The following is a 57671-nucleotide window of genomic DNA, read 5'->3' on the forward strand; positions in this document are numbered from 1 at the left end:
AAAATTTTCTTTGATATGGGCTAAAAAGCGAATCATTCGCTCATAAATCCCCAAAATCGCGGCTAATACACCGCCAGACACACCAGGCAAGATGAAGCCAAGCGCGATAATCATCCCTTTTAAAACTCTAGCAATCCATGAAATCATAATATCTCCCTACAAGTTTTTTCATTAGACTATTGTACCATAAAGCTACACACTTTTCTGAAAAAAGCAAGAAAAATATCTTGTACAGAGAAAAAAAGATACAAGATTTCCTAACAGTTATCTTGCATCTTTTTTATTTTGGTGTTGAAAATAATTTCTTGTAAGTCTCTTTTTTATCCTGTACAGGAGAGAGCTGATTGAGGTCTAAGTTATGTGGGAAACCTTCCAATTTACCTTCTGAGGTGTATTGATGTAGGTCATAGGGCTGTTCAGTATTTGGAGCAGCGTTATAGTAGCCGTCATTATAGCCATAAGTTGGAATCCAAACGGCAGTAAATTTCTCAGTTGAGATACTATGCTCTTCCATGAAATAGGTACCGATGTAGATACCAATATTTTGAGCTCCAAGCCTTTCAAGCTTGGCACGAAAAGCCTCGATTCCTGCGTTCATGTCGCCCATGGTCTTTTCTTCAACATCAAGCCAGTAAAAGGTAGGTTTATATTTCGAAGAGGCCTTGTAGAAGCTTTCAGCTTCTTTTTCCATTTCTTTGATATTGCCTGCTGCTATATAAGCATAGACAGCTACAGGAATCCCCCGTTTTTGAAACTCTTGAATATGGGTAGCAAATGATTTGTCAAGTCCATTTAAATGAGTGGCAACATTTTCTTTTTTTGCTTGAGCTCCACTATGCACGCGAATGATAGCACCAGAAATATTTGTTGACAAGGTATCATAGTCTATTTCGCTGGGCAATTGCCAACCGGAAAGGTCAACGATAGGCTTATTAAGCAATTCTTCCTCAGGTTCGTCTGAAGGAGTTTCCTCCTTTTTTTTCTTGGTTGTCACCTGACTGACTTGAGATTTTTTTGTTTGGGCTTGTTTAATTTGCACATCAAGATGGTACTTACTTATGACAATATATAGAATAAAGCAAGCAAAGAATAGCAAGAGTGCAAGCGGTTTAATCCTTTTTCTCATACTGTTTCATTGTAACGTAAAATAAATAGAAAAGCAAAGTATTTATCTATATTTCCAGCGAAATGCGAAAATGTAATCTGATTGCAATAGAAGATAAAACAATTTGAAATAATTGGATTTTTGAGGCGATAAATAAGTAAATATCTTTGGAAGCCATCCTAATGCTTTTTTTTCGAATCAAAAAGTGGTATAATGAAGTTTGAATTTTTAGAATAAATTGGTGAAATATGAAAATTGACAAAAAGCATTTATTGAATTACTCAATTTTGATTCCGTACATGCTGTTATCTGGCATTGGCTTGATTGTCGTTTATTCCACGACGAGCCCCATCCTCATTCAAAATGGGCTCAATAGTTTTCGAATGGTCGCCACTCAAGCAGGTTTTTGGCTTTTCAGCTTGGTGATGATTGGGATTATTTACCGAATGAAGCTGGATTTTCTGAAGAGGCCAGGAGTGATTACGTTTGTTATCATAGCTGAAATTATTCTGCTTTTACTCTCACGCTTTATCACAGGAACGATCAATGGGGCACATGGTTGGCTCAAAATTGGCCCAGTTACTGCTCAGCCGGCAGAATACCTGAAGATTATTTTGGTCTGGTATTTGGCCCTACAATTTTCTAAGAAACAAGAGCAAATAGAAGTATATGATTATCAAGCAATCACCTTTAATCAGTTGATTCCGCGTGCCGTTACTGATTGGCGGGTTATTGTTGCTTTCTTGATTGGTCTTGTGGTTATCATGCCCGATTTAGGTAATGCGACCATCTTGTTATTGACCGTTTTGATTGTAATTTCCACCAGCGGAGTTGCTTACAGATGGTTCTCGACCATGCTTGGTGCTGTTGTAGGAGGGTCGGCAGCAGTTTTAGCGAGTATTTGGTTGATAGGTGTCAAGCGTGTTGAGCAAGTTCCTGTTTTTGGATATGTCGCAAAGCGTTTTAGTGCCTTTTTCAATCCATTTGACGATTTGTCTGGCTCAGGTCATCAGTTGGCCAATTCTTACTATGCCATGAGTAATGGTGGTTGGTTTGGCTTAGGCTTAGGAAACTCCATCGAAAAACGAGGTTACCTACCAGAGGCTCATACAGACTTTGTTTTCTCGATTGTTATTGAGGAAGTCGGATTCTTTGGAGCTACTTTAATTTTAGCCCTGCTCTTTTTCTTGATTTTACGAATTATTCTCGTAGGTACAAGGGCCAAGGATCCATTTAATTCTATGATGGCTTTGGGAATTGGTGGTATGATTCTGATGCAAACCTTTGTTAATATTGGTGGTATTTCGGGCTTGATTCCTTCAACCGGTGTAACCTTCCCATTCTTATCTCAGGGTGGAAACAGTTTATTGGTTCTATCAGTTGCCATTGCCTTTGTTTTAAATATTGACGCCAATGAGCGACGAAACGCCATGTATCAGGAACTAGAAGTAAGTCAATCCTAAAAGATCTTCTTGTATGTTAGCTCTTCAACAATAGAAAGGTGTAAATAATGTCATTTACAAAATTAGAAAATTATAGCAATAAAGAAATGATTCGAGAAGAAGTTTCTATTTTAACGGACTTGTTGGTAGATATTACCCGGGATATTCTCAGTCCTGACACTTTTGCTAAAATCTCCATGATTGAAGAACTGGCAGTTCAATCTAAATACCAAGAGCTGAAAGCAGTAGTAGAAGAATTATCCACGGATGATATGGTCTATATCTCACGCTATTTTGCTATTTTACCTCTGCTCATCAATATTTCTGAAGATGTTGACTTGGCTTATGAGATCAATCATCAAAATAATATTGACCAAGACTACCTTGGTAAGCTTTCGACGACGATTGATTTGGTTTCCACACGAGAAAATGCACAAGAAATCCTGGAAAATCTAAATGTTGTTCCTGTTTTGACTGCTCATCCGACTCAGGTTCAGCGCAAGACCATGTTGGATTTGACCAATCATATCCATACACTTTTGCGTCAGCATCGTGATGTTAAAGCTGGTCTGGTGAACGAAAAGAAATGGTTAGCCAATCTCCGTCGCTATATCGAGCTGATGATGCAGACCGATATGATTCGGGAAAAGAAACTTAAGGTTACCAATGAAATCACTAATGTTATGGAGTACTATAACAGTTCTTTTCTTCAAGCAATTACGAACCTGATGCTAGAGTATAAACGCTTGGCAGAAGAAAAAGGAATCCATTTGGAAAATCCTAAACCCATCACCATGGGAATGTGGATTGGTGGTGACCGTGATGGAAATCCATTTGTAACCGCTGAAACTCTGAAATTGTCTGCAACAGTACAGAGCGAAGTTATTCTGAATTACTACATTGACAAGGTTTATACGCTCTATCGTAACTTCTCCCTGTCTACTAATCTTTCAAAAACAAGTGAAGCTGTAGCCAAGATGGCAGCTTTGTCCAGCGACAAGTCTGTTTATCGGGAAAATGAGCCTTATCGCCGTGCTTTTCATTACATTCAGTCCAAGTTGATTCAGACCTTACTTTATCTGAAAGAAGGTAATTTCTCCGGTGAAGGGCATCGTTTGGCTGATAAAGCTGAAGCAGTCCTGCATGCAAATGCTGCTACCTCGGTCAGCCATAATGGTAGGGAAATTATTCCAAATTATATCCAGTCTAAACTTAGTGGTAGTTTAGATGAATTACGAAAAGAACAACTTCCATCTTACAAAGATGCGCAAGAGTTTAAGGAAGATCTTCTTGTTATTCGTGATTCTTTGCTGGAGCACAATGGACAAGCTCTGGTGACTGGAGAACTTACTGAATTGCTACAAGCAGTTGACATTTTTGGTTTCTTCTTGGCCAGCATTGATATGCGTCAGGATTCCAGTGTCCATGAGGCTTGTGTGGCGGAGCTCTTGGCTTCTGCTAATATTGTGAAAGATTACAGCAGCTTGTCAGAGGAAGAAAAATGCCAAGTTCTCCTCAAGCAGCTTCTGGAGGATCCACGGATCCTGTCAGCCACTCATGCACCTAAATCTGAACTTCTACAAAAAGAATTGGAGATTTTCAAGACGGCTCGTCAGCTTAAGGATGCGATTGGCGAAGATGTTATCAAGCAAAATATTATTTCTCATTCGACTAGCGTATCAGATCTGCTAGAGTTGGCGATTATGCTCAAGGAAGTCGGCTTGATCGATGAGGAAGGTGCGCGTGTGCAGATTGTTCCTCTGTTTGAAACGATTGAGGACTTGGATAACTCTTGCGATACTATGGAGAAATATCTGTCTCTGCCAATTGCTCAAAAATGGATTGCTTCTAAAAATAACTATCAAGAAATCATGCTGGGCTACTCAGACAGTAACAAAGACGGTGGCTACTTATCATCTTGCTGGACTCTCTACAAGGCTCAGCAACAACTGACAGCCATTGGTGATAAGTTTGGCGTCAAGATTACCTTCTTCCATGGTCGTGGTGGAACTGTCGGTCGTGGCGGTGGCCCAACCTATGAGGCAATCACTTCACAGCCATTGCGAAGTATCAATGATCGTATCCGCCTGACAGAGCAGGGTGAGGTCATCGGCAATAAATACGGTAATAAGGACGCTGCCTACTATAATCTGGAAATGCTTGTATCTGCGGCTATTAACCGCATGATAAGCTATAAGAAGAGTGATAGTAATACGACCAATGAATATGAGAGAGTGATGGATCGAGTGGTCGATCGAAGCTACCAAATCTATCGCGATCTAGTCTTTGGCGACGAACGTTTCTATGACTATTTCTTTGAGTCTAGTCCTATTAAGGCCATTTCTAGCTTTAATATCGGTTCTCGTCCAGCGGCCCGTAAAACGATCACTGAAATTGGCGGTCTGAGAGCCATTCCTTGGGTCTTCTCATGGTCTCAAAGTCGGGTGATGTTCCCTGGTTGGTATGGCGTTGGCTCTAGCTTCAAAGAATTTATCGATGAAGATCCTGAAAAGAATCTGGCCTTCCTTCAATTTATGTATCAGAGATGGCCATTCTTCCAGTCCCTCTTGTCAAATGTTGATATGGTGCTGTCCAAATCTAATATGAATATCGCTTTTGAATATGCGCAACTTTGTGAAGACCAAAATGTACGCGATATTTTCAATACAATCCTAGACGAATGGCAGCTGACAAAGGATGTTATCTTGGCGATTGAAGGCCATGACGAGCTCTTAGCAGAAAATGCCTATCTCAAGGATAGCTTGAACTATCGGATGCCTTATTTCAATGTTTTGAATTATATCCAGCTTGAGCTGATCAAGCGTCAGCGCCGAGGAGAACTTTCACCAGAACAAGAACGTTTGATCCACATTACCATCAATGGAATTGCGACAGGACTACGAAATTCTGGTTGATGTACAGGCAGCTTTAAATGATATCAATAAAAAATCGGCTTTTGAGCCGATTTTTTATTGAGTTTAAACTAATTTGATTCCATAACTCATTTCCTGCGATTCGTGTAAATAAAAAATGAAAAAGTTTTCATATCTGTGCGCTAAAATACTTGAAAGTGTTTACAATTAGTGATACAATGATAAGTGTAGAAAAATGAAAACGATATTTTCAACAAAAGAAAGGAAACTATATGAACACAGACGACACAGTAACCATTTATGATGTCGCCCGTGAAGCGGGAGTTTCAATGGCGACAGTCAGCCGAGTTGTAAATGGTAACAAGAATGTAAAAGAAAATACACGAAAGAAAGTACTAGAAGTAATTGAACGTCTTGACTATCGTCCTAATGCAGTTGCCCGTGGTTTGGCCAGCAAAAAGACGACCACTGTTGGTGTTGTAATTCCCAATATCACGAATAGTTACTTCTCTACTTTAGCCAAAGGGATTGATGATATTGCCGAAATGTATAAGTACAATATCGTCCTGGCAAACAGCGATGAAGATGATGACAAGGAAGTTTCGGTTGTTAATACCCTTTTCTCTAAGCAAGTAGATGGTATTATTTTTATGGGTTACCATCTGACAGAGAAAATCCGCTCAGAATTTTCACGTTCACGGACACCAGTGGTTCTAGCGGGCACGGTGGATGTAGAGCATCAGTTACCAAGTGTCAATATTGATTATAAACAGGCAACCGTTGATGCTGTGGAACTATTGGCTAAACGCAACAAGAAAATTGCTTTTGTCAGCGGTCCTTTGGTAGATGATATCAATGGTAAAATCCGCTTGTCTGGCTACAAAGAAGCTCTGAAGGGCAAGAAAATTTCATACAGCGAAGGCTTGGTCTTCGAGTCTAAGTATAGCTACGATGATGGTTATCATCTAGCTGAACGTCTGATTGCTTCAAAGGCAACGGCGGCCTTTGTGACCGGAGATGAGTTGGCAGCAGGTTTGCTAAATGGTTTGGCTGATCGAGGTGTTCGTATTCCTGAAGACTTTGAAATCATTACTAGCGATGATTCGCAAATTGCTCGCTTTACTCGTCCTAATCTGTCTACTATCGGACAACCTCTGTATGACATCGGTGCGATTAGTATGCGGATGCTGACAAAGATTATGCATAAAGAAGAGTTGGAAGAGCGCGAAGTTCTCCTAGCTCATACGATCAATGAACGCAAATCAACTCGTAAATAATAAATTGATACGGAATGGGACAGAATTAAATTTTGAAAGAATTTGGTTCTGTCTCGTTTTTTCTTTTAGTTAAACACAGTCGCCGAATATAAAAGACTCTGAGTTTCTTCTTTACAGAAATTTAGGTATAATAGAAGTAGGAATGTTGAAAATCATTGCTTGTCCAATCTACTTAACTGATAGGAATAAAGAGGTCAGGAGTTAGCCAAGATTTGGCATAGATTTTCAGTAAAACGAAAAAATAAAGAAGTGAAAATATATTGTTTTCTGTCTTCTTTTTACTAGTAGGCATCATTTATCGTAGCTGTATCAAGGAGAATTTTGTGATTACACAACTAGATACCAAGACTGTTTATAGCTTTATGGATAGTTTAGTCTCTATCAAAAAATATGTTCAACGGTCCAAGGACTTGGGCTACAAAAGTCTAGGCATGATGGATGTGGACAATCTTTATGGGGCTTATCATTTTCTAGAGGAGGCAAAAGCGGCAGGACTTCAGCCCTTGCTAGGTCTAGAAATGGAAATTTATAAAGATGGAAATCCTCTCAATCTGAGACTGCTAGCCTTGGATAGTCAGGGGTATCGCAATTTGATGAAGATTTCGACTCTAAAAATGATGAATCGTCAAAATTGGGAAGACTTTCAACATCTTTTTAAAGGTTTGGCTCTGATTGTGCCAATCTTTGAGGGCGTGGATCAACTAGATCTTGGCTTAGACTTTTATGTTGGGGTCTTTCCAGATACGCCTAGGCAGGAATTGACTAGGCCAGTCCTGCCCTTACATACGGTTCGTTATTTTGAGCAAGGAGACTTGGAGACTTTGCAGATGTTGAGGGCGATTCGGGATAATATCAGCTTGCGAGAGGTCGGCCATCTGTCAAACCATGAATTTTTATTAGCGCCAGCCTCTTTAGAAGAAGCCTTTGCTGAAAACTTTCCAGAGAGTTTGCCCAACTTGGAGCAATTGATAGCTGATGTTCACTATGAAATCAACACTGACTTGAAACTTCCGCGCTTCAATCCTGAGCGTCCTGCTGTGGAGGAGCTGCGGGAGTTAGCTGAGGCGGGATTAGCCAAGCGGGGGCTTGCAGGAACAGCCTATCAAGCAAGGCTGGATCAGGAGCTAGATGTCATTCATCAGATGGGCTTTGATGATTATTTCCTTATTGTCTGGGATTTGCTGCGCTTTGGCCGCAGTCAAGGTTATTACATGGGGATGGGACGTGGCTCTGCAGTTGGCAGTTTAGTAGCCTATGCTTTGGAAATTACAGGCATTGACCCAGTAGAAAAGAACCTGCTGTTTGAACGTTTCCTAAACCTAGAACGCTATACCATGCCCGATATTGATATTGATATTCCCGATGTGTATCGGCCGGAGTTTATCCGCTATGTCCGGGATCGTTATGGTAGCATGCATGCGGCCCAGATTGTGACCTACTCAACCTTTGGGGCTAAGCAGGCTATCCGAGATGTTTTTAAGCGCTTTGGTTTGCCAGAGTACGAGCTGACCAATATGACCAAAAAAATCGGCTTTCGAGACAACTTAACCACTGCTTATGAGCGAAATATAGCTTTTCGTCAGATTATCAATAGCAAACTAGAATATCAGAAGGCCTTTGAAATTGCCAAAAAAATCGAAGGAAATCCACGCCAGACCTCAATCCATGCGGCAGGTGTCGTTATGAGCGATGATGATTTGACCAATCAGATTCCCTTAAAATATGGGGAAGACATGTATATCACCCAGTACGATGCCCACGGTGTCGAAAGCAATGGACTGCTTAAGATGGACTTTCTGGGCCTGCGCAATTTAACCTTTGTCCAGCGGATGAAAGAAGCAGCTCTAGACAAATACGGAGTTGATATTGATATTGCTGGTATTGACTTGGAGGACGAGGAAACTCTGCGCCTTTTTGCAGCGGGTAATACCAAGGGTATTTTCCAGTTTGAACAAGCGGGTGCCATCAGTCTTTTGAAAAGAGTCCAACCTGTAAAGTTTGAGGAAGTAGTAGCTACCACCTCTCTCAATCGTCCTGGAGCAAGTGATTATATTGATAACTTTGTTAAGCGCAAGCATGGTCGCGAGCGCGTGGAGATGATTGATCCGAGCTTGGAGGATATCTTGGCTCCAACTTATGGCATCATGCTTTACCAAGAGCAGGTCATGCAGGTCGCCCAGCGTTTTGGTGGTTTTAGTCTGGGGAAGGCCGATATTTTACGGCGAGCAATGGGCAAGAAAAATGCTGCTGGAATGCATAAAATGGAGGAAGAATTTGTCAGGGGAGCTGTCAGATTGGGGCACTCAGAGACCAAGGCCAAGGAAGTCTTTGCGGTCATGGAGAAATTTGCCGGCTATGGCTTCAACCGTAGCCACGCCTATGCTTACTCGGCCCTAGCTTTTCAGCTGGCTTATTTCAAGGCTCATTATCCAGACATCTTCTTTGATGTTATGCTCAACTACTCGAGCTCGGATTATATCACGGATGCACTCGGCTTTGGCTTTGAGCTAGCTCCCTTGACCATCCACAACATTCCCTATAAAGATAAGTTTCAGGATCGAAAAATCTATCTTGGCCTGAAAAATATCAAGGGCTTGCCAAGAGATTTTGCATTCTGGATCATAGAAGAGCGTCAAAAGAATCCCTTCAGCAGTGTGGAAGATTTTATCTTACGCCTGCCGCAGAGTTATCATAAATTGCCACTTTTAAGTCCTTTGGTGCAATTAGGGCTCTTTGATGTTTTTGAGCCCAATCGCCAGAAGATTTTGCACAATTTACCGAATCTTTTTGTCTTTGCGGATGAGCTGGGGAGTTTATTTGCTGATACTAGCTATTCATGGACGGATGCCGAGGATTTTACTGCTGCAGAAAAGTTTGAGCAGGAGCAAGCCCTGATTGGAATTGGGCTTAGTGACCATCCACTCATTAGCCTAGCCAAGAAAGCCGATCGTTCTTTTGTCTGGATTGAAGAGTTGGCGGAAAATAGTAAGGCGACCATTCTAGTTGAAGTCCAGTCTATCAAGGTTATTCGCACAAAAAATGGTGAAAACATGGCCTTTATGCAAGTGACGGATACCAAGAAAAAGTTAGATGTTACTTTATTCCCTGAAGTTTATCGCCGCTTTGCTCAACTAATCCAAGAAAAAGGCTATTACTATCTGACTGGAAAAATTCAGGAGAGGGATGGCCGACTACAGATGGTTCTAGCAGAGGTGGAGAAAGCAAGCTCAGAACGCTTTTGGATCCAATTGGCTGACTCTAGTCACGACAGGCATATTGCGGAGATCCTGCAGCGATACCCTGGGGATATTCCCGTGGTGCTACGCTATGAGAATGACAAGAAAACGGTTCCTGCATCAGGCTTTCAAGTTCAAAAATCAGACCAACTTCAAGCTGAACTAGAAAATTACAGCATGAAAACGGTTTTTCGGTAAAAAATCAGGAAAATAAGAGAATTTTTATTCTGATTGTGGTATAATCTATAAGAATGTTAAAAAGATAAAGGAGCACATTACGAAATGAAACGTATTGCTGTTTTGACCAGTGGTGGAGATGCCCCTGGTATGAATGCTGCTATTCGTGCAGTCGTTCGTAAAGCAATTTCCGAAGGAATGGAAGTTTATGGGATTTATGGCGGCTACGCTGGAATGGTTGCTGGTGATATTTATCCACTTGATGCGACTTCAGTTGGAGACATTATTTCTCGTGGAGGAACTTTCCTTCATTCAGCACGCTACCCTGAGTTTGCAAAACTTGAAGGGCAATTAAAGGGAATCGAACAACTGAAGAAACACGGTATTGAAGGTGTAGTTGTTATCGGTGGAGATGGTTCTTACCATGGTGCGATGCGCTTAACAGAGCATGGCTTCCCAGCTGTTGGTGTACCTGGAACTATTGACAATGACATTGTCGGAACAGATTTCACTATCGGTTTTGATACTGCTGTTACAACTGCAATGGATGCGATCGACAAGATCCGTGATACATCATCCAGTCACCGTCGTACTTTCGTTGTTGAAGTAATGGGACGTAACGCTGGAGATATCGCACTGTGGGCAGGTATTGCTACAGGTGCAGATGAAATTATCATTCCTGAAGAAGGCTTCAAGATTGAAGATATCGTTGCCAGCATCAAACGTGGCTATGAAAAAGGTAAGAAGCATAATATCATTGTTCTTGCTGAAGGTGTTATGTCAGCAGATGAGTTTGGTAAAAAGCTGAAAGAAGCTGGTGATACTAGCGATCTCCGTGTGACTGAACTTGGTCACATCCAACGTGGTGGTTCACCAACTGCTCGCGACCGTGTATTGGCTTCTCGTATGGGAGCGCATGCCGTTAAACTACTTAAAGAAGGTATCGGTGGTGTTGCCGTAGGTATCCGTAATGAAAAAATGGTGGAAAGCCCAATCTTGGGAACTGCTGAGGAAGGTGCACTCTTTAGCCTGACTGCAGACGGCAAAATCGTTGTCAACAATCCACACAAAGCTGATATCGGCTTAGCAGAGCTCAATCGCAGCATTAATATTTAATTGGTCAATCAGGGGCGAAGTCCCCAAATAGTAGAAGGAGTTTCTTAATATCATGAACAAACGCGTAAAAATCGTTGCAACTTTAGGTCCTGCGGTAGAAATCCGTGGCGGTAAAAAATTCGGTGAAGACGGATACTGGGGTGAAAAACTGGACGTTGAAGCTTCAGCTCAAAATATTGCAAAATTGATTGAAGCAGGAGCAAACACTTTCCGTTTCAACTTCTCACACGGTGACCATCAAGAACAAGGTGAGCGTATGGCAACTGTTAAACGTGCGGAAGAAATCGCTGGTAAAAAAGTTGGTTTCCTTCTTGACACTAAAGGTCCAGAAATCCGTACAGAACTGTTCGAAGGTGACGCAAAAGAGTACTCATACAAAACTGGTGAAAAAATCCGTGTTGCAACTAAACAAGGTATCAAATCTACTCGTGAAGTAATTGCCTTGAACGTTGCTGGCGGATTGGACATCTACGATGATGTTGAAGTAGGTCGTCAAGTATTGGTTGACGATGGTAAACTTGGTCTTCGCGTTGTAGAAAAAGACGATGCAAGCCGTGAATTTGTAGTTGAAGTTGAAAATGACGGTGTTATCGCTAAACAAAAAGGTGTAAACATCCCTAACACTAAAATTCCTTTCCCAGCTCTTGCTGAGCGCGATAACGATGATATCCGTTTCGGTCTTGAACAAGGTATCAACTTCATCGCGATTTCATTTGTACGTACTGCAAAAGACGTCAACGAAGTTCGTGCAATCTGTGAAGAAACTGGTAACGGACATGTTCAATTGTTCGCTAAAATCGAAAACCAACAAGGTATCGACAACTTGGATGAAATCATTGAAGCTGCTGACGGTATCATGATCGCTCGTGGTGACATGGGTATCGAAGTACCATTCGAAATGGTTCCAGTTTACCAAAAAATGATCATTACTAAAGTCAATGCAGCTGGTAAAGTTGTTATCACAGCAACAAACATGCTTGAAACAATGACTGAAAAACCACGTGCAACTCGTTCAGAAGTATCAGACGTATTTAACGCTGTTATCGATGGAACTGACGCTACAATGCTTTCAGGTGAGTCTGCAAACGGTAAATACCCACTTGAGTCAGTAACTACAATGGCTACAATCGACAAGAACGCTCAAACTCTTCTTAACGAATACGGACGTTTGAACTCAGATACTTTTGAACGTAACTCTAAGACAGAAGTTATGGCTTCAGCTGTTAAAGATGCTACTAACTCAATGAATATCAAATTGATTGTTACTTTGACTAAGACTGGTCACACTGCTCGTTTAATCTCTAAATACCGTCCAAATGCTGATATCTTGGCATTGACATTTGACGAATTGACAGAACGTGGCTTGATGTTGAACTGGGGTGTTATCCCAATGTTGACAGAAGCACCTTCATCAACTGATGATATGTTCGAAATTGCTGAACGTAAAGCAGTTGAAGCAGGTCTTGTTGAGTCTGGTGACGATATCGTTATCGTTGCAGGTGTACCACTTGGTGAAGCTGTTCGTACAAACACAATGCGTATCCGTACAGTACGTTAATTTATTTCATAGTATGCAAAAACCGATAGATCCATTCTATCGGTTTATTTTTTGTTCTAGAATTTTTAATTGATTTCGTAATTGTGAAAACTTCAAAATAAGAATATTAACATTTTGCATATCAAAAAGGAGAAGAACCTTATAATCTTCTCCAGATTTTATATTTTCTTCAATTGACCACAATTTATAAGGAATAAAAAACAATAGTGTAACTATGATAATTATGGATTATCGTTACACTATTAGTTAGGAGATACTCTATATATCAATTTTTTTCTTTTCTAGATTCTAATACCCAACCGATGATCCAGCAGCAGACTAGCAGGTAATTTTCAATACAGCCCAGTAGATTGGCTTGATTCGTCTTTTCCAGATAGCCTAGCAGATGGTTGGTACCAAAGCACAGTCCACCCAGAATCAGTGCTAGCAGGGTCATACGTAGATAAAACCAATCATACTTTATGTTAGCGGCAATGACTAAAGGAAGAATAGCCAGATTCCAGAAACCAATTTCTCGCTGCCAGTAGGGAGCTAGACCATAGATGGACTCATTGCCCAAGAGCTGGGGCTGGAATATCTGGATCATAGCAGCGCCCAGCATAGCTAAGATTAGTAAAATGAAAACCACTCGTAAAAATTTATTCATACCTATCTCCTTTCTTCTTTGTAGATTATAATGTTTTTGAAAATGATTTTCAAGTTTTCATTTTTTACAAAAGAATCTCTAATAAAATATTTTACAAGCAAGTCCTATCTTTTTAGGTGCTTTTGTGGTATACTAGATTAGTTGCAGAAATACAGTTTTTCTATTCAGTGGGAGCTAGCGACCGAGTCGGCGCTTTTTTAGTGCCTGGACTTGAGAGCCCATATTTATGAAGAGAAGAGCGAATACTCTCAAAAAATCGAGATTTAGCAAGCGACAAGTACTTGGTATGTTTCGATAGTTGAGTATCAAAAGCTTTATAAGGTGGCTTCGCACCGCCTTTAGAAAGAAGAAGAACATTGAAATTTAATGAATTACATTTATCTACTGAATTGCTAGCAGAGATTGAAAAAGCTGGTTTTGTAGAAGCAAGCCCTATTCAAGAGCAGACCATTCCACTTGCCATGGCAGGTAAGGATGTCATTGGTCAGGCCCAGACAGGAACAGGAAAGACAGCAGCTTTTGGTTTTCCAACGCTGGAAAAGATTGATACTGATAATCCTGCTGTGCAGGCGTTGGTTATCGCTCCGACCCGTGAATTGGCTGTTCAGAGTCAGGAAGAGCTGTTCCGTTTTGGCCGCAGCAAGGGAGTCAAAGTGCGTTCTGTCTACGGTGGCTCCAGCATTGAAAAGCAAATTAAAGCCCTCAAATCAGGTGCTCATATCGTCGTAGGAACACCTGGTCGTCTCTTGGATTTGATTAAGCGCAAGGCGCTTAAGCTGAATCAGATTGAAACTTTGATCTTGGACGAAGCGGATGAAATGCTTAATATGGGCTTTTTGGAAGACATTGAGTCTATCATTTCCCGTGTGCCAGAAGATCGTCAGACCTTGCTTTTTTCAGCGACCATGCCAGATGCTATTAAGCGTATCGGTGTGCAGTTTATGAAGGAGCCTGAGCATGTCAAGATTGCTGCTAAAGAGTTGACGACAGAGCTGGTGGACCAGTATTATATCCGTGTCAAGGAAAATGAAAAATTTGATACCATGACTCGCTTGATGGATGTGGAGCAGCCTGAGCTATCAATCGTCTTTGGTCGGACCAAGCGCCGGGTGGATGAGCTGACTCGTGGCCTGAAAATCCGCGGTTTCCGAGCAGAGGGGATCCATGGTGATTTGGACCAAGGCAAGCGCCTCCGCGTCCTCCGCGACTTTAAAAACGGCAATCTGGATGTCTTGGTTGCGACAGATGTGGCTGCCCGTGGTTTAGATATTTCTGGTGTGACCCATGTCTACAACTACGATATTCCTCAGGATCCAGAAAGCTATGTTCACCGGATTGGTCGGACTGGTCGTGCTGGTAAGTCAGGTCAGTCTATCACGTTCGTAGCGCCAAATGAAATGGGCTATCTGCAGATTATCGAAAATCTGACCAAGAAGCGTATGAAAGGCCTTAAGCCAGCGACTGCGGAAGAAGCTTTCCAAGCTAAGAAAAGAGTTGCCCTTAAGAAGATTAAACGCGATTTTGCGGACGAAAGCATCCGTTCTAACTTTGAGAAATTCAGTAAGGATGCCCGCAAGCTGGCAGCAGAATTCAGCCCAGAGGAGCTGGCCATGTATATCCTCAGCCTGACGGTACAGGATCCAGATACTCTTCCTGAAGTAGAAATTGCCCGTGAAAAACCATTGCCATTTAAGCCATCTGGTGGCGGCTTTGGCGGAAAAGGTAAGAGTGGTCGAGGCAATGGCCGTCGAGGTGACCAAGGTCGTGATCGTCGTGGGAGAAGTGAGGACCGAGATGGTGGCCGTCGTGACTTTAAACGTAAGTCAAACAAGAACAGTCGTGATTTCGAAAGCAGAGGGAACAAGCGTCCGCACCGTACTTCCAGCGAAAAGAAAACCGGATTTATTATCCGTAATAAAGGCGATAAATAAACAGAAAATCCGATGTCATTAGACATTGGATTTTTTGATTGAGGAGAATCTAGATATCTTTCATGATTTGTTTGAAAAAGGCACAATGAAAACGCATAATCAAACAATAATCTATTTTTTTGAAAAAAAGTATACATTTTTTTGTTTATATGAGAAAATTGTAGTATAATGATATAAGTAATGGTGCATGGACATTAAGGTGATTTGAAGTGTCTAAGGAACCTGACAAGAAAAATAGACTTTGTGAGAAGTCTCTAGACATCAACCACAAGGAGGATTGTACATGAAGGAAAGTCGTCATAAAGTGATCTTACAAGAGCTGGACCAGACGGGAGTTGTGTCTGTAAAGAACCTGAAGGAATTGCTGAATGTAACAGATATGACCATTCGGCGAGATTTGATTGATCTTGAGAAGCAAGGACTTTTGATTCGGGTGCATGGTGGAGCTCATAAAAAAGTGAAAGATAGCTTGAATGAAGCTTCGCATTCTGAAAAAACGATGTTAAATATCGAAGAAAAGAAGCTGATCGCTAAGAAATGTGCTGATTTGATTGCTGAAGGAGATACAGTTTTTATCGGATCGGGTACTACAACGGATTTTATCGGCGATTATTTAGAGGGGAAAAATATCAGTATTGTAACCAATTCACTCCCTATTTTCGAAAAATTGAAGGATTACCCTAATTTTGATTTGATTTTGATCGGAGGACGCTATCGGGTCAAGACCCAGACTTTTGTGGGGCAGTTTGCCAATAAACTTTTACGAGAAATCAAGGTATCAAAGGCCTTTATTGGAGTGAACGGAATCGATGGTCACAATGTGACGACTGCTAATGAGGAAGAGGGGAATGGAAATGCCATTATTCTCAACAATGCAATTGAAAAATACATTGTTGCAGATAATAGCAAATTTGATAGCTATTCTTTCTATAGTTTTTACCGTTTGGACAATATTGATGCGATTGTAACGGATGACCATATCTCTCCGAAAGTGAGAGCAAAATATAGTTCTTACACCAAGGTTCTCTGATTTGAACGCGTTGTCATGAATGTTAATTTAAGATTCTGAAAGCTGCGAATTTCGCAGCTTTTATTTCGTGTTTCAAATGAATTGCATTTAACAGTGGATGCAAAGTTCCTGTATATCAACTTAGACTTGCTAAGGATATTTTTATGACTCGTGTTATTCTTCAGCCATGCAGAATGACGAAATGTTCTATTTTCATATGAACATTAAATTTTTAAGTTATTAGATAAATAAACAAAAAATAACAAAATAAACTATTGACAGCGCTATCATATAATGATATAATTAATTAAACGAACAAAAAGAAACAAAAGGAGAGATGATAAAATGGCGCTTGCCCAATTATTTGATGAAAATCTAGTGTTTTGTTTACATGCGGAAAATCAAGAAGATCTTTTTCATCAAGTAGCTGATTTGTTAGAAGAAAGAGAAGTTGTAACTTCTTCTTATCGAAACGCTTTACTTGAAAGAGAAAAGGCGTTTCCAACTGGATTGGATATGGAATTTTTAGGCAAGGACTTGCCGAATGTTGCCATACCTCATACGGACATCGCGCATAACTTGACTGAAAATGTGGTAGTTGTCAAGCTGAATCAGCCAGTAACCTTCCACAATATGATTTCTCCTACGCAAACAGTTGAAGTGTCTCTCTTGTTCTTTATTATCAACAACTCTAGCTCAAGCCAGACCAATATCTTAGCTCAGTTGATGGATTTCTTCACTAGCGAAGGAAATCTAGCTGGTTTAGCTTCTTTGAACTCAAAAGAAGAGTTGTTCCAATATATTTCAAAAGTTATTAAATAAATAAATAAATCGGAGGATTTTATTATGATTAAAATTTTAGCAGCCTGCGGAGCAGGGGTAAACTCAAGTCACCAAATTAAGAGTGCTCTTGAGGAAGAGTTGTCAAACCGCGGTTATAATGTACATTGTGATGCCGTGATGGTTAAGGATGTCAATGAAGATCTAATGCAAGGTTATGATATCTTCACGCCAATCGCTGCAACAGATCTTGGTTTTGAACCAGGAATTCCAGTTATCGAAGCTGGACCAATTTTGTTCCGTATTCCTGCAATGAGCGCTCCAGTCTTTGACAATATTGAAGCAGCAATTAAAGAGCACGGACTAAGTTAATCTATTCTTTATCTTGTTAACATTCATATAACAAAAAAAGGGAGGAATTATTATGGATGTCATTATTGACCTAGCCAATAAGATTTTCAAGCCAGTCTTGGAAATGGGTGGTCCTATCATCATGCTGATCATCTTGACAGTATTGGCCTTACTATTTGGAGTGAAATTCTCCAAAGCGCTTGAAGGTGGTATCAAACTTGCCATCGCTCTTACTGGTATCGGTGCCATCATCGGTATGCTAAACGGAGCTTTCTCAGCATCACTTGCTAAATTCGTTGAAAACACTGGTATCCAGTTGAATATCACAGACGTTGGTTGGGCACCACTTGCAACCATTACTTGGGGCTCTCCATGGACCCTATACTTCTTGCTCATCATGCTCATTGTCAATGTTGTGATGTTAGCTATAAAGAAAACAGATACATTGGACGTGGATATCTTTGATATCTGGCACTTGTCAATTACTGGCTTGCTCATCAAATGGTATGCAGATAAGAGCCATGTAAGTCCTGCTGTGTCACTCTTGATTGCAACTTTAGCAGTTGTCTTGGTTGGTGTCTTAAAGATTATCAACTCTGACTTGATGAAACCAACTTTTGATGATTTGTTGAATGCGCCAAGTTCATCACCAATGACTTCAACTCACATGAACTACATGATGAACCCTGTTATCATGGTTTTGGATAAGATTTTTGACAAATTCTTCCCTGGGTTGGACAAATATGACTTTGATGCTGCCGCTTTGAACAAGAAAATTGGTTTCTGGGGATCTAAATTCTTCATCGGTTTCCTTCTTGGTGTAGTTATCGGTATCATGGGAACTCCGCACCCAGTGTCTGACGTTGCCGAAGCAGCAAAATGGTCACTTGTTATCAAAGGATGGTTGTCTCTTGGTTTGACTGCCGGTGTCTGCTTGGAGCTCTTCTCACTTATCGGATCATGGTTTATCGCAGCCGTTGAACCACTTTCACAAGGTATTACTAACGTAGCAACAAAACGTCTTCAAGGACGTAAATTTAACATCGGTCTTGACTGGCCATTTATCGCTGGTCGTGCAGAAATCTGGGCCTGCGCTAACGTGCTTGCACCAATCATGTTGATTGAAGCAGTTCTGCTTTCTAATGTAGGAAACGGTATCTTGCCATTGGCTGGTATCATCGCCATGGGTGTGACACCTGCCCTTCTGGTTGTTACTCGTGGTAAATTGCTTCGTATGATTGTCTTTGGAACTCTCTTGTTACCACTCTTCCTTTTATCAGGTACACTCATTGCACCATTTGCAACAGAACTTGCTAAAGGTGTGGGTGCTTTCCCTGAAGGAGTTAGCCAAACTCAATTGATTACTCACTCAACACTTGAAGGACCAATCGAAAAACTTTTGGGTTGGACTATTGGTAATACTACTACAGGTGATATTAAAGCTATCATTGGTGCTATTGTCTTCCTTGGTGCTTATATTGGAATCTTTGCTTGGTACAGAAAGCAAATGATCAAACGGAATGCAGAATATGCAGCAAAAGCAAAATAATATCCGTTAACTATTGTTAAATATTGTAAGACTAGGGAAGCTAGATTGTCCATTTCCAAATGGGAATGTTGATAATCTAGCTTTTCCTATGTAATGAATAGAAAAGGCTAAGCAGAGAGAAGTCAGAAGCCTGCCTTTTTCTCTGAAGTAGAGAGGAGATTTGGATGGTGATCGCGCTAGAAAATGATGAATTAACAGTGCAGTTTAAGCAATTGGGAGGAGCGCTTTCTTCAATTAAGGATAAAGATGGCGTGGAATACCTCTGGCAGGGTGATGCGACCTATTGGAGTGGTCAAGCTCCAGTTCTTTTCCCCATTTGTGGGAGTTTGCGTAATGACACTGCTCACTATGTATTAAAAGATGATCAAGAAGCGAGTGGAGTTATTTCTCGGCATGGGCTCGTTCGCAAGAAAGAATTTGAATTGGTTGAACAAACGGATACGAGTGTGACTTTTGCTATTGAGGACACAGAGGAAATGTTTCAAAACTATCCTTATCATTTCCGCTTATCGATTCGCTATAGCTTGACTGGCAAGAAGCTTCGTACCCAGTATATCGTAGAAAATCTGGGAGATAGTGAGGTCATGCCTTACTTTATCGGAGGCCATCCAGGCTTCAACTGTCCTTTACTCGATGATGAAAAGTATGAAGATTACTATTTGGAGTTTGAAGAGGAAGAAACTTGCAGCGTTCCTCTCTCTTATCCTGAAACTGGTATGTTAAACTTTCTCGAACGTACAAGCTTCTTAAATCATCAAAAAGAACTAGATTTGGACTATGATATCTTTGCTAAAGATGCAGTGACCCTTGATGAGCTAAAATCGCGGACTGTTGCTCTTCGTTCTCGGAATCATGATAAAGGGTTACGTTTGGAATTTCAAGAATTTCCAAATCTAATTATCTGGTCAACTATTAACAAAGGACCATTTATAGCCTTGGAACCTTGGTCAGGCTTGTCGACCTCGTTAGAAGAGGAGGATTATTTAGAAAGCAAGAAAAATGTCCGTCTACTCCCAGCAGGGGAAAAAGAAGAAATTGGATTTGATATTACTATTTTTTAAAGAATAATTTTAAAAATGTTCAAAAACAAACATATAATGTTGACATCGAACATAAAATGTTGTATTATAAACTTGTAAATTAAATAACGTTTAATGTTTTAAAACATTTTAGTTCATTATATAGAAAATTAAAGGAGGACTTAATATGTCTATTATCATTGGTGCAGATGCTGCAGGTCTGAGATTGAAAGAAGTTGTGAAAGACTNCTTGGAAAAAGAAAACTTCCACGTAGTGGATGTTACGGCTGAAGGTCAAGACTTTGTTGATGTGACTCTTGCTGTTGCTGCAGAAGTAAACAAAGAAGAACAAAACCTTGGTATCGTGATTGATGCCTATGGTGCTGGTCCGTTCATGGTTGCAACTAAGATTAAAGGAATGGTTGCTGCAGAAGTTTCAGACGAACGTTCAGCTTATATGACTCGTGGACACAACAACTCACGTATGATCACTATGGGAGCAGAAACAGTTGGTGACGAATTGGCTAAAAACATTGCTAAAGGTTTTGTTAATGGTAAATACGACGGTGGTCGTCACCAAATTCGTGTCGATATGTTGAACAAAATGTGCTAATACTCTTCAAAAATCAAGATAATCTGTCGTCAGCTCCCTTTAGCTAACTTCAGTTATGCTCGCAGCTCGCTTCCTAAGCTAATCTTGATTTTTCTTGAGTAAGGATAAATGATATGAGATTTATATAATTAATCGGAGGGAATAACTAATGAGAATTGCAATTGGATGTGACCACATCGTAACAGATGAAAAAATGGCGGTTTCAGAATTTTTGAAATCAAAAGGACATGAAGTCATTGACTTTGGTACTTACGATCATGCTCGTACTCACTACCCAATCTTTGGTAAAAAAGTTGGTGAAGCCGTTACAAGCGGTCAAGCTGATCTTGGGGTATGTATCTGTGGTACTGGTGTTGGTATCAATAACGCCGTAAATAAAGTTCCAGGAGTTCGTTCTGCCTTGGTTCGTGATATGACAACAGCACTCTATGCTAAAGAACAACTCAACGCCAACGTTATCGGTTTCGGTGGTAAAATCACTGGCGAATTGCTTATGTGCGATATCATCGAAGCTTTCATCAATGCTGAATACAAACCATCTGAAGAAAATAAAAAATTGATTGCTAAAATTGAGCACGTTGAAACTCACAATGCTCATCAAGCAGATGCAAACTTCTTTACAGAATTCCTTGAAAAATGGGATCGCGGTGAATACCACGACTAAGAGGTGGCTCATGATTTTAACAGTCACAATGAATCCATCCATTGATATTTCTTATCCTTTGGATGAATTGAAAATTGACACTGTCAACCGTGTGGTGGATGTGACCAAGACAGCTGGTGGTAAAGGTCTCAATGTTACACGAGTTCTTTCAGAATTTGGTGATTCTGTTGCTGCTACTGGTTTAGTTGGGGGTAAACTTGGTGAGTTTTTAGTAGAGCATATCGATGATAAAGTAACGAAAGATTTCTTCTCCATTCAAGGAGAGACTCGTAACTGTATCGCTATCCTACACGGAGACAACCAAACAGAAATTCTTGAGAAAGGGCCCGAAGTTCTGGAACAAGAAGGTCAAGATTTCTTGGCTCATTTCGAGAATCTCCTTGACACTGTGGAAGTAGTTGCTATCTCTGGTAGTCTTCCAGCAGGTCTTCCAGTTGATTACTATGCTAGCTTGGTAGAACTTGCAAATCGCGCGGGAAAACCAGTTGTTTTGGATTGCTCAGGTGCAGCACTTCAGGCGGTTCTTGAATCACCACATAAACCAACAGTTATTAAACCAAATAACGAAGAATTGTCTCAGCTTCTTGGCAGAGAAATTTCTAAAGACTTGGATGAATTAAAAGAAGTCCTTCAAGAGTCTTTATTTGCGGGGATTGAGTGGATTATCGTTTCACTTGGTGCCAATGGTGCCTTTGCCAAACATGGTGATACATTCTATAAGGTAGATATTCCAAGAATTCAGGTAGTCAATCCTGTCGGATCTGGAGATTCTACTGTTGCAGGGATTTCATCAGGACTTCTTCATAAGGAAACTGATCAAGAACTCCTCATCAAGGCAAATGTCCTTGGTATGCTTAATGCTCAAGAAAAAATGACAGGTCATGTCAATATGGCCAACTATCAAGCTCTATATGATCAATTAATAGTAAAAGAGGTATAAAATGGCTTTAACAGAACAAAAACGCAAATATTTGGAAAAACTTTCTGACGAGAACGGCATCATCTCAGCTCTTGCCTTTGACCAACGTGGTGCTTTGAAACGCCTCATGGCTCAATACCAAACAGAAGAGCCAACAGTTGCTCAAATGGAAGAACTCAAAGTCTTGGTTGCAGATGAATTGACAAAATACGCATCATCTATGCTTCTCGACCCTGAGTATGGACTTCCAGCTACAAAAGCGCTTGATGCCAATGCTGGTCTTCTCCTTGCTTATGAGAAAACTGGCTACGACACAACAAGCACTAAACGCTTGCCTGACTGCTTGGATGTTTGGTCTGCCAAACGCATCAAAGAACAAGGTGCAGACGCTGTCAAATTCTTGCTTTACTATGATGTAGACAGTTCTGACGAACTCAACCAACAAAAACAAGCCTACATCGAACGCATCGGTTCTGAGTGTGTGGCGGAAGATATTCCTTTCTTCCTTGAAATCCTCGCTTACGATGAAAAAATCGCTGATGCTGGCTCTGCTGAATACGCTAAAGTAAAACCACACAAGGTTATCGGTGCTATGAAGGTCTTCTCAGACCCACGCTTCAACATCGATGTCTTGAAAGTGGAAGTCCCAGTCAATGTTAAATACGTTGAAGGTTTTGGCGATGGTGAAATCGTTCATACGCGTGAAGAAGCAGCAGCCTTCTTCAAGGCACAAGACGAAGCAACTAACCTTCCTTACATCTACTTGAGTGCAGGTGTGTCAGCTAAACTCTTCCAAGAAACACTTGTCTTTGCCCACGAATCAGGCGCGAATTTCAACGGCGTTCTTTGTGGACGTGCAACCTGGGCAGGATCAGTTGAAGCCTACATCAAAGACGGTGAGGCAGCAGCTCGTGAATGGCTTCGCACAACTGGATTTGAGAACATTGACGAACTCAATAAAGTTCTTCAAACAACAGCGACTTCATGGAAAAAACGCATCTAATTTAATCTTGAATATAGAACTCAAAAAACGTAGTAAGTTTCAGGACTTACTACGTTTTTCTTCTATATAAGCTAGTTTTTCAGCTCGTTTCTTCTTTTTGAAATGGGCTTCAGCCGACATGGCTGCAGATTTGTCGGGATGTTCCTCTTGATAGATGAGTGTGACGGGCAATCGGGCGCGAGTGTACTTGGCTCCTTTTCCAGACTGATGTGTTTTGAGGCGAGCTTCTACATCAGTTGTATAGCCTGTATAGAGGGTACCGTCTCCGCATTTAAGGACATACATATAGGCTTTATTTTCCATAGTAAATCTCTTGAATCTCTGGTGTATAGCTGCCGTCTTGCTCGTGGATAAAGAGAGGCGGGAGGATTTTCAGGCCGTCTGGTGAACCATCTTTGATAGCCTCGATTAAGAGCATATTTGCTTCTCTCCCCTGCTTGGGATAGACAAACTGGATGCGCTTGGGCGCTAGATTATGGTTTTTCATAGTTTCTAAAATATCCAAAAAGCGATCTGGCCGATGAACCATAGCTAAGCGGCCATTGGACTTGAGAACTCGCTGGGCAATCGTGCAAATTTCTTCTAAATTGGTAGCAACTTCGTGACGCGCTAGCAGATAATGCTCACTGCCGTTAAGATTGGAATGTTCATCTACCTTGAAATAGGGGGGATTACAGAGAATGATGTCAACCTTACTGCCAGATATATGAGCACCTAGATTTTTCAAGTCGTCATGGATGACCTGCATCTGTTGAGTAAGGTGATTTAATTCAATGGAACGCTGGGCCATATCGGCTAAACGTTCCTGAATTTCCACCGCTAGAATCTGGGCCCGAGTCCGTGTGCTAGCAAAGAGACCAACAGCACCGTTTCCAGCGCAGAGATCAACGATGAGCCCTCGTTTGGGTAATTTTGGAAAGCGAGAAAGCAGGACACTATCGACTGAATAGCTAAAGACCTCGCTATTTTGAATGATTTTAATATCAGTGGAAAAGAGCTGATTAACTCTTTCTCCAGCTTTTAATTTTGCTTCTGTCATACCAACATTATAGCATGATTAAGTACTATTCCAAAGAAGAAAGAGAAATTTTATAGGAAAAAACACCTGACAGAAACAGTCAGGTGCGAATTTTAGTTGAATTCATATTTTTGCTTGATGGTACAAGCGATGAAAATTCCGATAAAGAAAACCATGAGAATCAGATAGACTGGCAAGGTTGCGGCTGTCAGCGTTGCAATTTCCAAAAGGTGCTGCAGGACAAAGGCGGATAGATAGAAGCCTACGACTGAAAAAATGATCAGAAGAGCGCGCCAGAGGTTGAGTGGTAGGCAGACCCGGATGACGGACAGGAAGCTTATGCTGCCTAGTAAGTAGTAGGTCAGTGTTGCCATTTCAATGTCGCTCCAGCCATGGCTGCTGCCCCAGATACGGACAAATAGCACACTGAAGATAATCATGAGGGAACTTGGCAGAGCTAGCTGCAGGGAGCGTTTGAGGAAGTGCTTTTCAACCGGCTTAATATTGCGCTCAAAGGTGAGGACAAAGGGTGGGAAGCCTTCAACAAACTGGTCAATCAGGGTGATTTGAATCGGAATGAATGGGAAAATCAAGAGGTATTCTGGCTTGCCTAGCAGGATACTGGCGATACAGATGATAGCCAGGATGAAGGAATAAATGGTCTTGATGAAGAAAATCGGAGCAATCCGGCCGATATTGTTAACGACTCGGCGGCCTTCAAAAAGAATCTCAGGGACATCGTTAAAGTCGGAGTTCAGAAGGACCAAGTTGGCAATTTGCCGAGTTGCAGGGTCGCCCTCCGCCATGACGATGGAACAGTCAGCTTCACGTAAGGCCAAGATATCATTAACCCCATCTCCCGTCATGGCTGTTGTCCGACCGGCGGCCTTAAGAGTTTGGATGAGCAGCTTCTTCTGATGAGGAGAAACTCGGCCGAAGATGGCTGTTTCTTCTGCTTGCTCAACCAGTTCTTGATCGCTGATTTTAGAGCAGTCGATGTAGCTGCCGTAGTTGGCAAATCCAGCCTGGCTCGCGATATGCGAAACGGTCACAGGATTGTCACCAGAGATGATTTTCAGATCAACATCCTGAGAACGCAGATAGTCCAGTGTCTCAGCCGCTCCCTCCCGAATAGGGTCGGTGATTTCCAGAACAGCTAAAGCGGTCATATCTTCAGGCAGTTGGATACTGTGTTTGTCTAGCACTTGGTCGCTGTGAGCCAGCACCAAAACCCGAGATCCGCGTTTTTGAGCCTCTCCAACCGCTGCAGGATTGCTGTCCAGCAGCATTTCTGGTGCCCCCAAAAAGATAGTTCCGACACTTGATAAATGCATAGCGCCCCATTTTCGGTCGCTAGAAAATGGAATAACATTGTCGCTAGTATAGGTGTGCTCTAAATGGCCGTAGCCCTTGCGGATAGCCTGGGCTGTTGGGTTATTATCCTCACTGGTTTGGATGTAGGCTGCTAAGATTTGACCGACTGTCTCATTAGAAAACTTATCTGACAGGCTATGCAAGGCTTCAACAGTCATCTTACCTTGGGTAATTGTCCCGGTCTTGTCCAGGCAGAGAGTGTCCACCCGAGCCAGAGTCTCAACAGAATACATTTCCTGAACAAGAACCTTGCGCATACCTAGCTTGATGACAGCTGTCAGGAGTGACGTGACTGTCAGCAGAGCGATTCCTTTAGGTAGCATACCCAAAAGGGCTGTCGAGCTGGTAATGACAGAGTTTTTGACAGGCAATCCCTTTATCATCAGGGCTTCAAAGAAGAGAGCCATTCCGAAAGGAATGATAATTTTTCCGGTAAAGCGGGAAATTTTCCCAAGATTGTAAAGAATGCGGGAGTTGATCGGCTTGAGAGTTTTAGCTTCAGTCATGAGCTTGTTGGCATAGTTGTCTGCGCCGACATGGTGCACCTCAGCATAGATCTGCCCACTGGCCAGAAAGCTACCAGACAGCAGCTCAGCGCCTTCTTCCTTGAGAACCAGGTCACTCTCCCCTGTCAGCATGGCTTCATTGGCCTCGGCAACACCCTCTACTACATGGGCATCGCTGGGAATTTGCTCGCCGGCTGACAGCTTGATCAGATCGCCCAGTACAATTTCTTCTGGCTGAATTTTGACTTCCTGGCCGTCGCGGATGACTGTGACCAGCTCTCGGCTGACCAGATTGAGCTTGTCAATCATGTGTTTGGCTTGTAGTTCCGTAATAATACCAGTGACGGCGTTAAAGCTGATTACTGCGAAGAAGACCAGATTGCTCCAGGCTTGGACAGAGACCAAGGCTACAGCAATAACAAAGTTAAGAGCATTAAAAAGGGTGAAAACATTCCGCTTAACGATTTGCCAGTTACTAGTACTGGTGTCACTTGTAAAATCGTTGGTCAAGCCCTGCGAAATCTTTTCATCTACTTGGGTTTGGTTTAAACCGATTAATTCTTTCTTGTTCATGAGATTAATGATACCATTTTTTTATGGAAATGGCTATCCGAATCAGCTGTTACAGCCAAAGTTTGGAAAAATATTGCAGACTATAATAGGATAGGGTATAATGAGAAAGGATGTAATCAATTTCAAGTACAATCACAATTTGAAATAAGGAGAGTTTATGTTTTATACTTATTTGCGAGGTTTAGTGATTTTTATCCTCTGGGCTTTAAACGGCAATGCCCATTACCATAACAAAGAAAAGATTCCTTCACAAGATGAAAACTATATCTTAGTAGCCCCTCACCGAACATGGTGGGATCCAGTTTATATGGCTTTTGCGACCAAGCCCAAGCAATTCATTTTCATGGCTAAGAAACAGCTCTTTGAAAATCGCGTGTTCGGCTGGTGGATTCGCATGTGTGGTGCCTTTCCTATCGACCGGGAAAATCCTGGCCCGTCAGCTATCAAGTATCCAGTCAATATGCTGAAAAAGAGCAATCGTTCCCTGATTATGTTCCCGAGCGGCAGCCGCCATTCTACGGATGTCAAGGGAGGAGTGGCAGTGATTGCTAAGATGGCTAAGGTCCGTATCATGCCTGTAGTCTATGCTGGTCCCATGAGCCTCAAAGGTTTGGCAGCTGGGGAGCGCGTGGATATGAACTTCGGCAATCCAATTGATATTTCTGATATCAAAAAGATGAACGATGAAGGAGTTGAGGAAGTGGCTCGTCGGATTCAGGCAGAGTTTGACCGCTTGGATGCTGAAGTAGCGCCCTACCAGACAGGTAAAAAACCAAATATCTTCTGGCGGATTTTACGAGCACTGGCCTTTATTCCAGCCGCTTTGATTGGTATTCTAACTTTCATTTTTAGTTTCCTTGCAAGCTTTGTCTGGGATCCAGATAAGCATAGAAAATAATGCTAACTGCTTTTAGATTTTTATCTAAAGGCTGTTTTAGTTTTTTCTTATTTAAATTTGAAACGATGTTTCAGATTTTTATATTTTCCCTTTTCTTTTACGAATATAAAGATAAAGGAGAAAAATTATGTTTGAAGAAATAGTTGAAAAATTAAAGGAATACAAGATTTTTGTTGGACTTTCTTTGATAGGAGTCGTCTTGGCTGGCTTTTTCTTGCTGAAGGACAACGCTCAGCCACAGAATCAGGTCAGCGCACTGGCTCAGGAAGTGGTGACATCAGCTTCATCTGAAACCAATGCAGAAAAAAGAAGTGCGAATCAAGAAAAAATCGATTCAGAAAAAGATATGGATTCAGAGGAATCTGAGAAAGAAGTAACAGTTGATGTCAAAGGAGCTGTCAAAAATCCAGGAGTTTATCAGTTGCAGGCAGGAGCGCGTGTGCACGATGCCCTACAAAAAGCAGGTGGACTATTGCCAGATGCCGAGTCAAAATCCATCAACCAAGCACAAAAATTAACAGATGAGGCAGTTGTCTATGTAGCTAAAGTCGGTGAGGAAGGAGCAGATGTGACGCAAACTAGTCAGACGCCAGCTGGAAATGGGGGAACAGAAAAAGGAAAGTCTGGCTTGGTCAATCTCAATACGGCGACCGAGGCTGAACTTCAGACAGTTTCAGGCATCGGTCAAAAGAAAGCGCAAGACATCATTGCTTATCGGGAAGCCAATGGTAAGTTTAAGTCAGTAGATGAGCTGAAAAATGTTTCAGGAATCGGTGCAAAAACCTTAGAAAAGTTAAAAGACTATGTCACAGTGGATAAATAAATTTCCTATCAAATCCATCTATTTTTGTCTTTTGCTGGTGCTGGCCTACTTTGCGATTTACACTAGTAGTCTGCCAGCTTATCTAGGTTTGGCAGTCCTCCTTGTTCGGCTCTTTTGGCTTTATTCGACTAGAAATAGTCTGCTTGTTTTGGTGTTCTTGAGTCTCTTTGCAGGATTTTTCCTATTTCAGAGAGAAATGGCAAATCAAGCCTTTCAAGATGAACCGGAAACTATTTCTGCCATTGTGATCAAGCCAGATACAATTAAAGTCAATGGCGATTCGCTTTCTTTTCGTGGTTATTCCAATGGTCGAACTTATCAGGCCTTTTATAAAATCCAGTCAGAAAAGGAAAAGATCGCTTTTCAAAAGCTGAGCGATCAACTCCTTTTGGAGATTGATGGAGAGCTTAGTTTAGCAGAAGACCAACGCAATTTTTCAGGTTTTGACTATCGGGCTTATCTAAAAACGCAAGGGATTTACAGGATTTTGAAAATCAATCAAATCAAGTCCAGTCAACATTTTAGCAGTCTTAATCCTTGGGACTGGCTGTCGGTCTGGCGGAGAAAAGCCTTAGTTTACATCAAAGAAAACTTTCCTAGCCCCATGAGCCACTATATGACTGGACTTTTGTTTGGTGATTTGGACACAGATTTTGCTGAGATGAATGAACTTTATTCCAGTCTGGGGATTATCCATCTCTTTGCCCTATCTGGCATGCAGGTCGGCTATTTCATGGATGGTTTTCGCAGGCTTCTCCTCAAATCTGGCTTGAAAAGAGAAACCGTCGATTGGATTCAGTTGCCCTTTTCCTTTATCTATGCGGGTTTGACGGGCTTTTCAGTATCAGTCGTGAGGAGTTTAGTACAAAAGCTGCTCTCACAGTATGGTGTGACTAAACTGGACAACTTTGCTTTAACGATCATGCTCCTAGCCATTTTCATGCCCAATTTTCTATTGACGACGGGTGGCGTTCTTTCCTGTGCCTATGCTTTTGTCATTTCGGTCATGGATTTTGAGCATTTACCTCCCGTGCAAAAGGTGCTGGCAGAAAGTCTGACTATTTCACTGGGAATTTTGCCGATTCTGATTTTCTATTTTTCAGAGTTTCAGCCTTGGTCTATTCTGCTGACCTTTCTATTCTCAGTTGTTTTTGATCTTTTTATGCTTCCAGCCCTGACCTTTATTTTTGCCCTATCACCTCTTTTGAAAATCACTCAGGTCAATGTCTTATTTGAACTGTTGGAAGGGCTAATCCGTTGGACGGCCTCTATCTCTTCTCGACCAGTGGTTTTTGGCCAGCCATCTATCTGGATGATGCTAGGTCTGCTTGTCATTCTAGGCATGCTCTATGATTTTCGCAGTCAGAAGAGAGTTTTGCTCCTTCTCAGCCTGACTCTTGCTCTGCTATTTTTCCTCACTAAGCATCCCTTGCAAAATGAAATCACCGTCATCGATATTGGGCAGGGAGATAGCATTTTCTTACGTGATTGGCGGGGGAAATCTGTTTTGATTGATGTGGGTGGTCGAGTGGAGATTGGCAAAAAAGAAGTATGGCAGAAGCGGGTTTCTTCGACAAATGCAGAAAAGACCTTGATTCCCTATCTGAAAAGTCGGGGAGTGAGCCGCTTGGATGTGTTGGTTCTTACCCACACCGAAGTGTGAGTTCTAAAATTGATACAATACAATTTAACTTTTTTTTGAAAAAAATTCCAAAATTTATTTTGCATTGCGAATATAATAAGTGAGAGCAAGTTGCTTACTTAATAATGATGAAGAGGAAAATTAGAATGACAACAATTTTTTTAACAAGAACAAGCTGCAGCAATTGTGGAAAACAAAGTACATTTGAAAGATTTGATAGGGTTTATGCGGCGAAGACTCCTGAGATTATTTCTGCTATTTTAGACTGGGATTTCTTTAAGTTTACTTGCCATAACTGTAACCACAAGGTGCTAATTGATTACCCAACAGTCGTAGTAGATGAAGAACAAAAAACAATTATTCAGTATTGTGCAGATGGTAATGTTGATGTACTTTCAATGCAAATATGCTCTTTGATTTCAGAGGGTGTCAATCTCAGTGAGTATAGAATTCGAGTAGTTTCGGATATAGAGTCTTTCGTTGAGAAGGTACAGATTGTTTCAGTAGGGTATGATGATAGAGCAATTGAGCTTATGAAGTATATGAATAGTCCTCTTGAGGATGGTGATATTCAGTTTAACTATGAACATATGGTTTTCACCAAGGTTGGACATGAAAACTATCAATTTATGTTTATTAATAACCAGATTGCAGTAGCATCTCTCGACTTTTCTCAAGAACAATATGAGTACTACCTTGCTGATGTTGAAGACCTAGAAACTAACACATATTACATAGACTCTAGATGGGCGGAATCATTCTTTCGTACCAGTTTGGCATAAAATTCAAAATCTATTTATAAGTATAAATGGCCTGATTTTTGGTTAGGTCATTTTTTATCTTCTAATTTAGAAAAACGTAGTTAATATATATAATTATTATGTAGATTTCTAGAAAGGAGGTAAAACCAATGGTAAGACGGAATTCTAAAATTACCCGTCAACAGAAGAAAATTCGAGATGCATTTGTATCTGAGAGAACTGTTGAAATTATTCCTGCAAAGCGAGAGTTCACTGATGTTAAAACTAAGAAGTTACGTGTTGCTGCATATTGTCGAGTAAGTACTTTTGACGAATCTCAGTCAGGTAGTTTTGAACTTCAAAAACAAACCTATACTGAAAGAATCAATAGTAATCCTGATTGGATAATGGCTGGAATCTATGCTGACCAAGGTGCATCAGGAACATCAATCAAACGACGTGAACAATTCCAACAGATGCTTCATGATTGTAGATGTGGGAAGATTGACTTGATAATCGTTAAGAGTGTTAGCAGGTTTGCTCGTAATCAGCTAGATTTCATTAGTATTTACCGAGAGTTGAAGGCACTATCCCCTCCAGTTGGAATATATATCGAAGATATAAATTTGAATACACTTGATACGAATAGTGAATTCATTCTTGGTATTATGGCCATAGTAGCTCAAGGTGAGAGTGAACAAAAAAGTGCGTCAATTACATGGTCTGTCATTGAACGCTTTAAAAGAGGGATACCAATGATTCCTACCCATAACCTTCTTGGGTATACGAAAGACCAGTATGGTCGAGTAGTGATAGATGAGACAGAAGCAAAAATTGTTCGCCTAATATATGATTCGTACATCGAAGGTATGACTGCAAGTGAGATTGCCTCTACTTTAATGACCAATCATATACCAACAGTTACTGGTTTGGAGCGTTGGACAAGTTTAGCTGTTTATAATATTCTCAGAAACGAGAAATATAAAGGCGAAATCATCATGCAGAAGACATATACTGTTGATTGTTTTAGTCATAAAACACGGAAAAATAATGGTGAAAAGCCAAAATATCGATTAAAAAATGGAATTCCCTCTATCATACCAGAATCAAGATGGGATTTAGTACAAGAATTACTCAAGCAACCTAGAAGAAAATCGAAATCTACTTCTGAGATATTTGTACCTAAACTCTACATCAAGAAACTCAAATCTGGTAAGTTGAGGGATTTTGTTGTACTTGATCCTAGTTGGAAATCGGAAGACATTCACGAAGTTTTTAAATAAGAAAGAGGTAAATTATGCGTTTTAAAGATTTTAATCTTGAAGTTGTTAATGTTGAACGTTACTCATCAGATTATAGCATGACGGTGAACAAGAACTTTGTTACATTTAGTAAAGGAATTGTCCAAGCTTTAGAATACCCAGCACATGTACTGGTTGCCTTTAATAAGGATACAAAGGTAATGGGTATACAAGTTTGTCGTGCAAAAACTAGGGGAGCATTTTCTTTTTCAAAACCTGTTGGGGAGCAAAAAGGTATTGTTCAGGTAGGTCATAAAACTTTAAAAGAAACACTCTTAACAATCATGAGTGAATGGAAATCTGATAAGCGTTATAGAGTAGAGGGGATTCACATTCCTGAAGATAAAGCTTTTGTTTTTGAATTGAAGGACTTTGATGAACTATCTGATTTTCGTAAAAACGACAATAGATAGTAAGGAACGAAGATAAAAATTATTGGTAGGAGTACAACTATTGTATTCCTGCCATTTTCATATCCTTGCAAGGGGGTTCATGTTAAAATATACTGTAGGAGGTAACTCTATGAACGATAAAGTTACAAAAGTCAGACTAGCCTATCCTTTGGGAGAAGACCTAATCTATGTATTCCTGAAAAATATAATGCCTACCGTAGATTCCTACTGGGATGCTTAGGAACGAATCCACTCGTGGCTATATGTATGAATCCCTCAGCAGCTAATGAGGACTATAGCGATCGTACAATCAACCGAATTCTAAATGCTAGTAAAAAAATTATATGAAGATAAGCTCACCGTTGAATTCAAGTCAGGGATTGAGATTGACGAAGAGATATAGAATATTAACCGCAATTTAAGGGCTAACCCCCTTTGGCGGTTTTTAATGGATTTTTTTAATTTATAAGTTGCTTAAAATGACTTATTATGTTAAAATATATGATAATCCAAATAAGAATTTAGGAGGAACCGAAACTATGACAGCCTCAATGCGTTTAAGATAAGCTGGCAATAAGAAAAGCAGAATCTATACCCGATGATAGGCTTTTTTGTTGTGCTTATTTATACGATATTGAGCATTCATTAGTTACGGTGAGGATATTGGTTATTTAACTATACCTTTATTTAACTATACCTTTATTTAACTATGTCTTTAATATGAATGTTTCCAAATTGTATGTATGCAGACCAAAAGCCACATTGTGGATTTAGGCCTGCATTTTTTTATTGCCTATAATGCTATTCAAAATAGAAATTTAAGCAAAATAATATGCAGGAGATAATATAAATGGAAAAATACAACAATTGGAAACTTAAGTTTTATACAATATGGGCAGGGCAAGCAGTATCATTAATCACTAGTGCCATCTTGCAAATGGCGATTATTTTTTACCTTACAGAAAAAACTGGATCCGCGATGGTCTTGTCTATGGCTTCACTATTAGGTTTTTTACCCTATGCGGTCTTTGGACCTGCAATTGGTGTGCTAGTGGATCGTCATGATAGGAAGAAGATAATGATTGGTGCTGATTTAATTATCGCAGCAGCTGGTTCGGTGCTTACTATTGTTGCATTCTATATGGAGCTACCTGTCTGGATGGTTATGATAGTATTGTTTATCCGTAGCATTGGAACAGCTTTTCACACCCCGGCTCTCAATGCGGTTACGCCACTTTTAGTACCAGAAGAACAGCTTACGAAATGTGCAGGCTATAGTCAGTCTTTGCAGTCTATAAGCTATATTGTTAGTCCGGCGGTTGCAGCACTCTTATACTCCGTTTGGGAACTAAATGCTATTATTGCCATCGATGTATTGGGTGCTGTGATTGCATCTATTACGGTAGCAATTGTACGTATTCCTAAGCTGGGTGATCGCGTGCAAAGTTTGGACCCAAATTTCATAAGAGAAATGCAAGAAGGAATGGCTGTACTACGGCAAAATAAAGGATTATTTGCTTTATTACTCGTTGGAACATTATATATGTTTGTTTATATGCCAATTAATGCACTATTCCCTTTAATTAGCATGGATTACTTTAATGGAACACCTGTGCATATTTCTATTACGGAAATTTCCTTTGCATCTGGAATGTTGATAGGGGGTCTATTATTAGGGTTATTTGGGAATTACCAAAAGCGAATCTTATTAATAACGGCATCCATTTTTATGATGGGGATAAGCTTAACCATTTCAGGATTACTTCCCCAAAGTGGATTTTTCATTTTTGTAGTCTGCTGTGCAATAATGGGGCTTTCTGTTCCGTTTTACAGCGGTGTGCAAACAGCTCTTTTTCAGGAGAAAATTAAGCCTGAATATTTAGGACGTGTATTTTCTTTAACTGGAAGTATCATGTCTCTTGCTATGCCAATTGGATTAATTCTTTCTGCACTCTTTGCTGATAGAATCGGTGTAAATCATTGGTTTTTACTATCAGGTACTTTAATTATTTGCATTGCAATAGTTTGCCCAATGATAAATGAGATTAGAAAATTAGATTTAAAATAAACAATATTGGAGGGATATTTATGTATCTTATTTTCATGTAATTCTTCCTGCTAAAATCGCAGGGTTTTTCCTGCGTACAAGCAAATGAAAGCATGCGATTATAGACAGGAGGAAATGTTATGGAATTAATATTAAAAGCAAAAGACATTAGTGTGGAATTCAAAGGACACGATGTTTTAGATATAAATGAATTAGAAGTATATGATTATGACCGTATTGGTTTAGTAGGAGCAAATGGTGCAGGAAAAAGCACTTTATTCAAGGTACTTTTAGGAGAATTAATTCCCCCAGGATGTAAAATGAATCATCTGGGTGAACTTGCCTATATTCCCCAGTTGGACGAAGTAACTCTGCAGGAGGAAAAAGATTTTGCGCTTGTAGGCAAGCTAGGTGTTGAGCAATTAAATATACAGACCATGAGCGGTGGTGAAGAAACAAGGCTTAAAATAGCACAGGCCTTATCGGCACAGGTTCATGGTATTTTAGCGGATGAACCTACGAGCCATTTAGACCGTGAAGGAATTGATTTTCTAATAGGACAGCTAAAATATTTTACAGGTGCACTGTTAGTTATTAGCCATGACCGCTATTTTCTTGATGAAATAGTAGATAAAATATGGGAACTGAAAGATGGCAAAATCACTGAGTATTGGGGAAACTATTCTGATTATCTTCGTCAGAAAGAGGAAGAACGTAAGAGACAAGCTGCAGAATACGAACAATTTATTGCGGAACGTGCTCGATTGGAAAGGGCTGCGGAGGAAAAGCGAAAACAGGCTCGTAAAATAGAACAGAAGGCAAAAGGTTCTTCAAAGAAAAAAAGTACTGAAGGCGGAGGGCGTTTAGCTCATCAAAAATCAATAGGAAGTAAGGAAAAAAAGATGCATAATGCCGCTAAATCCCTAGAGAACAGGATTGCGGCATTAGGAAAAGTAGAAGCTCCGGAAGGCATTCGCAGAATTCGTTTCAGGCAAAGTAAAGCATTGGAGCTCCATAATCCATACCCTATAGTCGGTGCGGAAATTAATAAAGTATTTGGGGATAAGGCACTGTTTGAAAATGCATCTTTTCAAATTCCGCTAGGAGCAAAAGTGGCATTAACGGGTGGTAATGGAACCGGAAAAACAACTTTAATCCAAATGATCTTAAACCATGAAGAAGGAATTTCTATTTCACCTAAGGCAAAAATAGGTTACTTTGCACAGAATGGTTACAAGTACAACAGTAATCAGAATGTTATGGAGTTTATGCAGAAGGATTGTGATTACAATATATCAGAAATTCGTTCTGTGCTAGCATCTATGGGGTTCAAACAGAACGATATTGGAAAAAGCTTATCTGTTTTAAGCGGTGGAGAAATTATAAAATTGTTGCTTGCTAAAATGCTCATGGGTAGATATAACATCCTAATAATGGATGAACCCAGTAACTTCCTTGACATACCAAGTTTAGAGGCTTTGGAAATACTAATGAAGGAGTACACCGGAACTATCGTGTTTATCACCCACGATAAACGATTACTCGAAAATGTAGCTGATGTAGTTTATGAAATTAGAGATAAGAAAATTAAGCTGAAACATTAAATTTTAGGTAGTCGCTGGTCAGTATAGTCTGTTCTGGCTGGCGACTCCATTGTTAAAGAGTATAAAGACTTGAGATTTTATGAAGATTAAAAATAGGAACAGTAAATCGAACTGCTCCTATTTTTCTGCTAAATATGTTGTAGTTTTCTTATATGTATAATGATAGATTAGTGGATTCTCTTCTAAGGTTCTTACTTCAAATATGAAGAAGTGATCGCGGTTATCTCTGGACTTTTCCTTATTGAGGACAAAGTAATTCTTACGTGAAGTCGCCATTGTTTTGAGGATATCATCGGTCAGGAAGGTCAATGGAATATTCATGTTGGAGTAGCGGTAGAAGTCACGTTCAAAATCTTGGTAGCTCTCGCTGTAATAGTCCATTTGCAGGTGATTACGCTGAAATTCAAGCTGATTCATAGAGCACCTCCTCTACAAGTTCAATACTAACAATGTCTTTCAATTTCAAATTAATGTGACCTGTTGTAGTTTTTATCAAAATGAAATCTTTGGTCAGACTTGGTATTGTTCCAGTATAGGAAACTTGATTGTTTTTTTTAACAACATGAATGCGCGTGTTCAGTTGCCCAGCATACACCTGACTGAGGAGTAATAATTTCTTCTCCAGTGACAAATCTGACATATACGTTACTTTGTTTGCATCGTCAGTGAGTGCTGATGTATGCTCAGATAGGAAAAAGCCCATCCATTTTTGCATCTTAGTATCCTGGTACTCTCTTGCTGACTGAAATGGCAAGTATGAACGATCAATCATTTTAATCCCTCCAATCCACCAGCGGAATGACCGCCGATAAGTTTACTACGTTCAATATTTCTGGAACCTTCGGTTAGGACGGTTCCTTTTTGAATAGCTAAAAAGCCAAACTGTTCTCTGACAACATCAATTGCTGTCTGAAGTCTATTTTCTTTTTCAATTTGTTCTACATCATCAAAAAGTGACAGTAGAGTAAAGTTTTCATCTACAAAGCCACCATAAGACACACCGATTTGCCTCACTGCACCAGAGGTGTATTTCTTTCGGAATAATTCAAGTACATGACCAACCATTGTTTTTGGAAGATTTGCTGGGTCAATTTTTTTCTGAGCATTAATTGATTTTTTCATCTCAGTTCTAGAATAGCCAATATGAATAGAAACGACAGTAGCTTTTTTATGTGCCGAGCGAAGACGGTTAGCAACCTGGTCAGCCATTTCAGCTAATACGATTTCAATTTCTCTTTGGGTTCTGTAATCTCTAGGAAGTACTTGTGAGTTACCCAATCCTCGTGATTTTGGTTTATAGGGTTCATGGACGTTGCTCTCATCAACACCGTTTGCGTGAAACCATAGCTGAACACCAACTTTGCCGAATTCTTTTTTGAGAATATCAGGATTGAAGTTGGCTAGTTCTTTGATTGAATGAATACCAAGTTTTTGTAAATGAATCTCGGTTTTACTACCAATCCCCCAAAAGTCTGTTAGTTTTGGAATGGCCCATACCTTGGTTTCTACATCTTCGTATGACCAGTTCGCTCTCATTGTAGCAGTTTTTTTAGCTTCATTATCTAGAGCTAGTTTAGCTAGAAGAGGATTGGAATTACTCATTCCAACAGTTGAGATAATACCTGTTTTACTGTAAATATCTCTCTGAATCATAGCCGAAACATTATCTAACTTATCTTTCCTTGACATTGACTTATCAGAAATAAAGTAAGAAAGTGAGCTAGTAAGGTCAATAAAGCCTTCATCGATTGAATAGGGGAGAATGTCATCTGGAGCAGCATAGTCTTGAAATATATGCTGAATCTCTAGATTCTTCTCAATATATCTGTCCATTCGCGGAGGAACGATGAGTGTACGCTTTGCCCAGTGTTCGATGAAAGATTTATACTTCGGTGTTACCTCAAGACCTTGTTTCCACGCATTCTGATAGCTGAATTTTCGAGTGTTTATATCAAATGGCAAGTCGTAGGAACGACCTACATTTGCTTTACCGAATACTTTTTTAAACATTGGAGAAGAAGCGAGAATCAATCCTGCCGAGTTGTCTGCACGGCTCATGACGCACAGTGATGTGTAGAGTGGATGTAAACCTCTATCCACACATTCTACAGAAGCGTAGAAGGACTTCATATCGAGGAAGGCTATGTCACTTTGAGGTTCAATAGAATAGTCGATATAGCCCATAGGATTATCTCCTTTTTAGTTTCTCTAGCTCTTCGATAAGTTCTCCGATGTAGTCAGTGATGTCGTATTCAAATTTGTCAGGGGTGAAGATAATACGTTCGTCTTTGATGTAAATCATTTCTTTAACATTCATTGATATCGTCATCCACCTCGGTCATAGCAATCAAAATAGAATCCTCTATCAAAAAAGCGTAAGGATAGATTTTTGCATCATCATTTTGAGGAATAAGAATTTCATCGAATCCTTCATTCTCTAGCCGCTCTTCAAAGTTGTCCATACAGAATATTTCAACTTTACAGTTCGGATTGAAACCATACGTCCCAAGTTCTAAAATATCCTTTAGCTTCATGACTATACTCCCTCGACAGGCATAAAGTGACCTACAACTAGACCAACAATTCTAGGTTCATCCTCGTAAGGGATGAACTTCTCTGGATAGTCCTTATTCAAGGATACCATTCTAAATCCATCCTCATCACGGTAGAGTTTTTTGATATAGACTGAGTCATTCCATGATAATGCATAGACTGCACCATCATAGTCGAAACCGTTTGAACGAATTAGTGCGACTTCTCCACTCTTATATACAGGCTCCATAGAATCTCCCTCAATCCAAGCAGCAATGTCGTAACCGTATTGTTCCTCATCAGAGTAGATTGTTTCAGTTTCAAACTCGTCAAAGAATCCTTCTCCAAGACCAGCTGAGAGTTGGATATCTGATAGCACTTGGACTGAGAAGAGAGGAATGACGTTTGAAGTTTGTTGGGAAAGAAGAAGTTCCTCAACATACTCCTCTGCCTTTAGCTGGTTATCGGGAGATAACTGAAGATAGTTATTTACGATATTGTATTCAGATTCAAAATAAGTGACTGGTACATCAAGAATAGCAGCGAGAGCGGTGAGGTTTTTTTGATTAGGTGTGTTTCTTCCGTTTTCCCAATTATGGTAAGCGGAACGATGAACATTTAATTGATTAGCGATTGCAGTCTGTGATAACTTTATTTCAAGTCTTCGTTGTTTTAATCTTCCGTGAGAAAACATGTTCCCCTCCTTTTTGTCTAGTTATAACTCAACAAAATTATATCAGAATATTTATATTTTGCAACTAGAATTAAAAAAGTCTATCAATTCAATTGATAGACTTTATATATTAACTATTTTTTTAGGACGGCTAGTATTTGTTTAGCAATTTCATGAATTGTTGGTACACAGACAGAATTTCCAAATTGTTTGTAGGCTTGTGTATCAGAAACCGGAATTATAAACTCTTCAGGGAAACCTTGGAGTCTAGCAGCTTCTCGTGGAGTAATTTTACGTGGGTTTTTACCTTTTTGTTCTATTAATATTTCACTTCCATCTTTGTAGTATCGAGCAGAAAGTGTATTTGTATATGGACTATCAGCATTAAATAGTGAGTAGCCGAATCCATTTCCTTTTGTTTTATGTTCAGCTTTCCTTCTTTGGTGTCCTTCCCAGAGTTTATCGGAGATAGTATACTTTTCATCAACATCAGTTTGTAGAATATTTCCTAGTTTAGTTTCTAAATGAAACGGTTCAGGGAAACGGAATTCACTAAAATTATTTACACAAGTCTTATCAAATCCAACTATATAAATCCTTTCTCTATTTTGTGGTACACCAAAATCTCTGGCCTTAAAAAGTACAGTTGATGTACTATATCCTAAATTCTCAAGAGTTGAAATGATTATCTTGTATGTCTTACCTTTATCATGTGTCTTTAGGTTTTTGACATTTTCAAGTAAAAAAGCTTTTGGACGTTTAGCTTTTATTATTCTAGCAACGTCAAAAAATAAAGTTCCACGAGTATCTTCAAATCCTAGACGTTTACCTGCTTGGGAGAAAGCTTGACAAGGAAAACCAGCAACGAGTATATCATGATCTGGTATAGTATTTTCATCAATCTGAGTGATGTCACCTTCTGGAGTGTCTCCAAAATTAGTAATGTATGTTTTTTGAGCAAATTTATCCCATTCACTTGTAAATACAGTTTCTACTTCATTTGTTAATTGGAAACCTAATCTAGTTCCACCTATTCCAGCAAAAAGATCGATCATTTTGAACGGAAGATTTTCACTAATAATAAAAGGCGGATTCTTTAGAGAATTAAAAAAAGACTGAATACTGGACTGTTCAAGTTTTGAAGGATGCGTTTCTTCTGCTTCCCAACGTCTAATGGTTCTATCTCCAAATTTTTGAAGACCGAGTGCATCTGCTAATTCTTTTTGAGTGAGATTATATTTTTTTCGTAGATATTTTATATCATTTCCCGAAAGATTTTCTGCAATTGTAGTTTTTTTTGATAAAATATTGGTAGTAGTCAATTTTCTATTACTTTCTAAAATGTGTCTATCAAAGGTCAAATTGTCCTATAATTGACACTTTAACACATTTTATGATATTAGTCAATTTAGGAGGCCTAATTATGCTAAAGGATTTAGGAGTTATTTTTGATGAGCAAAGCAGAATAGCATCGGAATTTCTATCAAAAAATGACACTGAGGTAATTCTCTCTACTGAATTTAAAGAGAATTATAAAAAACATATTGATATGTTAGGTGATGAAATTTATTTTGAACAGTATAATTCAAAATATCACACTAATAGTAAGTTTATTATAATTCCGAATCAGTGGTTTTATCTTGCTTTTATTGCAGCGCCATATTATAAAGAATTCCTTAAATATAAATCAATCCTGTTGGACACACTATCGGGCGATGATTTTAAAGAATTTTGCCAAACAGCTAGAAATGGTGAATTAGATGAAAATTTATTTGATACTATCTCAGTAGATCTTACTGAAACTGATACGTTATTTCTAAAGAAATTTGTTACCGATTATCATTGGTGGCATGGCGGGAAGGAAATCCACAGGGGGGATAGTTTTATATCACCAATTTTAGCTTTATTAAAGTTAATTAATGCTTCTTCTGAACATGTAGCAATAATTGTAAAGTATCTCGTTGATGCAGATTTTGATTTAAGTGATGTAAATAAGTACTTTGAACTTGTTGAAATGGACAGCCGAAGTGTAGTTACTACCAATTATGACAATACGAACCTTGTGGGTGATAATATTCTTCTCTATGGGGTTCCTGGGTCTGGAAAAAGTTTTAAAATTGCTACCGAATATTGCAATGATGAAAATAGAATGGAGCGATTAGTCTTTCATCCGGACTATATGAATACTGACTTTGTCGGACAAATAATGCCTACTGTAAAAGAAAATGGAGATATTACCTATCTTTTTTCACCTGGACCTTTTACAAGAATTGTGAAAAAGGCAATTGATAACCCTAGTGAACACTATTATCTTGTAATTGAGGAGTTAAATCGAGGCAATGCTCCCGGAATATTTGGAGAAATCTTTCAATTATTGGATAGAAGTGCTAGCGGTGAAAGCGTCTACGGTATTAACAATTCAATACTTGCTACGGAAATTTATGGTGATAAGTCTCATCAAATTAAAATCCCTTCTAACTTATCGTTACTTGCAACAATGAATACCGCAGACCAAAATGTATTCACTCTTGATACAGCATTTCAACGTCGATGGACAATGGAAATGATTGAAAATGATGTTGATTTATCGGAATATGGGAATTATTTTATTGCTGATACACAATATTCTTGGAAAGTATTCAACAAAGTTATCAATAAAAAAATTCTTGAGACTAGTAGCCAGACTCTAACTTCAGAAGATAAGCGAATGGGAGCATATTTTATTTCTGGTAATGTATTGAATATTGAACGGATACATCAAGTACCAGCAGGTGATTCCGGTAATGAATTCAATAAAAAAAATAAACGCTTTGCAGAAAAAGTTTTGAAATATCTTTGGGATGATGCCTTCAAGTTTAATCGTGAAGATATCTTTGATGTTGCTTTGTATCCAAGTTTAGAGGCAATTATTAAGCGATTCACGGATAATGATAATCCTGAAAATGGGCGTTTTGATGTTTTCGCCAAAGATATCAAAGAGGAGTTAGAAAATCTTAAGGAAGCAACTTTAATAGATAATAACAACGACACAGGAGAAGAAGATGTTGACAGTACCGAATAAATCCTTACTGGATATGTGTCGTGTTGCAACAAATATGGAAGGTGATACGTTTGTTGGTATTAAAGCTGAGATAATAGAAGGTGTACAAGAAGTTACTGTAAATTTTCCATTAGGGTTTGAGATTGCAAAAGATGTAGAAACAGCAAGAAGAGACATAATTGCCCTTGTTTCCGTCTTACAAGCTCATAATGATGAAGAGTCTCGCCTAAGAACTGTAAACGTGAATCAAGCTCTAAAAACGTTAAACTTTCCTATGGAGGCTTATACATTTGTTATACATGATTTTATTAATCGTGGTACATATTACAAGGAGACTGAAGAGTACTATATTCAAACTTTGGGTGGCCGAATTAATTGGGCGAGAACTATAAAACGTGTTCAACCAGTTGTTCAAGGAAATGGATTTAAATTTTTGAAAATGGAATCTAAGAAGCAAAGTGATACTGATATTACTCTTTTAACGGAAATAAACAAATTCTGTGTATATGAAGCTTTTCTAAATATGGGATGGCTGTATCAGCTTCCTCAACCTGAAAAAGCTCGTATTAATTATAATAGATCTCAGTTTGAGTCTATAATCAAAAAAAAGATGGCTACAACTTTTAATGATATGGAGAGAAGACTTTTCCAAAGTATGATTGACATACTTAATTATAAGGATAGGCAAGAGGAACCTGATAAGTTTTATTTTGGAACTAATAATTTCCAATATATCTGGGAAAATCTTATAGATTATACATATGGAATTGCCAATAAAACTTCATATTTTCCTAGAACAAAATGGGATTTAGTTTTTGAGACAAAAACTTCAAAAGGGTATGCATTAGAACCGGATACTATTATGGTTCATAATGACAATGTTTTTGTATTAGATGCAAAATATTACAAGTTTGGTCAAACTAACTTAATGAAAGATTTGCCTCCTTCTACAAGTATTAATAAGCAAATTACATATGGTGAGTATGTGGCAAATCAAGATTTGCTTAAAAAATTACATGGACAGAATTCAAAAGTTTATAATGCATTCTTAATGCCATTTTCAAAGAGTCACGAAATTTTTCAAACAGATGGAATGTATCAGTATATCGGAGAAGCTCTTGGTGAGTGGAAGGGTCAGGATAAAACTTATGAGCGAGTTCAAGGTATTTTAGTCGATGTAAAAACTTTGGTACATAATTCTGCTAGAAATCGGACTCAGTATATCCAAGAATTATCCGATTTAATCTCCGAGAAGGTTGATGAAAAATTAGCAAATATGTAATAAGACTTTCAGTGATAATTTTCACTGAAAGTCTTTTTGTTTATTTCTATATCTTCTCTGAGAAGAAGCGTTCTTACAACTTTCAGAGCAATATTTTTTTATTGTATTTGACCTTTGGACATAAAATGGGGTGTTACATCCTATATTCTCGCAAATTTTATACATGGCAATTTTAGGATTTGAGTAAAATAAAGTGAAGTAAAATGCTGAAATTAAATCTGGTAAATTCCAATCAGGTAGTAAAGTATCTAAATTTATTTTAGGTTGGACTTTAGCTAATCCTCTATTAATTTCCAGTGCAAGTATTTCCTTTGACAAGATTAATAGTGCATTTTTCAATTCACTTGATTTCATAAAATTTGATAAGTCTTCATCTTCAAATTTTAAATTCGTATTTGAAATGTCGCAAATACCAACTTTACTGAAAAACAAATATATGAAGTCAATAATGTGTGCTGTTATAGGTTCAAGATTTGCAGGCTTGTTTACATACAGATAAAAAATATCTTTTATAAAATCATCGTATTGTAAATTTTCAATTATGTCTTGATAATATAAAAAATCTAAATCACATGTGTATCCGTTTTCGGAAAATTTATTCTCTACCTTTATGTACGTCGTTATTTTACCAGTTNAAGAGGTATGCCTGGTTGTCATATCACTTAAGTTTTTTTCTGGTATTGAATTGCGAAGCACATGAAATGGAAACAAAGAGGGGAATATGAATTTACTTTTTCCAAGATTTAGCTCTAACTGTGGCTTNCCANTTAATAAGAATGTACTTAATAATAATTCTTTGTATTCAATCGATTTGGCGATATTGTTAAAAATTGATAAAAGAAGTTTAAGTCTGCTTTGAAATTCAAGAATGTAATTAAACTCAATGCTATCATAATTTTCACTACTTTCCCAATCAAATAAAAATCCATATTTATTTAAATAATCTATAAAGGTACTTTTGTTAATGGACAAGAACTCACCAAACGGATTATTTTTTTTTGAGTCTACATTACTTGTAACAAGACCCGTTAAGCTATCAAAATTATACTTTGCATAATCAGGTTTAGGCATGTGTGAGCAATATAATGTAAGAATCTCCTGACCAGAGTTCGGATCAAAAGTGTCTGTTAATGAATACTTTTCAATCTTATTTTTGAATGTAAATTTACTTTCCATATATAGATTACTTTCCGGATTATAATAATGTAATTTTAACCTAAAATAGACAAAAAAACAATAACGATATTAAATAGTAATCGTTTTAATCGTGAACTTCAATTACGGATTATTTTCTATTACAATTTAACTAAGAGATGAGATATCTCTAAACGATTATCATTACAAAAACGGAGTCGTGACGACGACCATAATTTCAGATGTTTTGGTATTGATTACTTTTTTCAGCTTGTGAAATTGGCTGACCGATAACATAGAGGAAAGTAACTATGCGGTCAAGAATATTTTTTGCATGCCTTGATTTGTCATGTGTGCTTTCGGTATTAACTGGGAAGCCAATTTATCATGACAATCAATGTCAACTTTTTCAACTACTGCCAAACTCAATCTTCATCAACTGGAGTACAACCAACTGAAAGTGAAGTACTAGCACCCATGTTCGTGCAGGATTATTACATGGATTCACGCCATTCAGGTTTGCTACGTGGTACGTTTCGTCAATGTCGTATTATGGGTATTCCAATACTAACTGCCTTTGTTCCAGTCGCAGAAGAGGACTATGAACAGATGGTCTGGTGGTACAATAACTCAGTTAATGATTATCTTAAAGATTATCGTAAGCCAAGTAAAAATGCTCCTAAGATTTCATCTTGGGAAGCATTCACAGAGAAACAAGATTTACCAATGATAGATGATGACATTGAGCTTTATCTATTCATGGATCAGTTTGAGTTTTTGAAAGCAAAACTTGCAGAATCAAATTTTCAAGCACCAGATATTTTGGAAATGTTATTTGATGGTTACGAGAATAAGGAAATCTTTGAAAAACTAGGAGTACAGAAATCTGCTGGATATAAGAAAGTAAAAAATACTCAGAAAGAAGGGTTAGAGCTTTACAACAAATTTAATAAATAACAGAATCGCCATCTCAATTACGAGGTGGCGATTTTTTGCTAGTCTTTTTGATAGAAAAAGCATTCATATCCATCAGCCCTAAGATTAATATCAGACAACCAGTCAGGTGCTATCCCCATTAATGATGCAACTTCATCAAGTTTTTGTTCAATTGGACATTCGATTATTACTTCATCGTGGACATGGCCTACAATCTTGAAATCATTTAGTTGCTTCATAGAGAACGCAAGTATGTCTCTACTGATAGCTTGAACAATGTTCTCTACAAATTTTGGACCGTAGCTTTCTAACCTCTCCCAACGTTTGGCAGTTCCAGTTCCTTCGTAAGTGACGGACTCTCCACCGAACTGGTTCTCGCCAATTCTTGGTTTGATATACGCTAGTTTGCGACCAGAAGGAAGGGTGATGAACAATATACCACTTTTGACTTCAAATTGAATATTTTGAGTAGATGTTGGAAGTAGTTCCTTTACAGCAGTCTTTACAGCATTATCGACATCCCACCAATAGAGAACGATATTCGGATTTGCTTGTCGCCATGAGTTAACAAGTGGTTGGAGTTCTTCCTCTGATAGTCCCATATCAAGTGCTCCCATGGCTTTCAATGCACCGACTGAACCACCATAGCCGCAAGCAAGCTCTGCAATTTTTCCTTTTTGCCTGAGTTCAGAATTTTGTCCATGTTTTTCAACTGGTACTCCAAACATCTGAGAAGCGGACATACAGTAGATGTCTTTCCCTTGTTCAAATACTTTACTGCGCCATCTCTCTCCTGCCAGGTGGGAGAGTACACGAGCTTCGATAGCTGAAAAGTCGCAAACAATGAATTTCTTTCCTTTACTAGGGACAAAGGCTGTTCGGATAAGTTGAGATAAGGTATCTTGTGTGTCGTAGAGTAGCTCAGTAGATTCTAAGTCACCTGTTCTGAAAAGTTCTCTAGCTTCCTTTAGGTCAGGAAGATGGTTCTGTGGTAAATTCTGAAGTTGTACCAAGCGACCAGCCCAACGACCTGTACGATTAGCCCCGAAAAATTGAAACATTCCTCTTGCTCGACCGTCTTTACAAACACAGTTCATCATAGCCTGGTATTTGGAGACACTTGATTTGGCAGCTTGCTGACGAAGTTTGAGAACTTGAGCAGTTGTTTCATCAACCGTTTTGAGTAATTCTTTCACAGCTTTTTTGTCTAGAGAATCTGTTGCTACTCCGTGTTCTCGCAACCAACTAATCATCTGCAGAACAGAGTTGGGTTTTTCAAGACCCGTTAATGTTTTTAACTCTGCTTGAATTTTGGCTTTGCTCTCTCCGTCTATTTTTAAAGCAGCTTTTACAAAGTCAACATCTATGCCAATACCGCGGTCGTTGATAATCTGATCCTGGTGGTACTCATTCCAAACAAAGCTAGGTACTGGGAAGTTTTTCACCCGTTCCTTGATGGCCAATTCGACCTCAACATCACGTCTGTTGTAGTCGATAAATGTAGACCACTTGTTAGGTGCGTGATGAGGAAAGTTACGAATTCGTCCCCCATTGACTTTGGTTGGCTTACAAGGCAAGCAGAAGTAGCGAATAAGGTCAGCCCCCTCTCTCATCTTTTGGTCTTTGAGTTTGAGAACTGTTCCAACTCCTTCAAGGGAGAGTGGAAGTCCTAAATAGGCGGACCAAATCATGCTACATCGCCACGAAACTGGGGAGAGAAATCCATCTGATAAGAATTCAGGATGATGTTTCTTGAGCCAGTTGGATAGGCAAATTCGCTCAAATGAAGCGTTGAATGCCCATTTGATGACTCTATCTTCTACTAAAGCTTCAAGAATATCTTGTGGTAACTTCTCTTTATTAAAGTCGTAAACAGTCACTGGTCCATTATCGACAGAAACTGCAATTAAAAGGAGTTCAAAACTGTCATCTTCCGCATAGCGATAGACACCAGATTTTCGTAGGTCAATTTCGCAATAGGTTTCAATGTCGATGCTAAGTTCTTTAATCGGCATAGTTTGTCCTTTCTGAAAAAGGTGACAGAAGTACTGCCACCTAAAGTTCTATTTGTTTTTTCGACTGAGTGGTGTTTGGCTAAGTTTTTCTTTGTTTTGCTTTGCCTTTCGTTCCACTTCATTTCGAATGTCATCTCTAATGGTCATATACCCGAAGTATAGACCGATAAGCACCCAGAGACCCATAATTGTACAAGTTAAAATCGTATACATCATCTACCAAATTCTCCATTTCTAGTTCAAAAAGTCATCATCGTCTTCTGTCGCAAAATCATCTTCGGCACGAGTGCGTCCTCCGAGGGGTTCACCATCACGCAATTTTTGCAAGTTATTCAAACCGCAAGCAATCCCTTTATTGCCATTAGAATTAAATGCGTAGAAGGTGATAGAAGCACGACCATAGATACCTGAGTATAGCTCAGACGTATCGATAATTTCTTGGCGGTTGCCATCAACCACACCAGGTTTGTGTGGCGAGTTGGCATTTACGAAGTAGGCATTTTTGTATGCTTCATCATCAGGGCGTTCAAGGTCACCATCTCGTAGGGGAGTTTTCAGAGTAGATAATGCAGGTACTGATTTGCCATTGCCTTTGAGCTTTGACTCACCTTCTTTATATGCTTGCTCAATAGCAGCCTTGATTTTGTTAATGGTGGCAGTATCCTCTTTTGGGATGATGAGTGAGGCACTGTACTTGGGAGTGCTACCATTTATAGATTTTGGCTCGTTGGCATTTAAGTAGCTGAAGCGAGTGTTTGGTCCTGTTATTACTTTGGTTGTCATATAGTTATTCCTCTTTAAATTCATTTTTTGCTAGGTTCATCTCTTGACGGCTATCGTCAATAGGAACGAGTGTCGGTTTTCCACTTGGTTTTATGATAAGACCACCAAGCAGGTCATTAAAAGTTTTCTTGCCAAGTAACTTAGTCATGGCAGTGATAGTGAGCAGTTTCTTCTCATAAGGGTCATAGCCTGCTTCAATCACTGCTTGGCTAACGGCTGACTCATCTGAGAATTTACGAACAGAGCGACCTTCAACCAGTTTGTATCCTGGGATAGGATGTCCATCTGTTGCTTGATTTAAAGCATAAGCTTTGATGTCGTTTGCCCATGAAATCAACAGGTCTAGTTTAGGCAAAATCTCTGCAATGTCCTCGTTGTCAAGGGAAGCTGGATCCGCAAACTCCATCTTGGCTAGTGCCAAATTATCCTCAGCACGTTTGCGACAGACATTCTTGAGTTTACAGAATTGGCAGTGTTTACCAGATTGCATCTCCCCCTCACCCTTGAATGCAAGTTCAGCTTTTGGAGTGAGTACATTTTCAGCCCATTCAAGCAGCTCAGTCTTTTCTATCTTAAAGGTAGAAATGTTATGTTTTCGTGGTTGAAAGATTGTCATGGTAACGTTATCGAAATTATAAAGTCCATCAAACATCTCAAGTGCTCCAAGTGCATAACACATCATTTGAGGGTTGTGGTCTGCATCAACCTGAACACCAAGTCCATGTTTATAATCAATAACCTGAAGACGTCCGTCTGCCACGATGATGCAATCTCCAGTTCCAAAGCCTTCAGGTACCCACTTAGAAAAATCCAGTCGTTGTTCTATAAGAACTGTAGGGTCACGAGAGTAACCTCTAGCTTTCTCGACTTGTTCCATGACATAGTTGCGATATTCTTCTGCACATTCCTGCATCTCATCGTTGTAGAATGTTAAATCTTCAGTTGGATCACGCGCATTCCTACCCAAGGCTTTCTCGACTAGATAAGCACACAACTCGTGAGCATCCGAACCTTCGATAGCAAAATCAGATGTTGTGTCTGGCAGATCTTCGGTGAGACGAGCAGACGGTGGGCAATTCAACCAACGATGTGATGCAGATGCGGATAGAATGGCGTGGTTAGTCATTACCAATTCCTCCAGCTTCTTCAAGTACTGCCGCAAAGTGTTTTGGGTCAAGTACTGAGAGTGAAGAAGCACCGTAAGCATTTAGAAGAGCACGGACGTCTTCCTTATAGCCATCTTTTGCTTTCGTGGCAAGTACAGCACGGACATCCTCCAATTGAATTTCCTTTTGTGGTTCATTTTTTGGTGGATTTGATTTAGGTGCTGTTTCATCCTCAGTAGTGAGGAGTTTCTTGAACTCATCCACCAAGCGAAGGTAGTACTTTGCGGTTTCTTCCATATCATGAATCAGTCTATTCAGTTCTTTCATTTTGCTCATTGTTTTCTTCCTCCATAATTTTTCTAGCGAGTAGTTTTGAGATGACGCTGATGGCGATGAGAGTATCTGCTACATCATCATCAGGTTCGATGTATGGTTCGTTTACCATATTTGGTCCTCCTATCTTACTAAGTAAGGTTTCGAATGATTTTTCCGTTTTGTAAGGAATATTTTTATCCCTTACATCTTACTAAGTAGATCTAAGAGGTGTTTTTCCGCTTCTCACTATAATTTTTTGAACATAAAAAAGTTTCCTGTGCATTTAATAGGAAACTTTTACTTTTCTAAAAAAAATTTCGGAAGTGCGGAAAATCATCTCTGTTTCTTACTTAGTAAGGTAGGAAGCAAGTTTCCTAATTTAAAAACTAAAGACGGAGGCATATCAAATGAAATTTACCCTATCTCATTCTGGACAGACAGGAATACAAACAACTACGGTCTATCCAAATATGGTAACTATCACTGATAAAGCTATCTTACAAAACGTAGCTCAATTCGACCATGTGGCAGGTCTTTTTGTCCAAAATACTCGCTCCAATGCCAACTTTATCAAGTCAGATGTGTTAGTCATGGATATTGATAATGATCACACAGAAAATCCTGATGAATGGCTTACCGAAGAATTCCTTAAAGACGTCTTTGCGGATTATAACTTCGCTTTGGTGACGAGCCGTAGTCACATGCAGACTAAGGCAGGAAAAGCACCTAGACCCAAGTTTCATATCTACTTCCAAATTAATGAGGTAACAGATAAAGACATCTATGTAGCAATGAAGGAAGAACTCTGTAATCAATACAAGTTTTTTGATGATCATGCCAAGGATGCGGCACGATTCTTCTTTGGAAATCCAAATGCACAGGTTATATGGCATGATTCATGGCTAACTATTGATGAAGATTTGTTTCAAGTTGTTTCTATTGAAGATGAGGAAGATTTCGATGCAGACTTCTATACTCCTCCAAGTGGACCAATCCAGCAAGGGAGTCGTAATTCAACGATGTCAGTTTTTGCTGCGAAAATTCTCAAACGGTTAGGCGTGACCCAAGAAGCTAGGGATGGTTTTGATGAGCAGGCACAGAAATGTGTACCGCCACTTGACAAAGCTGAGTTAGATACCATTTGGGGGAGCGCGGTCCGATTCTACAACAGAACTATAAAAACATCAAAAAGTTATGTGGCTCCCGATGCTTTCAATCGAGAAACTTTAAAACCAGATGATTACTCAGATGTAGGCGAGGCTGGTGTGCTTGCTAGAGAATATGCTAATAAGCTGGCCTACACCAACGCAACTGACTATCTTTACTATGACGGAACTCACTGGCGTGAGAATAAGCAGTTGGCACTAGGTGCAGTTGTACACTTTACTGATGAGCAACTTGCTGAAGCGATTGCACTCTTGGAATCTGCGGATAAGCAACTTCAGTCTTCAGGTATTGATGAATTAACCATAAAGGCTGGAGGAAAGCGTCTAGAAAATGCAGTCGAAACTCCACTTCAATTGAAATATTTAAAAGCTTATCTTGCAGCTAAAGAGTTTCATAAATTTGTTATGAAACATCGTGACTATAAGAATTTGATGGCTGTCTATAATACAGCTAAACCAATTCTTTCAGTAGAATTGTCAGAATTAGATAGTGATGACTTATTACTCAATACCCCAGAGGCTACCTATGATTTACGAAAGGGAATAAATGGGCAACAAGAACACAATCCTGAAGATTACATAACAAAAATTACCGCAGTCTCCCCTAGTGATCAGGGAATGGGATTATGGCAGGAAACTTTAGCTACCTTTTTCTGTAATGACCAAGAATTAATTGATTATGTTCAAGAAATTATTGGTATGGCAGCTATCGGTAAGGTCTATCAGGAACACATGATTATTGCCTACGGAGGCGGAGCGAACGGCAAGTCTACTTTTTGGAATACCATTGCTCGTGTGCTAGGTAGCTATTCAGGTAAATTATCTGCGGATGCCTTAACTATGTCAAACAAGCGAAATGTCAGTCCTGAGCTTGCTGAGCTTAAAGGGAAACGACTGGTCATTGCTTCTGAGATGGCTGAGGGTATGCGACTCAATACAGCCGTTGTGAAGCAGATTACTTCAACTGATGAGATTCAAGCAGAGAAGAAGTACAAGGATCCATTCCACTTCGTGCCCTCACACACGCTAGTTCTTTACACCAACCATCTGCCTAAAGTAGGGGCGAACGATGATGGAACTTGGCGACGTTTGGTTGTTATTCCCTTTAATGCCAAAATAACTGGTCGCTCTGACATCAAAAACTTTGCGGACCATTTGTATGACAATGCAGCACCAGCCATCATGTCTTGGATTATCGAAGGTGCAGAAAAAGCCATCAAAGCGAACTTCAAAACAAATGTACCAACTGCCGTTTCATCTTCCGTCAAAGCCTATCGTGAAGCAAATGATTGGTTAGGACACTTCCTTGGTGACTGTTGTCAAGTTGGCGACCAGTTGTCAGAAAAATCAGGAGAACTATACAGTCAGTATCGTGCCTATTGCGCCAAAAACATGGAGTATACACGCAGTACAACCGATTTTTATTCTGCACTTGAGCAGGCAGGGTTTAAACGAAAACGGACAAGTAAAGGGAACCACATTCTTGGTTTGAAATTGGTAGAGGATGGTTATGATTTCTTAGATTAATGACCAGCATTTTTAGTCAACAGATCTCCACAATAGAGGTATTTGATTATTTTAGGTGTGTAAGTCGTTGACTGAAAGGTTGGAACTTATTTTGAATGAGGTTTCAGATAGATGATTAAAACGACCAGCATGAGTGACATTTTTTGATTTTGTGTAGGTCTATTATGGTCTTTTCTAAAACTATCCTATAAGCAAAAATTACTATAAAAAAAGCCTATAAGAGGAGTTTTGGAAATGACTGCACTAGACCTACACACTTCAATTTGACGAAAGGATTTAGAACGATGAGAGAAAAGTACGTTGAGCAAGCTTTGGTGAAGTCTGTGAAAGCTCGAGGAGGTATTTGTCCTAAATGGGTATCGCCCTCTTTTTCTGGTGTTCCAGATCGTTTGGTGTTTTTACCCAAGGGCAAGTTTGGCTTGGTGGAAGTAAAGGCTCCCGACCAGAAGCCAAGGAAGTTACAAGTGTCAAGACATAAACTGTTCGAGCGGTTAGGCTTTAAGGTTTATGTCATTGACCGCATTGAGATGATTGGAGAAGTGTTAGATGAAATTGACATTACATAACTATCAGGTAGTCGCTAAGGACTTCATCATAGGTCACCCTTATGCAGCAGTCATCCTAGACATGGGGATGGGGAAGACGGCTACAACCTTGTCTGCAGTAAATGAGCTGATGTTTGACCGATTTGAGGTTACTAAGGTTTTGGTTATTGCCCCACTGCGAGTCGCAAATACTGTCTGGAGTGACGAGATTGAGCAATGGTCTGAGTTGCGTAACTTACGGTATTCGAAAATAGTTGGTACTCCCAAGCAACGAAAAGTAGCCCTTCAGAAAGATGCGGATATCTATATCGTAAATCGTGAAAACCTACCTTGGCTGGTGGAACAATGCAGTCCGTATTTCAAGTGGGACATGGTTGTAATTGATGAATTGAGTTCTTTCAAGTCATGGCAGTCCAAGCGTTTCAAAGCCTTCATGACTATGCGACCTTACATGAAGCGAGTGGTTGGACTAACAGGAACACCAAGCTCGAATGGACTGATGGACTTGTTCGCAGAGTTTAAAGTCATTGACGGAGGAGAACGTCTTGGTCGCTTCATCGGTGAGTTTCGTAGTCGCTACTTTGAAGAAGGTCGTCGCAATGGAAACATTGTCTATGAATACATCCCCATGGATTATGCGGAGTGTCAAATTCAAGACAAGATTAGTGATATTACCATTTCTATGAAAGCCCTAGATTATCTGGATATGCCCGAATTAATTTCAACTAAGAAACTGGTGCGTATGTCAGAAAAGGAAAAAGAAAAATACATTCAGTTTAAGAAAGAGTATGTCTTGTCAGAGTTAGACGGATTAGAAGTAACTGCCGCAAATGCTGCAAGCCTAATGAACAAGTTAGTTCAGTTATCCAATGGAGCTGTATATTCTGATGATCATACGGTTGTGCCACTTCATGAACAAAAACTAGATGCCCTTGAAGATATCCTCGAATCCGCAAATGGAGAACCTGTCTTAGTTGCCTATTGGTTCAAACATGACTTGGCTCGGATTACGGGTCGTTTAGAAAAACTCAAGGTAACGAGTCGGGTGTTGAAAACAGAAGAAGATATTCGTGAATGGAATAAGGGCAATGTACCAGTTGGCTTAATTCATCCAGCTGGAGCAGGTCATGGGTTGAACCTCCAAAAAGGTGGTCACCACTTGGTCTGGTTTGGATTAACGTGGTCTTTGGAATTATACCAACAAACCAATGCACGACTTTGGCGTCAAGGCCAGGAGGCTGAGACAGTTGTTATTCAACACATTGTGACTGAAGGAACGATTGATGAGGAAATCCTCAAGGCACTAGGAAACAAAGATGCACAACAAGAACGGCTGATTGAAGCTGTTAAAGCACAAGTAGGAGGAACAGATGGATAAGGTGGAATATATAGCTAAAAACTATCGTGACATGAAAATGAAGTTACATTTAGTTCAGGAGAAATTGCTCAACTATCGACCTATCTCAGAGAATAGTGTGATTCAGTCACTGGTATTTGAGAAGTCAGAGCATGAAAAGGTCAAGAAAAGTAAAAACCATGGTCGTAGTGAGCTGATTTCTCTTAGTTTTAGAGAAAAACAAGAACAAGAAAATCAAGAGTACCTCAGTAGTTTGCTTAATACCTACTACTGCTTAAAAATGGATCTTTACTACTTTGAGTTCGTTATGGAGCTAATACCTGAGGATTTGAAGCCATTATCCAAGGATTTAATTTACTTAGGCAAGAGTTGGACTGAACTAGAAGAGATTTATGAAATCAGTCATTCAACACTTGCTTATCGTAGGCGTAAGATTCTAAAACAATTACGCAAGTGTTATCGTTGGACTTCAAAAAGTCTTGAACTTAAGGTGGAAGATTATCACATCCCTATCTAGTGATGGTTGAGTGCACTAAATTGGTACTAAATTAGCACTAAATTTGTACTGGTTTAGTACTGATTTTCAACCTAGACATGTGATATACTTAAGATGTCAAAAAAGATAAAAATCTCCCTCAAATGACTGGATATTCTTTGGCTGATAGGGTAATATAAACCTAGAAAAACCAAAGGAGAATAACCATGTGGACTGACGGACGGATTGATTATCAGGGACAAAAAGTGGATTACATTGCCAAGGTTAGTCCCCAACCTTCAGAAGTTGGAATTGACCTTGGATGTATTTTCAAATTAGATATTGAAGTAGCTGAAGAAACAATCGTTTCTTACGACAGAGGATGGGAACTCTATCCTGAAACAGAAGAACGTGAAGCCATTCTTGAGGCGGTTTTGATGGTTTTAACTGTTTAAAATATCTTTAAATTTATGCAGAAATGACTGGATATATCTCCTTTTTAGAGTTAATATGTACACAACAAAAGAAGAGGAGAACAATACCATGACAAAGCGTCAACAAGAAAAACTCAATGCCCTTTTAACAGAAATTGCAAAAGAAGAACTTTTTGTAGAAACCTTGGAAAAACGTTGGAGCGACAATCTTGACTTCTACGATGTTTCGGTATGGGGTATCAAAAGAGCATTGGAGAGAGCCTACGAAGCAGGCCAAAAATCAGTAAAATAAAGTAAAGCCTAGCCTCATAAAGGTTGGGCTTTTTGCGTGGAGGAATTATGATTATTTCTAGTGAACAAGTTTCAGTTGGACACCCAGATAAAATCTGTGATCAGATTTCAGATGCCATTTTGACGGAGTGTCTAAAGTATGACAAATCAAGTCGAGTGGCAGTTGAGACTTTAATCAAGGATAACCAAGTTGTGGTAGCTGGTGAAATTTCAACTAGACATTACTTTAATCTCGAGAACATTGTTCGTCAGGTTGTCGAGCCACTTGGTATGAAAAATGTTCGGGTAACTAACCTACTTGGACTCCAAAGCTCAGATATTGCACAAGGAGTAGATAATGGAGGTGCTGGTGATCAAGGAATGATGTTTGGTTATGCGACAGACGAAACACCTGAGTACCTGCCACTTCCTTATGTTCTAGCAACCCGAGTCCTTGAGAAACTGATGTCGCTTGGTCACCCCTTACTTGGAAAGGATGCGAAAGCACAGGTATCCTACGACTATGAGAAGAAACGGATTGATACCTTTTTAGTTTCCATCCAACATACTGAAATAGCCAACCTTGCCAAAGTGAAACGAATTGTGACTGAAGCTATGATGTCAGTAGCACTTCGTTACCGTCAGAATCTAGATTTCAAAGTTCTAGTCAATCCGACCGGACGTTTTGTTCTTGGTGGTTCGTTTGCGGATGCAGGAGTTACTGGTCGAAAAATTGTGGCCGATACCTATGGTGGTTTTGCACATCATGGTGGCGGTGCTTTCTCTGGAAAAGACCCAAGCAAGGTTGACCGCTCAGCAGCATACATGGCACGAAAGATTGCTAAGGATATTGTTCGAGAAGGGTATGCGAAACGATGTGAAGTACAATTAGCCTATGCCATTGGAGTTGCAGAACCTGTGTCGGTATATGTAGAAACCTTTGGAACCAGTCGCTACACCTCAACACAACTGGAAGGAATGATTCGTGAACGCTACGACTTGACCCCACAAGGTATCATTAAGGAACTTCATCTCTTGAATGTAGACTACACCAAAACATCTTGCTTTGGGCATTTCACAAAAGCCTATCTTCCTTGGGAGAAGTAAGATGCCAAGAAGACCAAGCACACCTTGTAAACAAAATGGTTGTCCTAACCTAGTACCTTATGGTCACAAGTATTGTGACAACCATAAAGCAAACTACCAACTGGATACCAAGTCAACCAAAGCCAAAGGATACAATGCCCAATGGAATAAAGCACGACTTCGTTACTTAAAAGTTCAACCACTTTGTGTTCAATGCAAAGTCAAAGGTCGATTGACCAAGGCAACAGTGGTTGACCATATCACACCCCACCGAGGTGACCAAGACCTCTTTTGGAATCAAACCAACTGGCAAGCACTTTGTAAGTCTTGTCATGATAGGAAGACCAAGACGACTGACCGATATGTGGAGTATACGTATCGATTTTAGTCTTGGAGTTTCGTTACAAAAGTATCTAATTTTTAACCCTTTGGGGGAGGGGGGATGAAATCTCTAAACCCTTGGGAGACTAAGACCGACGCCCCCTCAAACGTGAAAAATCGCAAAATTCAAAAGGGGGTACACAAAAATAGATTTTTACTGACCCCAAACATTATCTACGACAAGGTTTTTCATTAAATCTTGTCGTTTATTTTTACCCAAAAACTGGGATAAAAGCTAACTAAAAGAGGTTAAAATGAACGATTTTAAAGCAAAACAAGTGTGGAAAATGAGAAACGAGGGTCTGGGCTATCGCAAAATCGCAAACTTGCTTGACCTCAGTCTGACGGCAGTCAAACGCTACTGCAGTACTAACCCTCATCTAAAGGGTTATGGTCAGGCAGTAGTGGCTATGATTTCTGACGGACAA

Annotated in this window: 53 protein-coding genes and 1 pseudogene (2 of these 54 only partly in view); 37 read left to right on the top strand and 17 right to left on the bottom strand. The window is 39.5% G+C overall.

Going from position 1 to position 57671, the window contains the following annotated elements; all coding sequences use genetic code 11:
• Both D8790_RS03495 and D8790_RS03500 read right to left on the bottom strand, forming a co-directional pair.
• A protein-coding gene (locus D8790_RS03495; protein WP_125387618.1) for a DUF368 domain-containing protein crosses the window boundary here: on the bottom strand, positions 1 to 147 show its 5' portion. Its footprint begins 696 nt before the window's first position; the window shows 147 of its 843 coding nt (coding positions 1-147); its start codon is at positions 145 to 147; the stop codon falls past the left edge of the window.
• 133 nt (positions 148 to 280) lie between these two features.
• Positions 281 to 1126: a glycoside hydrolase family 25 protein gene (locus D8790_RS03500; protein WP_125387619.1), complete on the bottom strand. Its 846-nt coding sequence runs from the start codon at positions 1124 to 1126 to the stop codon at positions 281 to 283.
• A 227-nt stretch (positions 1127 to 1353) separates the two neighbouring features.
• On the opposite strand from D8790_RS03500, the gene ftsW reads away from it, so the two are divergent.
• From ftsW to pyk, 6 genes are all read left to right on the top strand, one after another.
• The gene (gene ftsW / locus D8790_RS03505) at positions 1354 to 2568 is read left to right on the top strand and encodes a cell division peptidoglycan polymerase FtsW (protein WP_125387620.1); all 1215 of its coding nucleotides are present in this window, start codon (positions 1354 to 1356) and stop codon (positions 2566 to 2568) included.
• A gap of 47 nt (positions 2569 to 2615) precedes the next feature.
• Entirely contained in the window at positions 2616 to 5462 is a 2847-nt protein-coding gene (gene ppc / locus D8790_RS03510) for a phosphoenolpyruvate carboxylase (protein WP_125387621.1), read from the top strand.
• 230 nt (positions 5463 to 5692) lie between these two features.
• Entirely contained in the window at positions 5693 to 6697 is a 1005-nt protein-coding gene (gene ccpA, locus D8790_RS03515) for a catabolite control protein A (RefSeq protein WP_005590686.1), read from the top strand.
• Positions 6698 to 7020: 323 nt separating this feature from the next.
• A complete protein-coding gene (locus tag D8790_RS03520) occupies positions 7021 to 10131 on the top strand; it encodes a DNA polymerase III subunit alpha (RefSeq protein ID WP_125387622.1) in 3111 nt (1036 codons plus the stop codon).
• An 84-nt stretch (positions 10132 to 10215) separates the two neighbouring features.
• Positions 10216 to 11226 carry a 6-phosphofructokinase gene (pfkA, locus tag D8790_RS03525; protein ID WP_005590682.1) on the top strand — a complete coding sequence of 337 codons (1011 nt, stop codon included), beginning with the start codon at positions 10216 to 10218 and terminating at the stop codon, positions 11224 to 11226.
• A gap of 52 nt (positions 11227 to 11278) precedes the next feature.
• Complete coding sequence (gene pyk, locus D8790_RS03530; RefSeq protein WP_125387623.1) at positions 11279 to 12784, top strand: pyruvate kinase; 1506 nt, start codon at positions 11279 to 11281, stop codon at positions 12782 to 12784.
• Between the two features lie 265 nt (positions 12785 to 13049).
• Here pyk and D8790_RS03535 read toward each other — a convergent pair whose 3' ends face one another.
• Positions 13050 to 13430: a hypothetical protein gene (locus tag D8790_RS03535; RefSeq protein ID WP_125387624.1), complete on the bottom strand. Its 381-nt coding sequence runs from the start codon at positions 13428 to 13430 to the stop codon at positions 13050 to 13052.
• A gap of 356 nt (positions 13431 to 13786) precedes the next feature.
• Between D8790_RS03535 and cshA the strand changes: the two genes are divergently transcribed.
• The 10 genes from cshA to lacD all read left to right on the top strand — a co-directional run bounded on the left by cshA (position 13787) and on the right by lacD (position 23268).
• Positions 13787 to 15361 carry a degradosome RNA helicase CshA gene (gene cshA / locus D8790_RS03550; RefSeq protein WP_125387626.1) on the top strand — a complete coding sequence of 525 codons (1575 nt, stop codon included), beginning with the start codon at positions 13787 to 13789 and terminating at the stop codon, positions 15359 to 15361.
• A 283-nt stretch (positions 15362 to 15644) separates the two neighbouring features.
• Positions 15645 to 16391 (top strand): DeoR/GlpR family DNA-binding transcription regulator, encoded by a 747-nt coding sequence (locus D8790_RS03555; protein ID WP_005590674.1) that lies wholly within the window; start codon positions 15645 to 15647, stop codon positions 16389 to 16391.
• A gap of 324 nt (positions 16392 to 16715) precedes the next feature.
• The gene (locus D8790_RS03560; protein ID WP_125387627.1) at positions 16716 to 17192 is read left to right on the top strand and encodes a PTS sugar transporter subunit IIA; all 477 of its coding nucleotides are present in this window, start codon (positions 16716 to 16718) and stop codon (positions 17190 to 17192) included.
• Between the two features lie 24 nt (positions 17193 to 17216).
• Entirely contained in the window at positions 17217 to 17522 is a 306-nt protein-coding gene (locus D8790_RS03565; protein ID WP_125387628.1) for a PTS sugar transporter subunit IIB, read from the top strand.
• A 52-nt stretch (positions 17523 to 17574) separates the two neighbouring features.
• Positions 17575 to 19050 carry a PTS galactitol transporter subunit IIC gene (locus D8790_RS03570; protein WP_125387629.1) on the top strand — a complete coding sequence of 492 codons (1476 nt, stop codon included), beginning with the start codon at positions 17575 to 17577 and terminating at the stop codon, positions 19048 to 19050.
• Positions 19051 to 19214: 164 nt separating this feature from the next.
• The gene (locus D8790_RS03575) at positions 19215 to 20111 is read left to right on the top strand and encodes an aldose 1-epimerase family protein (protein ID WP_125387630.1); all 897 of its coding nucleotides are present in this window, start codon (positions 19215 to 19217) and stop codon (positions 20109 to 20111) included.
• A gap of 145 nt (positions 20112 to 20256) precedes the next feature.
• The gene (gene lacA / locus D8790_RS03580; RefSeq protein WP_125387631.1) at positions 20257 to 20682 is read left to right on the top strand and encodes a galactose-6-phosphate isomerase subunit LacA; all 426 of its coding nucleotides are present in this window, start codon (positions 20257 to 20259) and stop codon (positions 20680 to 20682) included.
• A 148-nt stretch (positions 20683 to 20830) separates the two neighbouring features.
• The gene (lacB, locus tag D8790_RS03585; protein ID WP_001216904.1) at positions 20831 to 21346 is read left to right on the top strand and encodes a galactose-6-phosphate isomerase subunit LacB; all 516 of its coding nucleotides are present in this window, start codon (positions 20831 to 20833) and stop codon (positions 21344 to 21346) included.
• 10 nt (positions 21347 to 21356) lie between these two features.
• Entirely contained in the window at positions 21357 to 22286 is a 930-nt protein-coding gene (locus D8790_RS03590; RefSeq protein WP_125387632.1) for a tagatose-6-phosphate kinase, read from the top strand.
• A gap of 1 nt (position 22287) precedes the next feature.
• Positions 22288 to 23268: a tagatose-bisphosphate aldolase gene (gene lacD / locus D8790_RS03595; RefSeq protein ID WP_125387633.1), complete on the top strand. Its 981-nt coding sequence runs from the start codon at positions 22288 to 22290 to the stop codon at positions 23266 to 23268.
• Between the two features lie 39 nt (positions 23269 to 23307).
• On the opposite strand, the gene D8790_RS03600 is transcribed toward lacD, so the two are convergent.
• The 3 genes from D8790_RS03600 to D8790_RS03610 all read right to left on the bottom strand — a co-directional run bounded on the left by D8790_RS03600 (position 23308) and on the right by D8790_RS03610 (position 26739).
• Positions 23308 to 23571 carry a GIY-YIG nuclease family protein gene (locus tag D8790_RS03600; RefSeq protein WP_125387634.1) on the bottom strand — a complete coding sequence of 88 codons (264 nt, stop codon included), beginning with the start codon at positions 23569 to 23571 and terminating at the stop codon, positions 23308 to 23310.
• Entirely contained in the window at positions 23561 to 24307 is a 747-nt protein-coding gene (locus D8790_RS03605; RefSeq protein ID WP_125387635.1) for a tRNA1(Val) (adenine(37)-N6)-methyltransferase, read from the bottom strand. The genes D8790_RS03600 and D8790_RS03605 overlap by 11 nt, the downstream gene beginning before the upstream one ends.
• Before the next feature lie 92 nt (positions 24308 to 24399).
• On the bottom strand, positions 24400 to 26739 hold the full coding sequence (locus D8790_RS03610; protein WP_125387636.1) for a cation-translocating P-type ATPase: 2340 nt from the start codon (positions 26737 to 26739) through the stop codon (positions 24400 to 24402).
• A 157-nt stretch (positions 26740 to 26896) separates the two neighbouring features.
• Between D8790_RS03610 and D8790_RS03615 the strand changes: the two genes are divergently transcribed.
• From D8790_RS03615 to msr(D), 9 genes and pseudogenes are all read left to right on the top strand, one after another.
• The gene (locus tag D8790_RS03615) at positions 26897 to 27637 is read left to right on the top strand and encodes a lysophospholipid acyltransferase family protein (RefSeq protein WP_015605402.1); all 741 of its coding nucleotides are present in this window, start codon (positions 26897 to 26899) and stop codon (positions 27635 to 27637) included.
• Positions 27638 to 27764: 127 nt separating this feature from the next.
• Entirely contained in the window at positions 27765 to 28460 is a 696-nt protein-coding gene (locus D8790_RS03620) for a helix-hairpin-helix domain-containing protein (RefSeq protein ID WP_125387637.1), read from the top strand.
• A pseudogene (locus D8790_RS03625) lies at positions 28441 to 30117 on the top strand (ComEC/Rec2 family competence protein); the annotation flags it as partial. The gene D8790_RS03620 and the pseudogene D8790_RS03625, both read left to right, overlap by 20 nt.
• A gap of 131 nt (positions 30118 to 30248) precedes the next feature.
• Positions 30249 to 30884 carry a CpXC domain-containing protein gene (locus D8790_RS03630; protein WP_000207454.1) on the top strand — a complete coding sequence of 212 codons (636 nt, stop codon included), beginning with the start codon at positions 30249 to 30251 and terminating at the stop codon, positions 30882 to 30884.
• 128 nt (positions 30885 to 31012) lie between these two features.
• Positions 31013 to 32125 (top strand): recombinase family protein, encoded by a 1113-nt coding sequence (locus D8790_RS03635; RefSeq protein ID WP_001842570.1) that lies wholly within the window; start codon positions 31013 to 31015, stop codon positions 32123 to 32125.
• A 14-nt stretch (positions 32126 to 32139) separates the two neighbouring features.
• On the top strand, positions 32140 to 32556 hold the full coding sequence (locus D8790_RS03640; protein WP_001211122.1) for a hypothetical protein: 417 nt from the start codon (positions 32140 to 32142) through the stop codon (positions 32554 to 32556).
• Positions 32557 to 32802: 246 nt separating this feature from the next.
• On the top strand, positions 32803 to 32883 hold the full coding sequence (locus D8790_RS10825) for a DUF1643 domain-containing protein (protein ID WP_231840583.1): 81 nt from the start codon (positions 32803 to 32805) through the stop codon (positions 32881 to 32883).
• Between the two features lie 502 nt (positions 32884 to 33385).
• Positions 33386 to 34603: a macrolide efflux MFS transporter Mef(A) gene (gene mef(A) / locus D8790_RS03650; RefSeq protein ID WP_000417517.1), complete on the top strand. Its 1218-nt coding sequence runs from the start codon at positions 33386 to 33388 to the stop codon at positions 34601 to 34603.
• A gap of 119 nt (positions 34604 to 34722) precedes the next feature.
• On the top strand, positions 34723 to 36186 hold the full coding sequence (gene msr(D), locus D8790_RS03655; protein WP_000420317.1) for an ABC-F type ribosomal protection protein Msr(D): 1464 nt from the start codon (positions 34723 to 34725) through the stop codon (positions 36184 to 36186).
• 117 nt (positions 36187 to 36303) lie between these two features.
• Here msr(D) and D8790_RS03660 read toward each other — a convergent pair whose 3' ends face one another.
• From D8790_RS03660 to D8790_RS03685, 6 genes are all read right to left on the bottom strand, one after another.
• Positions 36304 to 36603: a DUF5960 family protein gene (locus tag D8790_RS03660; protein ID WP_001072466.1), complete on the bottom strand. Its 300-nt coding sequence runs from the start codon at positions 36601 to 36603 to the stop codon at positions 36304 to 36306.
• Positions 36590 to 36958 (bottom strand): hypothetical protein, encoded by a 369-nt coding sequence (locus tag D8790_RS03665; protein ID WP_000567223.1) that lies wholly within the window; start codon positions 36956 to 36958, stop codon positions 36590 to 36592. Before D8790_RS03665 ends, D8790_RS03660 begins: the two co-directional genes overlap by 14 nt.
• On the bottom strand, positions 36955 to 38370 hold the full coding sequence (locus tag D8790_RS03670) for a Y-family DNA polymerase (protein ID WP_011184710.1): 1416 nt from the start codon (positions 38368 to 38370) through the stop codon (positions 36955 to 36957). The genes D8790_RS03665 and D8790_RS03670 overlap by 4 nt, the downstream gene beginning before the upstream one ends.
• A gap of 122 nt (positions 38371 to 38492) precedes the next feature.
• Entirely contained in the window at positions 38493 to 38720 is a 228-nt protein-coding gene (locus tag D8790_RS03675; protein WP_032462760.1) for a hypothetical protein, read from the bottom strand.
• A gap of 2 nt (positions 38721 to 38722) precedes the next feature.
• Entirely contained in the window at positions 38723 to 39412 is a 690-nt protein-coding gene (locus D8790_RS03680) for a LexA family transcriptional regulator (RefSeq protein ID WP_011184709.1), read from the bottom strand.
• A gap of 113 nt (positions 39413 to 39525) precedes the next feature.
• The gene (locus D8790_RS03685) at positions 39526 to 40713 is read right to left on the bottom strand and encodes a DNA cytosine methyltransferase (protein WP_032462768.1); all 1188 of its coding nucleotides are present in this window, start codon (positions 40711 to 40713) and stop codon (positions 39526 to 39528) included.
• Positions 40714 to 40814: 101 nt separating this feature from the next.
• Here D8790_RS03685 and D8790_RS10830 point away from each other — a divergent pair, with 101 nt between their 5' ends.
• The 3 genes from D8790_RS10830 to D8790_RS03705 all read left to right on the top strand — a co-directional run bounded on the left by D8790_RS10830 (position 40815) and on the right by D8790_RS03705 (position 45804).
• On the top strand, positions 40815 to 42452 hold the full coding sequence (locus D8790_RS10830; RefSeq protein ID WP_227876854.1) for an AAA family ATPase: 1638 nt from the start codon (positions 40815 to 40817) through the stop codon (positions 42450 to 42452).
• On the top strand, positions 42433 to 43713 hold the full coding sequence (locus D8790_RS03695) for an LlaJI family restriction endonuclease (RefSeq protein ID WP_024399309.1): 1281 nt from the start codon (positions 42433 to 42435) through the stop codon (positions 43711 to 43713). The genes D8790_RS10830 and D8790_RS03695 overlap by 20 nt, the downstream gene beginning before the upstream one ends.
• Positions 43714 to 45234: 1521 nt before the next feature.
• Complete coding sequence (locus tag D8790_RS03705; protein WP_011184704.1) at positions 45235 to 45804, top strand: hypothetical protein; 570 nt, start codon at positions 45235 to 45237, stop codon at positions 45802 to 45804.
• 38 nt (positions 45805 to 45842) lie between these two features.
• Here the strand turns inward: D8790_RS03705 and D8790_RS03710 are convergent, their stop codons facing one another.
• The 5 genes from D8790_RS03710 to D8790_RS10835 all read right to left on the bottom strand — a co-directional run bounded on the left by D8790_RS03710 (position 45843) and on the right by D8790_RS10835 (position 50132).
• Complete coding sequence (locus D8790_RS03710; protein ID WP_032462759.1) at positions 45843 to 47798, bottom strand: DNA polymerase; 1956 nt, start codon at positions 47796 to 47798, stop codon at positions 45843 to 45845.
• 234 nt (positions 47799 to 48032) lie between these two features.
• Positions 48033 to 48581, bottom strand: a complete 549-nt coding sequence (locus D8790_RS03715) for a DUF2815 family protein (RefSeq protein WP_032462758.1) — start codon at positions 48579 to 48581, stop codon at positions 48033 to 48035.
• A 4-nt stretch (positions 48582 to 48585) separates the two neighbouring features.
• Entirely contained in the window at positions 48586 to 49707 is a 1122-nt protein-coding gene (locus D8790_RS03720) for a DUF2800 domain-containing protein (protein WP_032462757.1), read from the bottom strand.
• On the bottom strand, positions 49700 to 50023 hold the full coding sequence (locus D8790_RS03725; RefSeq protein WP_011184700.1) for a hypothetical protein: 324 nt from the start codon (positions 50021 to 50023) through the stop codon (positions 49700 to 49702). The genes D8790_RS03720 and D8790_RS03725 overlap by 8 nt, the downstream gene beginning before the upstream one ends.
• Positions 49998 to 50132, bottom strand: a complete 135-nt coding sequence (locus tag D8790_RS10835; RefSeq protein WP_003053585.1) for a hypothetical protein — start codon at positions 50130 to 50132, stop codon at positions 49998 to 50000. The genes D8790_RS03725 and D8790_RS10835 overlap by 26 nt, the downstream gene beginning before the upstream one ends.
• A gap of 277 nt (positions 50133 to 50409) precedes the next feature.
• Between D8790_RS10835 and D8790_RS03730 the strand changes: the two genes are divergently transcribed.
• The 9 genes from D8790_RS03730 to D8790_RS03770 form a co-directional block, all read left to right on the top strand.
• A complete protein-coding gene (locus D8790_RS03730; RefSeq protein WP_011184699.1) occupies positions 50410 to 52695 on the top strand; it encodes a phage/plasmid primase, P4 family in 2286 nt (761 codons plus the stop codon).
• A gap of 284 nt (positions 52696 to 52979) precedes the next feature.
• Positions 52980 to 53261: a VRR-NUC domain-containing protein gene (locus tag D8790_RS03735; RefSeq protein ID WP_003084768.1), complete on the top strand. Its 282-nt coding sequence runs from the start codon at positions 52980 to 52982 to the stop codon at positions 53259 to 53261.
• Complete coding sequence (locus tag D8790_RS03740) at positions 53242 to 54618, top strand: SNF2-related protein (protein ID WP_011184697.1); 1377 nt, start codon at positions 53242 to 53244, stop codon at positions 54616 to 54618. Before D8790_RS03735 ends, D8790_RS03740 begins: the two co-directional genes overlap by 20 nt.
• Positions 54611 to 55114, top strand: coding sequence for a hypothetical protein (locus D8790_RS03745; protein ID WP_011184696.1), 504 nt, complete (start codon positions 54611 to 54613; stop codon positions 55112 to 55114). The genes D8790_RS03740 and D8790_RS03745 overlap by 8 nt, the downstream gene beginning before the upstream one ends.
• Positions 55115 to 55299: 185 nt before the next feature.
• Entirely contained in the window at positions 55300 to 55527 is a 228-nt protein-coding gene (locus tag D8790_RS03750) for a DUF7678 domain-containing protein (protein WP_032462756.1), read from the top strand.
• 88 nt (positions 55528 to 55615) lie between these two features.
• Entirely contained in the window at positions 55616 to 55798 is a 183-nt protein-coding gene (locus D8790_RS03755; protein ID WP_024388637.1) for a DUF6900 domain-containing protein, read from the top strand.
• Between the two features lie 47 nt (positions 55799 to 55845).
• A complete protein-coding gene (metK, locus tag D8790_RS03760) occupies positions 55846 to 56883 on the top strand; it encodes a methionine adenosyltransferase (protein ID WP_032462755.1) in 1038 nt (345 codons plus the stop codon).
• A gap of 1 nt (position 56884) precedes the next feature.
• Complete coding sequence (locus D8790_RS03765) at positions 56885 to 57250, top strand: HNH endonuclease (protein ID WP_032462754.1); 366 nt, start codon at positions 56885 to 56887, stop codon at positions 57248 to 57250.
• 280 nt (positions 57251 to 57530) lie between these two features.
• Positions 57531 to 57671, top strand: the 5' end (the start) of a protein-coding gene (locus tag D8790_RS03770; RefSeq protein WP_125387640.1) for a helix-turn-helix domain-containing protein. 231 nt of this gene lie beyond the right edge of the window; 141 of the gene's 372 nt are visible here — the first part of the coding sequence; its start codon is at positions 57531 to 57533; the stop codon falls past the right edge of the window.

Origin of the sequence: Streptococcus cristatus, from assembly GCF_003943535.1 — a bacterium.
Taxonomy (GTDB): Bacteria; Bacillota; Bacilli; order Lactobacillales; family Streptococcaceae; genus Streptococcus; species Streptococcus cristatus_L.

What these genes read in the sequence shown, in the direction of transcription:
- D8790_RS03590 (WP_125387632.1), top strand. Translation starts at nt 21,357, where the DNA reads ATGATTTTAACAGTCACAATGAATCCATCCATTGATATTTCTTATCCT.
- D8790_RS03660 (WP_001072466.1), bottom strand. Translation starts at nt 36,603, where the DNA reads ATGAATCAGCTTGAATTTCAGCGTAATCACCTGCAAATGGACTATTAC.
- D8790_RS03630 (WP_000207454.1), top strand. Translation starts at nt 30,249, where the DNA reads ATGACAACAATTTTTTTAACAAGAACAAGCTGCAGCAATTGTGGAAAA.
- D8790_RS03610 (WP_125387636.1), bottom strand. Translation starts at nt 26,739, where the DNA reads ATGAACAAGAAAGAATTAATCGGTTTAAACCAAACCCAAGTAGATGAA.
- D8790_RS03755 (WP_024388637.1), top strand. Translation starts at nt 55,616, where the DNA reads ATGACAAAGCGTCAACAAGAAAAACTCAATGCCCTTTTAACAGAAATT.
- D8790_RS03675 (WP_032462760.1), bottom strand. Translation starts at nt 38,720, where the DNA reads ATGAAGCTAAAGGATATTTTAGAACTTGGGACGTATGGTTTCAATCCG.
- D8790_RS03665 (WP_000567223.1), bottom strand. Translation starts at nt 36,958, where the DNA reads ATGATTGATCGTTCATACTTGCCATTTCAGTCAGCAAGAGAGTACCAG.
- D8790_RS03745 (WP_011184696.1), top strand. Translation starts at nt 54,611, where the DNA reads ATGGATAAGGTGGAATATATAGCTAAAAACTATCGTGACATGAAAATG.
- D8790_RS03740 (WP_011184697.1), top strand. Translation starts at nt 53,242, where the DNA reads ATGAAATTGACATTACATAACTATCAGGTAGTCGCTAAGGACTTCATC.
- D8790_RS03635 (WP_001842570.1), top strand. Translation starts at nt 31,013, where the DNA reads ATGGTAAGACGGAATTCTAAAATTACCCGTCAACAGAAGAAAATTCGA.
- D8790_RS03705 (WP_011184704.1), top strand. Translation starts at nt 45,235, where the DNA reads ATGACAATCAATGTCAACTTTTTCAACTACTGCCAAACTCAATCTTCA.
- D8790_RS03535 (WP_125387624.1), bottom strand. Translation starts at nt 13,430, where the DNA reads ATGAATAAATTTTTACGAGTGGTTTTCATTTTACTAATCTTAGCTATG.
- D8790_RS03730 (WP_011184699.1), top strand. Translation starts at nt 50,410, where the DNA reads ATGAAATTTACCCTATCTCATTCTGGACAGACAGGAATACAAACAACT.
- pyk (WP_125387623.1), top strand. Translation starts at nt 11,279, where the DNA reads ATGAACAAACGCGTAAAAATCGTTGCAACTTTAGGTCCTGCGGTAGAA.
- D8790_RS10835 (WP_003053585.1), bottom strand. Translation starts at nt 50,132, where the DNA reads ATGGTAAACGAACCATACATCGAACCTGATGATGATGTAGCAGATACT.
- ftsW (WP_125387620.1), top strand. Translation starts at nt 1,354, where the DNA reads ATGAAAATTGACAAAAAGCATTTATTGAATTACTCAATTTTGATTCCG.
- D8790_RS03680 (WP_011184709.1), bottom strand. Translation starts at nt 39,412, where the DNA reads ATGTTTTCTCACGGAAGATTAAAACAACGAAGACTTGAAATAAAGTTA.
- D8790_RS03710 (WP_032462759.1), bottom strand. Translation starts at nt 47,798, where the DNA reads ATGCCGATTAAAGAACTTAGCATCGACATTGAAACCTATTGCGAAATT.
- D8790_RS03670 (WP_011184710.1), bottom strand. Translation starts at nt 38,370, where the DNA reads ATGGGCTATATCGACTATTCTATTGAACCTCAAAGTGACATAGCCTTC.
- D8790_RS03765 (WP_032462754.1), top strand. Translation starts at nt 56,885, where the DNA reads ATGCCAAGAAGACCAAGCACACCTTGTAAACAAAATGGTTGTCCTAAC.
- D8790_RS03715 (WP_032462758.1), bottom strand. Translation starts at nt 48,581, where the DNA reads ATGACAACCAAAGTAATAACAGGACCAAACACTCGCTTCAGCTACTTA.
- D8790_RS03750 (WP_032462756.1), top strand. Translation starts at nt 55,300, where the DNA reads ATGTGGACTGACGGACGGATTGATTATCAGGGACAAAAAGTGGATTAC.
- lacB (WP_001216904.1), top strand. Translation starts at nt 20,831, where the DNA reads ATGAGAATTGCAATTGGATGTGACCACATCGTAACAGATGAAAAAATG.
- D8790_RS03500 (WP_125387619.1), bottom strand. Translation starts at nt 1,126, where the DNA reads ATGAGAAAAAGGATTAAACCGCTTGCACTCTTGCTATTCTTTGCTTGC.
- D8790_RS03720 (WP_032462757.1), bottom strand. Translation starts at nt 49,707, where the DNA reads ATGACTAACCACGCCATTCTATCCGCATCTGCATCACATCGTTGGTTG.
- D8790_RS03615 (WP_015605402.1), top strand. Translation starts at nt 26,897, where the DNA reads ATGTTTTATACTTATTTGCGAGGTTTAGTGATTTTTATCCTCTGGGCT.
- D8790_RS03565 (WP_125387628.1), top strand. Translation starts at nt 17,217, where the DNA reads ATGATTAAAATTTTAGCAGCCTGCGGAGCAGGGGTAAACTCAAGTCAC.
- D8790_RS03735 (WP_003084768.1), top strand. Translation starts at nt 52,980, where the DNA reads ATGAGAGAAAAGTACGTTGAGCAAGCTTTGGTGAAGTCTGTGAAAGCT.
- D8790_RS03725 (WP_011184700.1), bottom strand. Translation starts at nt 50,023, where the DNA reads ATGAGCAAAATGAAAGAACTGAATAGACTGATTCATGATATGGAAGAA.
- ppc (WP_125387621.1), top strand. Translation starts at nt 2,616, where the DNA reads ATGTCATTTACAAAATTAGAAAATTATAGCAATAAAGAAATGATTCGA.
- D8790_RS10825 (WP_231840583.1), top strand. Translation starts at nt 32,803, where the DNA reads ATGAATCCCTCAGCAGCTAATGAGGACTATAGCGATCGTACAATCAAC.
- D8790_RS03605 (WP_125387635.1), bottom strand. Translation starts at nt 24,307, where the DNA reads ATGACAGAAGCAAAATTAAAAGCTGGAGAAAGAGTTAATCAGCTCTTT.
- metK (WP_032462755.1), top strand. Translation starts at nt 55,846, where the DNA reads ATGATTATTTCTAGTGAACAAGTTTCAGTTGGACACCCAGATAAAATC.
- D8790_RS03640 (WP_001211122.1), top strand. Translation starts at nt 32,140, where the DNA reads ATGCGTTTTAAAGATTTTAATCTTGAAGTTGTTAATGTTGAACGTTAC.
- lacD (WP_125387633.1), top strand. Translation starts at nt 22,288, where the DNA reads ATGGCTTTAACAGAACAAAAACGCAAATATTTGGAAAAACTTTCTGAC.
- D8790_RS03575 (WP_125387630.1), top strand. Translation starts at nt 19,215, where the DNA reads ATGGTGATCGCGCTAGAAAATGATGAATTAACAGTGCAGTTTAAGCAA.
- D8790_RS03695 (WP_024399309.1), top strand. Translation starts at nt 42,433, where the DNA reads ATGTTGACAGTACCGAATAAATCCTTACTGGATATGTGTCGTGTTGCA.
- D8790_RS03620 (WP_125387637.1), top strand. Translation starts at nt 27,765, where the DNA reads ATGTTTGAAGAAATAGTTGAAAAATTAAAGGAATACAAGATTTTTGTT.
- D8790_RS03570 (WP_125387629.1), top strand. Translation starts at nt 17,575, where the DNA reads ATGGATGTCATTATTGACCTAGCCAATAAGATTTTCAAGCCAGTCTTG.
- D8790_RS10830 (WP_227876854.1), top strand. Translation starts at nt 40,815, where the DNA reads ATGCTAAAGGATTTAGGAGTTATTTTTGATGAGCAAAGCAGAATAGCA.
- pfkA (WP_005590682.1), top strand. Translation starts at nt 10,216, where the DNA reads ATGAAACGTATTGCTGTTTTGACCAGTGGTGGAGATGCCCCTGGTATG.
- ccpA (WP_005590686.1), top strand. Translation starts at nt 5,693, where the DNA reads ATGAACACAGACGACACAGTAACCATTTATGATGTCGCCCGTGAAGCG.
- D8790_RS03600 (WP_125387634.1), bottom strand. Translation starts at nt 23,571, where the DNA reads ATGGAAAATAAAGCCTATATGTATGTCCTTAAATGCGGAGACGGTACC.
- D8790_RS03555 (WP_005590674.1), top strand. Translation starts at nt 15,645, where the DNA reads ATGAAGGAAAGTCGTCATAAAGTGATCTTACAAGAGCTGGACCAGACG.
- D8790_RS03560 (WP_125387627.1), top strand. Translation starts at nt 16,716, where the DNA reads ATGGCGCTTGCCCAATTATTTGATGAAAATCTAGTGTTTTGTTTACAT.